52 protein-coding genes and 1 tRNA gene (2 of these 53 only partly in view) are annotated in these 56,853 nt (G+C 72.1%); 40 read left to right on the top strand and 13 right to left on the bottom strand.

Annotated elements, in window-relative coordinates; translation table 11 throughout:
- Together CCO04_RS20360 and CCO04_RS20355 are read left to right on the top strand one after the other, a co-directional pair.
- On the top strand, nt 1-1,349 hold the 3' portion of the coding sequence (locus tag CCO04_RS20360; protein ID WP_215815976.1) for an acyl-CoA dehydrogenase family protein. 16 nt of this gene lie to the left of the window's left edge; only the last 1,349 of its 1,365 coding nucleotides appear in the window; its start codon lies off the left edge, out of view; the stop codon is at nt 1,347-1,349.
- Complete coding sequence (locus CCO04_RS20355; RefSeq protein ID WP_215815975.1) at nt 1,349-2,569, top strand: acyl-CoA dehydrogenase family protein; 1,221 nt, start codon at nt 1,349-1,351, stop codon at nt 2,567-2,569. Before CCO04_RS20360 ends, CCO04_RS20355 begins: the two co-directional genes overlap by 1 nt.
- 147 nt (nt 2,570-2,716) lie before the next feature.
- On the opposite strand, the gene CCO04_RS29895 is transcribed toward CCO04_RS20355, so the two are convergent.
- Nucleotides 2,717-3,718, bottom strand: a complete 1,002-nt coding sequence (locus CCO04_RS29895) for a galactokinase family protein (RefSeq protein ID WP_308281399.1) — start codon at nt 3,716-3,718, stop codon at nt 2,717-2,719.
- A 37-nt stretch (nt 3,719-3,755) separates the two neighbouring features.
- Between CCO04_RS29895 and CCO04_RS20345 the strand changes: the two genes are divergently transcribed.
- Nucleotides 3,756-4,322, top strand: a complete 567-nt coding sequence (locus CCO04_RS20345; protein ID WP_215815973.1) for a nucleosidase — start codon at nt 3,756-3,758, stop codon at nt 4,320-4,322.
- Between the two features lie 6 nt (nt 4,323-4,328).
- On the opposite strand, the gene CCO04_RS20340 is transcribed toward CCO04_RS20345, so the two are convergent.
- Both CCO04_RS20340 and CCO04_RS20335 read right to left on the bottom strand, forming a co-directional pair.
- Nucleotides 4,329-4,925, bottom strand: coding sequence for a LysR family transcriptional regulator substrate-binding protein (locus CCO04_RS20340; protein ID WP_215815972.1), 597 nt, complete (start codon nt 4,923-4,925; stop codon nt 4,329-4,331).
- Between the two features lie 46 nt (nt 4,926-4,971).
- Nucleotides 4,972-5,247 (bottom strand): Fe-S cluster assembly protein HesB, encoded by a 276-nt coding sequence (locus tag CCO04_RS20335; RefSeq protein WP_215815971.1) that lies wholly within the window; start codon nt 5,245-5,247, stop codon nt 4,972-4,974.
- A 138-nt stretch (nt 5,248-5,385) separates the two neighbouring features.
- Between CCO04_RS20335 and CCO04_RS20330 the strand changes: the two genes are divergently transcribed.
- Nucleotides 5,386-5,471, top strand: a tRNA-Leu gene (locus CCO04_RS20330).
- Nucleotides 5,472-5,596: 125 nt separating this feature from the next.
- Here the strand turns inward: CCO04_RS20330 and CCO04_RS20325 are convergent.
- Nucleotides 5,597-6,070, bottom strand: coding sequence for a nuclear transport factor 2 family protein (locus tag CCO04_RS20325; RefSeq protein WP_215815970.1), 474 nt, complete (start codon nt 6,068-6,070; stop codon nt 5,597-5,599).
- 253 nt (nt 6,071-6,323) lie between these two features.
- On the opposite strand from CCO04_RS20325, the gene CCO04_RS20320 reads away from it, so the two are divergent.
- From CCO04_RS20320 to CCO04_RS20295, 6 genes are all read left to right on the top strand, one after another.
- Nucleotides 6,324-8,006, top strand: coding sequence for an ABC transporter substrate-binding protein (locus CCO04_RS20320; RefSeq protein ID WP_308281398.1), 1,683 nt, complete (start codon nt 6,324-6,326; stop codon nt 8,004-8,006).
- Complete coding sequence (locus CCO04_RS28735; protein WP_215815968.1) at nt 7,993-8,922, top strand: ABC transporter permease; 930 nt, start codon at nt 7,993-7,995, stop codon at nt 8,920-8,922. The genes CCO04_RS20320 and CCO04_RS28735 overlap by 14 nt, the downstream gene beginning before the upstream one ends.
- Complete coding sequence (locus tag CCO04_RS20310; RefSeq protein WP_308281396.1) at nt 8,919-9,905, top strand: ABC transporter permease; 987 nt, start codon at nt 8,919-8,921, stop codon at nt 9,903-9,905. Before CCO04_RS28735 ends, CCO04_RS20310 begins: the two co-directional genes overlap by 4 nt.
- On the top strand, nt 9,898-10,920 hold the full coding sequence (locus tag CCO04_RS20305; protein ID WP_215815967.1) for an ABC transporter ATP-binding protein: 1,023 nt from the start codon (nt 9,898-9,900) through the stop codon (nt 10,918-10,920). Before CCO04_RS20310 ends, CCO04_RS20305 begins: the two co-directional genes overlap by 8 nt.
- Nucleotides 10,917-11,711 (top strand): ATP-binding cassette domain-containing protein, encoded by a 795-nt coding sequence (locus CCO04_RS20300; RefSeq protein WP_215815966.1) that lies wholly within the window; start codon nt 10,917-10,919, stop codon nt 11,709-11,711. Before CCO04_RS20305 ends, CCO04_RS20300 begins: the two co-directional genes overlap by 4 nt.
- Before the next feature lie 89 nt (nt 11,712-11,800).
- Nucleotides 11,801-12,655, top strand: a complete 855-nt coding sequence (locus tag CCO04_RS20295; protein WP_215815965.1) for an alpha/beta fold hydrolase — start codon at nt 11,801-11,803, stop codon at nt 12,653-12,655.
- On the opposite strand, the gene CCO04_RS20290 is transcribed toward CCO04_RS20295, so the two are convergent.
- Nucleotides 12,642-13,604 carry a LysR family transcriptional regulator gene (locus tag CCO04_RS20290; protein WP_215815964.1) on the bottom strand — a complete coding sequence of 321 codons (963 nt, stop codon included), beginning with the start codon at nt 13,602-13,604 and terminating at the stop codon, nt 12,642-12,644. The two genes, CCO04_RS20295 and CCO04_RS20290, sit on opposite strands and share 14 nt — an antisense overlap.
- 295 nt (nt 13,605-13,899) lie before the next feature.
- On the opposite strand from CCO04_RS20290, the gene CCO04_RS20285 reads away from it, so the two are divergent.
- Both CCO04_RS20285 and CCO04_RS20280 read left to right on the top strand, forming a co-directional pair.
- Nucleotides 13,900-17,286, top strand: coding sequence for a pyruvate carboxylase (locus CCO04_RS20285; RefSeq protein WP_215815963.1), 3,387 nt, complete (start codon nt 13,900-13,902; stop codon nt 17,284-17,286).
- A gap of 12 nt (nt 17,287-17,298) precedes the next feature.
- Entirely contained in the window at nt 17,299-17,919 is a 621-nt protein-coding gene (locus CCO04_RS20280; protein ID WP_215815962.1) for a LysE family translocator, read from the top strand.
- On the opposite strand, the gene CCO04_RS20275 is transcribed toward CCO04_RS20280, so the two are convergent.
- On the bottom strand, nt 17,879-18,949 hold the full coding sequence (locus CCO04_RS20275) for an AraC family transcriptional regulator (RefSeq protein WP_215815961.1): 1,071 nt from the start codon (nt 18,947-18,949) through the stop codon (nt 17,879-17,881). The genes CCO04_RS20280 and CCO04_RS20275 overlap by 41 nt on opposite strands.
- Nucleotides 18,950-19,019: 70 nt before the next feature.
- Between CCO04_RS20275 and CCO04_RS20270 the strand changes: the two genes are divergently transcribed.
- The 3 genes from CCO04_RS20270 to CCO04_RS20260 are packed head-to-tail and all read left to right on the top strand — an operon-like array spanning nt 19,020 to nt 22,667.
- On the top strand, nt 19,020-20,498 hold the full coding sequence (locus tag CCO04_RS20270) for an NAD(P)/FAD-dependent oxidoreductase (protein ID WP_215815960.1): 1,479 nt from the start codon (nt 19,020-19,022) through the stop codon (nt 20,496-20,498).
- Entirely contained in the window at nt 20,495-22,186 is a 1,692-nt protein-coding gene (locus CCO04_RS20265; RefSeq protein WP_215815959.1) for a GMC family oxidoreductase N-terminal domain-containing protein, read from the top strand. Before CCO04_RS20270 ends, CCO04_RS20265 begins: the two co-directional genes overlap by 4 nt.
- A complete protein-coding gene (locus tag CCO04_RS20260; RefSeq protein ID WP_215815958.1) occupies nt 22,179-22,667 on the top strand; it encodes an aminoacyl-tRNA deacylase in 489 nt (162 codons plus the stop codon). Before CCO04_RS20265 ends, CCO04_RS20260 begins: the two co-directional genes overlap by 8 nt.
- Here CCO04_RS20260 and CCO04_RS20255 read toward each other — a convergent pair whose 3' ends face one another.
- Complete coding sequence (locus tag CCO04_RS20255) at nt 22,668-23,405, bottom strand: hypothetical protein (protein WP_215815957.1); 738 nt, start codon at nt 23,403-23,405, stop codon at nt 22,668-22,670.
- A 57-nt stretch (nt 23,406-23,462) separates the two neighbouring features.
- On the opposite strand from CCO04_RS20255, the gene CCO04_RS20250 reads away from it, so the two are divergent.
- Nucleotides 23,463-24,788, top strand: a complete 1,326-nt coding sequence (locus CCO04_RS20250; RefSeq protein ID WP_215815956.1) for a M20/M25/M40 family metallo-hydrolase — start codon at nt 23,463-23,465, stop codon at nt 24,786-24,788.
- 70 nt (nt 24,789-24,858) lie between these two features.
- Here CCO04_RS20250 and CCO04_RS20245 read toward each other — a convergent pair whose 3' ends face one another.
- Together CCO04_RS20245 and CCO04_RS20240 are read right to left on the bottom strand one after the other, a co-directional pair.
- A complete protein-coding gene (locus tag CCO04_RS20245) occupies nt 24,859-25,098 on the bottom strand; it encodes a DUF5703 family protein (protein WP_308220375.1) in 240 nt (79 codons plus the stop codon).
- A complete protein-coding gene (locus CCO04_RS20240) occupies nt 25,095-26,048 on the bottom strand; it encodes an aldo/keto reductase (protein ID WP_215815955.1) in 954 nt (317 codons plus the stop codon). The genes CCO04_RS20245 and CCO04_RS20240 overlap by 4 nt, the downstream gene beginning before the upstream one ends.
- 79 nt (nt 26,049-26,127) lie before the next feature.
- On the opposite strand from CCO04_RS20240, the gene CCO04_RS20235 reads away from it, so the two are divergent.
- Nucleotides 26,128-26,970 carry an undecaprenyl-diphosphate phosphatase gene (locus CCO04_RS20235; protein ID WP_215815954.1) on the top strand — a complete coding sequence of 281 codons (843 nt, stop codon included), beginning with the start codon at nt 26,128-26,130 and terminating at the stop codon, nt 26,968-26,970.
- On the opposite strand, the gene CCO04_RS20230 is transcribed toward CCO04_RS20235, so the two are convergent.
- Complete coding sequence (locus CCO04_RS20230; protein ID WP_215815953.1) at nt 26,907-27,464, bottom strand: hypothetical protein; 558 nt, start codon at nt 27,462-27,464, stop codon at nt 26,907-26,909. The two genes, CCO04_RS20235 and CCO04_RS20230, sit on opposite strands and share 64 nt — an antisense overlap.
- Before the next feature lie 80 nt (nt 27,465-27,544).
- On the opposite strand from CCO04_RS20230, the gene CCO04_RS20225 reads away from it, so the two are divergent.
- Complete coding sequence (locus CCO04_RS20225) at nt 27,545-27,898, top strand: hypothetical protein (protein WP_215815952.1); 354 nt, start codon at nt 27,545-27,547, stop codon at nt 27,896-27,898.
- A 4-nt stretch (nt 27,899-27,902) separates the two neighbouring features.
- Here the strand turns inward: CCO04_RS20225 and corA are convergent, their stop codons facing one another.
- Nucleotides 27,903-28,883, bottom strand: coding sequence for a magnesium/cobalt transporter CorA (gene corA, locus CCO04_RS20220; RefSeq protein WP_215815951.1), 981 nt, complete (start codon nt 28,881-28,883; stop codon nt 27,903-27,905).
- A gap of 48 nt (nt 28,884-28,931) precedes the next feature.
- Here corA and CCO04_RS20215 point away from each other — a divergent pair, with 48 nt between their 5' ends.
- From CCO04_RS20215 to mshC, 4 genes are read left to right on the top strand one after another with little or no spacing between them, the layout of a single operon-like run.
- Nucleotides 28,932-29,669 (top strand): histidine phosphatase family protein, encoded by a 738-nt coding sequence (locus tag CCO04_RS20215; protein WP_215815950.1) that lies wholly within the window; start codon nt 28,932-28,934, stop codon nt 29,667-29,669.
- Between the two features lie 24 nt (nt 29,670-29,693).
- Nucleotides 29,694-30,251, top strand: a complete 558-nt coding sequence (locus CCO04_RS20210; protein ID WP_215815949.1) for a DUF3090 domain-containing protein — start codon at nt 29,694-29,696, stop codon at nt 30,249-30,251.
- Nucleotides 30,248-30,988, top strand: a complete 741-nt coding sequence (locus tag CCO04_RS20205) for an SCO1664 family protein (RefSeq protein WP_308281391.1) — start codon at nt 30,248-30,250, stop codon at nt 30,986-30,988. The genes CCO04_RS20210 and CCO04_RS20205 overlap by 4 nt, the downstream gene beginning before the upstream one ends.
- Nucleotides 30,989-31,010: 22 nt before the next feature.
- Nucleotides 31,011-32,246: a cysteine--1-D-myo-inosityl 2-amino-2-deoxy-alpha-D-glucopyranoside ligase gene (gene mshC / locus CCO04_RS20200; RefSeq protein ID WP_215815948.1), complete on the top strand. Its 1,236-nt coding sequence runs from the start codon at nt 31,011-31,013 to the stop codon at nt 32,244-32,246.
- A gap of 457 nt (nt 32,247-32,703) precedes the next feature.
- Here mshC and CCO04_RS20195 read toward each other — a convergent pair whose 3' ends face one another.
- Nucleotides 32,704-33,549 carry a PAC2 family protein gene (locus CCO04_RS20195; RefSeq protein WP_252373576.1) on the bottom strand — a complete coding sequence of 282 codons (846 nt, stop codon included), beginning with the start codon at nt 33,547-33,549 and terminating at the stop codon, nt 32,704-32,706.
- A gap of 140 nt (nt 33,550-33,689) precedes the next feature.
- Between CCO04_RS20195 and metH the strand changes: the two genes are divergently transcribed.
- Nucleotides 33,690-37,472: a methionine synthase gene (metH, locus tag CCO04_RS20190; protein ID WP_215815946.1), complete on the top strand. Its 3,783-nt coding sequence runs from the start codon at nt 33,690-33,692 to the stop codon at nt 37,470-37,472.
- A gap of 28 nt (nt 37,473-37,500) precedes the next feature.
- Nucleotides 37,501-38,166: an HAD family phosphatase gene (locus CCO04_RS20185; protein WP_257750840.1), complete on the top strand. Its 666-nt coding sequence runs from the start codon at nt 37,501-37,503 to the stop codon at nt 38,164-38,166.
- Here CCO04_RS20185 and CCO04_RS20180 read toward each other — a convergent pair.
- Nucleotides 38,132-39,037 (bottom strand): PD-(D/E)XK nuclease family protein, encoded by a 906-nt coding sequence (locus tag CCO04_RS20180; RefSeq protein ID WP_215815945.1) that lies wholly within the window; start codon nt 39,035-39,037, stop codon nt 38,132-38,134. The two genes, CCO04_RS20185 and CCO04_RS20180, sit on opposite strands and share 35 nt — an antisense overlap.
- 90 nt (nt 39,038-39,127) lie before the next feature.
- On the opposite strand from CCO04_RS20180, the gene CCO04_RS20175 reads away from it, so the two are divergent.
- The 16 genes from CCO04_RS20175 to CCO04_RS20100 all read left to right on the top strand — a co-directional run.
- Nucleotides 39,128-40,225, top strand: a complete 1,098-nt coding sequence (locus CCO04_RS20175) for a site-2 protease family protein (RefSeq protein ID WP_308281389.1) — start codon at nt 39,128-39,130, stop codon at nt 40,223-40,225.
- 33 nt (nt 40,226-40,258) lie between these two features.
- The gene (locus tag CCO04_RS20170; protein WP_308281388.1) at nt 40,259-41,200 is read left to right on the top strand and encodes a tRNA (adenine-N1)-methyltransferase; all 942 of its coding nucleotides are present in this window, start codon (nt 40,259-40,261) and stop codon (nt 41,198-41,200) included.
- A 141-nt stretch (nt 41,201-41,341) separates the two neighbouring features.
- Complete coding sequence (arc, locus tag CCO04_RS20165) at nt 41,342-43,096, top strand: proteasome ATPase (RefSeq protein WP_215816099.1); 1,755 nt, start codon at nt 41,342-41,344, stop codon at nt 43,094-43,096.
- Nucleotides 43,097-43,307: 211 nt separating this feature from the next.
- Complete coding sequence (dop, locus tag CCO04_RS20160) at nt 43,308-44,816, top strand: depupylase/deamidase Dop (RefSeq protein WP_252373575.1); 1,509 nt, start codon at nt 43,308-43,310, stop codon at nt 44,814-44,816.
- Nucleotides 44,817-44,833: 17 nt separating this feature from the next.
- Entirely contained in the window at nt 44,834-45,031 is a 198-nt protein-coding gene (locus CCO04_RS20155; RefSeq protein WP_215815944.1) for a ubiquitin-like protein Pup, read from the top strand.
- A 6-nt stretch (nt 45,032-45,037) separates the two neighbouring features.
- Nucleotides 45,038-45,901, top strand: coding sequence for a proteasome subunit beta (gene prcB, locus CCO04_RS20150; protein ID WP_215815943.1), 864 nt, complete (start codon nt 45,038-45,040; stop codon nt 45,899-45,901).
- Nucleotides 45,898-46,788 (top strand): proteasome subunit alpha, encoded by an 891-nt coding sequence (prcA, locus tag CCO04_RS20145; RefSeq protein ID WP_215815942.1) that lies wholly within the window; start codon nt 45,898-45,900, stop codon nt 46,786-46,788. The genes prcB and prcA overlap by 4 nt, the downstream gene beginning before the upstream one ends.
- Nucleotides 46,789-46,960: 172 nt before the next feature.
- A complete protein-coding gene (locus tag CCO04_RS20140) occupies nt 46,961-47,926 on the top strand; it encodes a hypothetical protein (protein WP_215815941.1) in 966 nt (321 codons plus the stop codon).
- Nucleotides 47,927-48,014: 88 nt separating this feature from the next.
- Entirely contained in the window at nt 48,015-49,376 is a 1,362-nt protein-coding gene (gene pafA / locus CCO04_RS20135; RefSeq protein ID WP_215815940.1) for a Pup--protein ligase, read from the top strand.
- A 51-nt stretch (nt 49,377-49,427) separates the two neighbouring features.
- A complete protein-coding gene (locus tag CCO04_RS20130) occupies nt 49,428-50,528 on the top strand; it encodes an FKBP-type peptidyl-prolyl cis-trans isomerase (protein WP_252373642.1) in 1,101 nt (366 codons plus the stop codon).
- A gap of 25 nt (nt 50,529-50,553) precedes the next feature.
- Entirely contained in the window at nt 50,554-51,516 is a 963-nt protein-coding gene (locus tag CCO04_RS20125; protein ID WP_215815938.1) for a YafY family protein, read from the top strand.
- Nucleotides 51,513-52,535 (top strand): YafY family protein, encoded by a 1,023-nt coding sequence (locus tag CCO04_RS29890; protein WP_215815937.1) that lies wholly within the window; start codon nt 51,513-51,515, stop codon nt 52,533-52,535. Before CCO04_RS20125 ends, CCO04_RS29890 begins: the two co-directional genes overlap by 4 nt.
- Nucleotides 52,536-52,595: 60 nt before the next feature.
- Nucleotides 52,596-52,862: a twin-arginine translocase TatA/TatE family subunit gene (gene tatA / locus CCO04_RS20115; protein ID WP_252373574.1), complete on the top strand. Its 267-nt coding sequence runs from the start codon at nt 52,596-52,598 to the stop codon at nt 52,860-52,862.
- Between the two features lie 72 nt (nt 52,863-52,934).
- The gene (gene tatC, locus CCO04_RS20110) at nt 52,935-53,708 is read left to right on the top strand and encodes a twin-arginine translocase subunit TatC (RefSeq protein WP_252373573.1); all 774 of its coding nucleotides are present in this window, start codon (nt 52,935-52,937) and stop codon (nt 53,706-53,708) included.
- Between the two features lie 19 nt (nt 53,709-53,727).
- A complete protein-coding gene (locus tag CCO04_RS20105; protein ID WP_215815935.1) occupies nt 53,728-54,597 on the top strand; it encodes a diacylglycerol kinase in 870 nt (289 codons plus the stop codon).
- On the top strand, nt 54,594-56,853 hold the 5' portion of the coding sequence (locus tag CCO04_RS20100) for an RNA helicase (protein ID WP_215815934.1). Its footprint extends 536 nt past the window's final position; 2,260 of the gene's 2,796 nt are visible here — the first part of the coding sequence; its start codon is at nt 54,594-54,596; the stop codon falls past the right edge of the window. Before CCO04_RS20105 ends, CCO04_RS20100 begins: the two co-directional genes overlap by 4 nt.

Here is a 56,853-nt window from a genome sequence, read left to right as displayed (position 1 = left end):
ACCTCAAGCCGGGCGGGAAGCACGGGGTTCCCAGCAACGAGAGCCGTGATCCCATCGGCTACCTCGTCGCCGGCCTCAACCGGCTCGCCCAGACCGACCTCCTCGACAAGGTCCGCCTCCGCAAGCCGGCCGAGCAGGCGGTCTTCTCCGTCACCCGGACCGGGTTCAAGACGATGACCAACGCCAGCCGGACCTTCGCCAAGGCCGGACAGAAGGGTCAGCCGGGCACCCGCCCGACCCCCGCGGCCGCCAGCGGCGTCTTCGACCTCACCCCGGGTGAGGACGAGCAGATGCTCGTCGACGTGGTCACCGAGTTCGCCGACGAGGTCGTCCGGCCCGCGGCCTTCGAGGCCGACAAGGAGTGCGCGGCGCCCGACGCCCTGCTCAAGTCCAGCCTCGAGATCGGGCTGCCGATCCTGGGTGTCCCGGAGTCCCTGGGCGGGGTCTCCGAGGAGCGCTCCGCGATGGCCGGCACGCTCGTCGCCGAGGCGCTCGCCAAGGGCGACATGGGCCTGGCCGTCGCCACCCTGGCGCCCGGTTCGGTCGCGACTGCCATCGGTCTGTGGGGCACCGATGCGCAGCAGCAGACCTACCTCCCGGCGTTCACCGGCGACGAGGTCCCCGCGGCCGCGCTCGCGCTGAGCGAGCCGACCGTCCTCTTCGACGTGCTCAGCCCGTCGACCACCGCCAAGAAGTCCGGCGACGGCTACGTGCTCAGCGGCACCAAGAGCCTGGTCGCCCGCGGCGACCACGCCGAGCTCTTCGTCGTCGGCGCCCAGCTCGACGGCAAGCCCGTGCTGTTCCTGGTCGAGTCCTCGACCGAGGGCCTCAGCATCGAGGGCGACCCGGCGATGGGCGTGCGCGCCGCGTCGCTGACCAAGCTCGTGCTCGAGAACGTCAAGGTCCCCGCGGACGCCGTCCTCGGCGCTACCGACGGCTCGACCTACACCGAGTGCGTCCGGCTCTCGCGCCTGGCCTGGTGCGCGCTCGCGGTCGGCACGGCCCAGGCCGTGCTCGACTACGTGACGCCCTACGTCAAGGAGCGCGAGGCGTTCGGCGAGCCGATCGCCAACCGCCAGTCGGTCGCCTTCATGGTCGCCAACATCGCGATCGAGCTCCAGGGCATGCGCCTGCTGACCTACCGCGCGGCTTCACGTGCCGCGGCCGGCAAGGACTTCTCCCGCGAGGTCGCACTGGCCCGCAAGGCGTGCACCGACAAGGGCATGCAGATCGGCCTCGACGGCGTCCAGCTGCTCGGTGGCCACGGATTCGTCAAGGAGCACCCGGTCGAGCGGTGGTATCGCGACCTGCGTGCCATCGGCATCATGGAAGGAACGGTGCTGGTCTGATGGCCATCAACCTCGAAGTCCCGAAGAAGCACCGGGCGCTGGTCGACCAGGCCCACCAGGTCGCGATGAACATGCTGCGACCCATCTCGCGCAAGTACGACATCGCCGAGCACGAGTATCCCAAGGAGCTCGACATGCTCGCGGCGATGATCGACGGGCTCTCCGAGTCCGGCGCGAGCGAGGGCGCCGGCGCGACCGGCGTACGCCGCGACGCCGACGACAGCGACAAGAAGGGCTCGGTCAAGAACGGCGCCAACCTCGCCTCGGTGACCTCGGTCGCCGAGATGTGCTGGGGCGACACCGGCCTGCTGCTCTCGATGCCCCGCCAGGGCCTCGGCAACTCCGCGATCGCCTCGGTCGCCAACGACGAGCAGCTCGAGCGCTTCAAGGGCCGCTGGGCCTCGATGGCGATCACCGAGCCGTCGTTCGGCTCCGACTCGGCTGCGATCTCGACGACCGCCGTGCTCGACGGCGACGAGTACGTCATCAACGGCGAGAAGATCTTCGTCACCTCCGGCGAGCGCTCCGACTGCATCGTGGTGTGGGCGACGCTCGACAAGTCCCTGGGCCGCGCGGCGATCAAGTCGTTCGTGGTCGAGAAGGGCACGCCCGGCGTCAAGGTCGAGCGGCTCGAGGAGAAGCTCGGCATCCGCGCCTCCGACACCGCGGTGATCACCTTCACCGACGCGCGAGTGGCCAAGGAGAACCTCCTCGGCTCGCCCGAGATCAACGTCGAGCAGGGCTTCGCCGGCGCGATGGCGACGTTCGACAACACCCGTCCGCTGGTCGCCGCGATGGCGGTCGGCTGCGCCCGGGCCTCGCTCGACCTGACCCGCGACCTGCTCAAGGAGGCGGGGATCGAGGTCGACTACGACCGTCCCGCGCTGCTCCAGCACGCCGCTGCCGCGAAGTTCCTCCAGCTCGAGGCCGACTGGGAGGCCGGGCGCCTGCTCACCCTCCAGGCCGCGTGGATGGCGGACAACCGCAAGCCCAACTCGCTGGAGGCCTCGATGGCCAAGGCGAAGGCCGGCCGGGTCGGCTCCGACGTGACGCTGTCGTGCGTCGAGCTGTGCGCGTCGATCGGCTACAGCGAGGAGGAGCTGCTCGAGAAGTGGGCCCGCGACTCCAAGATCCTCGACATCTTCGAGGGCACCCAGCAGATCCAGCAGCTCATCGTGGCCCGCCGGATCCTCGGGCTCTCGAGCGCCGAGCTCAAGTGAGCTAGCAGGGTCTTGGGTCGAGGGCCCGTCTCCGCGGTCGTGGGGGCGGGCCCTCGACGTCCGTGGGCGGGGTGGAACGTGTTGCGATTGGTCAGAGACTGCAGCGACACGCCGGTGGGACTTGCGGTTTGGGACCAAACCGCAAGTTCAGGCCGGCGCCGCGATGAGGCGCGCGCCCACCGCGGGCAGGACGACGCGGTGGGCGGGCGCTTCCCACCCGGCGGCGCCGTAGGCGTCGTCGATCGCCGCGCGCACCGCGGCGACCCCGGTCTCCGGGACCAGCGCGATGGTGCACCCGCCGAACCCACCGCCGGTGAGCCGGGCGCCGAGTGCGCCCGAGCCGATCGCGGCGTCGACGGCGGCGTCGAGCTGGGGGAGCGAGACCTCGAAGTCCTCGCGCAGCGACACGTGCGAGGCGGTCATCAGCAGGCCGAGGCCGGGCCAGTCCCCGGCCGCGATCGCCGCCACGGCCGAGCCGACCCGGGCGTCCTCGGTCGCCACGTGCCGCAGCCGGCGTACGTCGCCCGCCGCGCACTCGCGCCGGCGCTGCGCATAGCCGCCGTCCCCGTCGGCGAGCACGTGCCGGACCCCGCTGTCGGTGACCAGGATCCTCAGCCCGGCCGCGGCCAGCGGCAGCGGTACGTCGCTCACCCGGGGGGCCGCGGGATCCGCGAAGTCGAGCAGCAGCGCGCCGCCCGCGCTGCCGAGCATGCTGGCGAGCTGGTCCATGCCGCCGGTCGGCGCTCCGACGTGCTCGGTCTCGGCGCGGCGGCACGCCTCGGCGATCCGGCGCCGGCCCGGCCGGTCCAGCGGCTGGCCGAGCAGCCCGGCGATCGCCACGGCGACCGAGCACTCGAGTGCGGCCGAGCTGGACAGCCCGCCGCCGATCGGCAGGTCGGTCGTGACGGCGACGTCGAGGCCGGGGACGTCCCACCCGGCCTCCCGCAGCGCCCAGACGACGCCCGCGACGTACCCGGTGGCGTCGGCGTCCCCGCTGCCCTCCACCACCAGTGCGGCGTCGTCACGGACCGTGACGGTCGCGGTGGTGGCGAGCGGGATCGCGAACGGCAGGCAGCGCCCGCCGTTGTAGTCGGTGTGCTCGCCGATCAGGTTCACCCGGCCCGGGGCCGTGGCGGTCGCTGAGGTCACCCGTCCATCCTCGCCCACCGGCCGCTAGCGTGACGCCGTGCCTCGTCCCCTCATCGTCGCCGCGGCCCGTTCCGAGGTCGCCCACGTCCCGGCCGGGCTCGACGTCGTCGTCACCGGCATCGGCAAGACCGCCGCCGCGACCGCGCTGACCCGGCACCTCGCCGGCCGTTCCGACCTCGACGACCTGGTCGTCGTCAACCTCGGCACCGCGGGCGCCCTGCACGACGGGCTCGACGGGCTCGACGGCGAGCACGGCCTCCACGAGATCGGGACCGTGCTCAACCACGACATCAACGGCGACGCGATCCGGGCGCTCGGCTACGACCCGCGCGACCGGCTCGTGATCGGGGAGAGCCCGACCGTCCTGGCCACCGGCGACGTCTTCGTCACCGACCCGGTCGTCCGGGCCCGGCTCGCCGAGCGGGCGCAGCTCGTCGACATGGAGGGCTACGCCGTGGCGTACGTCGCCCAGGAGTTCGGCGTCCCGCTGCGGATGGTCAAGCACGTCTCCGACAACGCCGACGAGGGCGCGATGGAGTGGGCCGTGCTGGTCGACCGCAGCGCCCGGGTCCTGGGGGAGTGGGCGGCGACCCACCTGGGCTGACCGCCGTCAGCGGCTGCTGGAGGCCCGCCGGCCGCGCACCACGCCCACGAAGTCCTGGTGGACGGGACTGTCGGCCTCTCGCGGCCACAGCAGCGCCACCGTCGTCGGGGGCAGGTCGACCGGACGGGTGACCACGTCCTTGCGGTGGTGCAGGCGCGCCAGCGACATCGGCACGATCACCACCCCGGTGCCCGAAGAGGCGACCTCGATCGCGTCCTTGACCGTCATCGGCGGGAACGGCAGCTGCTCGGCAGCCGGCGTCCACCCGGACGGGTGGGGGAGCACGAGCTGCTCGTCGGCGAGCTCGGCGAGGTCGAGCGGCGCGTCGGACTCGGCGGCGGCGGCCACGAAGTGCTCGCGCCCGGCGACGACGACGGGCTGCTCCTCGTACAGGCGGACGCAGTGGAGGGGCGTCGGCGCCTCGAGGTCGACCGGCAGCCGGGCCAGGACGAGGTCGGCGGTGCCGTCGTCGAGCACGGCGCGGGCGGCGTCCTCCTCGATCGGCAGCAGCCGCAGCGGCAGGCGCGGGTGACGCTCGCGCCAGACCCGGGCCCACTTGTCGGGCGTCACTCCGGGGACGAAGGCGACACGCAGCTCTTGCATGCCCCCACGATCCCAGAAGCGACGCCCGAGCGTGGCTTCGGCGTCGCTAGGCCTGCGCGAGCAGGCCGAACTGCAACGCCCCCTGGTCGTCGACCCCGGCGTCGAGGGTCATCTCGCCGAGCTGGTCGGCGGCTCCCGCATCGAGGTAGACGGTCGCGCCGTTCTGCACCACCACCTCGTCGCCCGCCTCGGGCTGGGCCGTCGCGGTGACGGCGAAGCCGGTGTCGACCTGCGTGATCCGCAGGCCCGCGGTGTCCGGAGCGTCGGGGATGTCGGTCATCTGCTTGACGATCGTGCATGCGTTCTCAGTCAGGGTGAGCATGGCTTGCCTTCTCGGTTGAGGTCAGAGACCTCACCCACCGTGGCACGCGGACCAGGCTCGATCAAGGCGTGCGGATGCCCAGGAGGGGTGCCGATGCGGCATCTCGGGCCAGCCTTTGCTACGGTTTCACCCGCACTCGTCCGGGTGGCGGAATTGGCAGACGCGCTAGCTTGAGGTGCTAGTGCCCGTATTAGGGCGTGGGGGTTCAAGTCCCCCCTCGGACACAGAAAAGCCAGAACGGCGGCCCTCGGGCCGCCGTTCTGCGTTGGTGGCCGCGTACTCCTCCGGCGCGGCGACCAGCCGGCGGCGGAGGGGATCGGCGTCGTGGCGCGGTGCGCAGGGGGTGCCGTCATCTCTGCGGTACGCCGGTCCCGACGATCCGTACGTCGCCCGCGGTCCGCAGCCGCACCTCCAGCACCCGGCTCGCGAACCGCCACCCCGCGTCCGTACGCCGGTAGCGGTCCCGGTAGACGACGTGCCAGGTGTCGTCCCGGGCCCCGCCGTCGCGCTCGAACGCGTGGTGCGCGACGCACGCGACCCGGCCGGTCGCCTCGTCGGCGGAGACGGCGTCGAAGACGGTCCCGACCACGGCGTGCACGGTGACGGGCAGGCGGTGGACCGCGCCGAGGGCGGTGGTGATGGCGTCGAGGCCGTCGTGGGTGGCGGTGCCGGGCGCGCGGCCGGGGTCGACCGGGGCGGTCATGGTGGCGTCGGGGGCGAAGAGAGCGACCACGGCGTCGAGGTCGCGGTCGTCGACGCCGGCGGCGTAGCGGTGGACGAGGTCGGCGAGCGCGAGGTGGTCGGCGGGGGAGAGCGACGTCATGGTGCGAACGCTAGACATGTAGCACAGGTGCACGCCGCCGTCTTCCGGCCAGCGGGATCGGCGGCTATCGTGGACGCCGCACACGCAGAGGCCTCCGATCTTTCAGTTTTTCTGAAAGGTGCCCTGCAGAACTCCTCGATGGACGCACCTGTGGCCGCGACCACAGACTCCCTTCCTGAGATCCAAGCCGCGGTCCCGATCGATCGGGACCGCCTCACAGGAAGCGCGATCTATGGCGAAACGATCCCGGAGAGTGGTGCCCGTCGGGCTCGCCCTCGTCCTGGCCCTCGCGGTGGCCGGCTGCAATGCCAACTCCTCGTCGAGCGACTCGACCAAGGACAAGAACACGTCGGCGATGGAGTCCGTGCCCCAGGGCGGGACGCTCCACTACCTCTCCCGCAAGGCGACGGAGTCCTTCGAGACCGCCAACGCGCAGATGGTGCCGACCAGCCGGCTGCGGTGGGTGCACCGCGGGCTGACGTCGTGGCAGACGTTCCCGGACAAGGACACGATCCTGGTCCCGGACCTCGCCAAGGACACCGGTACGACCGACGACGGCGGCAAGACCTGGACCTTCGAGCTGCAGGAGGGCCTGAAGTTCTCCGACGGCAGCCCGATCACGGCCCAGGACGTCAAGTACGGCATCGAGCGGTCGTTCGCGCCGATGTTCCAGGGCGGCCTCGGCTACCACAAGACCCTGCTCGAGGGCGGTGCCGACTACGACGGCCCGTACGACGGCAAGGAGCTCGACTCCATCGAGGTCGTCGACGAGCACAAGATCGTTTTCCACCTGACCCGCCCGTTCGGCAACTGGCCGTGGATCGTGAGCATGCCGGCGTTCGCGCCCGTGCCGAAGGCGGCCGACACCCAGCCCGAGACGTACGGCGAGAAGCCGGTCGCGAGCGGCCCGTACATGGTGACGAGCTTCAGCAAGGGCACCCAGGCCGTGCTGGAGCGCAACCCGAACTGGAAGGCGGACACCGACCAGGCCCGCCTGGCCGGCCCGGACAAGATCATCCTCGACATGGGCCTGAACAACGACACGATCGTGCAGCGCCTCATCGACGACAAGGGCGACGACAAGAACGCGATCAGCAACGCGCTCATCTCGCCCTCGCAGTTCCAGCGCATCGAGTCCGACGCGTCGATCTCGGACCGGCTGGCCAACGGCCCCTCGGGCTACTTCCGCTACCTCGCGATGAACGTGAAGCGGCCGGGTCTCTCCGACCTCCGGGTGCGCCAGGCGATCAACTACGCGATCAACAAGTCCGAGATCCAGAGCGTGTACGGCGGCCCGAAGTTCGGTGGTCAGATCACCTCGTCGATCATGACCGAGGGCATCCCCGGCGCCACCGACTACGACCTGTACCCGGGCGGCGACACCGGTGACGTCGAGAAGGCCAAGGAGCTGCTCGACGAGGCCGGCGTGAAGAACCTCAAGCTCACGCTGACCTACCCGACCGACGTCAGCGCGATCGAGGAGAAGGAGGCCCAGAGCGTCAAGAACTCGCTCAAGCGGGTCGGCATCGACGTCGAGCTCAAGGGTCTCGACGGCAGCACCTGGTACGAGCTGGTCTCGTCCGCCGACGGTGACTACGACCTCACCACGAACGGCTGGGGCGCCGACTTCCCGAGCGGCATGAGCACCATCCAGCCGCTCTTCGCCTCGAGCGAGATCGGCAACGGCGGCGGCAACGCCTCGCAGTACTCCAACCCCGAGGTGGACGCGGCGATCGACGCCGCGATCTCCGAGCCCGACCTCGACAAGGCCGCCGAGATGTGGGCCGCGATCGACAAGCAGATCATGGAGGACGCCCCGATCGTCCCGTTCCTCGTGCAGCGCACGCAGGCACTGGCCGGATCGAACATCCTGAACTACTTCATGCCCGCCTACCCGCCGTTCGCGAACGAGCTGGTCGTCGGTGTCGATCACTGAGATCGAGCAGGCGGAGGGCCGGCGCACGTCGGTCCTCCGCCGCTTCCTCCGCAAGAAGTCCGGCGTCGCCGGGCTGGTGATGCTCGTCGTGCCGCTGGTCGCGGGGCTCTGCGCCCCGCTGCTGGTCCGGCTCGAGGGCCAGGACCCGCACACGTTCCACACCGACCTGCTCGACCCGGACGGCGGGCGCCCGCTCGGCGCCCTCGGCGGCGTCAGCGCCGACCACTGGCTGGGTGTCGTCCCGGTCACCGGCGTCGACCTGTTCGCGCAGATCGTCTACGGCATCCGCTCCTCGCTGTTCATCGCGTTCGGCGCGAGCATCCTGGCGATCGTCTTCGCGGCGGTCCTGGGCACGGCGATGGGGTACTTCGGCGGCTGGCTCAACGCCGTCGCCGGCCGGCTGATCGACTTCATGTTCGGCTTCCCGGGCCTGATGTTCGTCATCGCGATCATGGCGATCGTGCCGGCGGAGATGCCCCGTGGGCTGGTGCTCGTGCTGGTCCTGGCGTTCTTCGGCTGGACCGTGCCCGCCCGGATCATCGGCGCCCAGGCCGGTGCGATCAACGCCCGCGCCTTCGTCGAGGCCGCCCGCGCCACCGGGGCCCCGCCCTGGCAGATCATCCGGCGCGAGATGCTCCCGCACCTCTTCGGCCTGGTCGTCGTCCTGTTCGCGATGTCGCTGCCCGGCAACGTCAGCGTCGTCGCGGGCCTGTCCTTCCTCGGCGTCGGCATGCGTGGCGACGTGCCCGACCTCGGCAAGCTGCTCTCCGACTCCCTGCCGTGGATCTACTCCGGCGCGGACGTCTGGTACATGCTCTTCCCCGGCGCCGTGGTGTTCCTGATCGTCTTCGGCGCCACGCTCGCCGGTGACGCGCTCCGCGACGTGCTCGACGTCCGTACGGAGGATGCCTCGTGATCGCCTACATCGTCCGACGCATGGTCACCGCGGTGTTCATGCTCCTCGCGATCGCCTTCGTGACGATCGCCCTGTTCTTCGGTGCCTCCAAGGACCCGGCCCGCGCCATGTGCGGCAAGCCGTGCCCGGAGGAGACCAAGGCCAAGGTCAGCGCCTACATGCAGACCGACGAGAGCGTCGTGTGGCAGTACGGCCAGTTCGTCAAGGGACTGGTCGCCGGCCGCACCTACGGCGAGGGGTCGCAGCAGGTGGAGTGCGCGGCGCCGTGCTTCGGCTACTCGTTCCCCAACCGCAGCGACGTCACGACGCTCATCGGCGAGCGGCTGCCCGTCACGCTGTCGCTGGCCGCGGGCGCCGCGGTGCTCTGCCTGGTCGTCGGGATCGGGCTCGGCGCGCTCTCGGCGATCCGAAGAGGCGGGCTGGTCGACAGGTTCTCGACCGGCTTCGCGATGTTCGGGCTGTCGGTGCCGACCTTCCTGGTGGGCCTGCTCGTCGTGCAGGTGTTCGGCTTCATGCTCAACGCCCTGCCGTACTCCGGCTTCGTCTCGTTCTCGGAGTCACCGGCCGACTGGGCCTGGCACCTGATCGGCCCGTGGATGGTGCTGTCGTTCATCCTCGCCGCGGGCTACATCCGGGTGACTCGGACCCAGCTCCTCAACGAGCTCTCGGCCGAGCACCTCGTCGCGATGACCGCGCGCGGGGCCTCGCCCCGGCAGGTCAACCGGCACGCCGTGCGCGGCGTGATGGTGCCGGTGGTGGCGATGTTCGCGCTCGACGTGACCGCGCTGCTGGGCGGCTCGGTGATCGCGGAGAAGGTCTTCAGCCTGCACGGGCTCGGCGACCTGCTGCTCTCCGGCGTCAACGAGTCCGACCTCAGCATCGTCGTCGGGGTGACCCTGTTCTCCGCCTTCCTCATCATCGTCGGCAACCTGATCGCCGACCTGCTGATGCCGCTTCTCGACCCGAGGATCCGCCGTGCCTGACCCCGTGCTGCAGGTCGAGGACCTGTCCGTCTCGTTCACCAGCGGCGGGGTCACCGCCGACGTCGTGCGCGACCTCTCGGTGACGCTGGACGGCGGCCGCACGCTGGCCCTGGTCGGCGAGTCCGGGTCGGGCAAGACGATCACCGGGCGCGCCATCATGCAGCTGCTGCCGCGGGCGGCCTCCGCCCGTGGGCGGATCGTCGTCGCCGGCCGGGAGATGCTCTCCGCCGACGAGCGCGAGCTGCGCCGCGCGCGCGGTGCCGACGTGGCGATGGTGTTCCAGGACTCGATGTCGGCCCTGAGCCCCTATCTCGACATCGGCGCGCACATCGCCCAGGCGGTGCGGCTGCACGACCGGTCGGTCTCTCGTCGCGCCGCGCGGATGCGGGCGGTGGAGATGCTGGAGCGGGTCGGCATCCCGGAGCCCGCGGCCGCCGTACGGCGGTTCCCGCACGAGTTCTCCGGCGGCATGCGCCAGCGTGCGGTGATCGCGATGGCGCTGGTCAACCGGCCGGCCCTGCTCATCGCCGACGAGCCCACGACCGCGCTCGACGTGACCGTGCAGGCCCAGATCCTGGCGCTGCTGCGCGAGCTCCAGGACGAGTACGGCATGGCGATGCTGCTCATCAGTCACGACTTCGGGGTCGTGGCGAGCGCGGCCGACGACGTCCTGGTGCTGTACGCCGGCCGCGAGGCCGAGTACGGCAGCCTGCGCGACATCTTCGAGGCACCGGCCCACCCCTACACGGCGGGCCTGCGGGCGGCGACGCCGCGGCTCGACGCCCGGCTCGACAGCGGGGGAGAGCGCACCCGGCTGCGCTCCATCCCGGGCGCGCCGACGTCCCTTCGTGACGCCGGCCCCGGCTGCGCCTTCGCGCCGCGCTGCGGGCTGGCCGATCGGGTCGGCGAGCGGTGCGTCGTCGAGGTGCCGCTGCCGACCCTGCGGCCGGGCGACGCGCATCGCGCGGCCTGCCACCTCGACCAGCTCCCGTCCCTCGAGGAGGTCGCCCGATGAGCGCCGATGCCCCGATCCTGGAGATGACCGACGTCAGCAAGAGGTTCCGCACCCCGGGCGGCTTCGGCCGTCGCGGTGGTGGCTTCCTCGCCGTCGACGGTGTCTCGCTGCAGGTCGGCCGCGGCGAGGCCCTGGGCCTCGTCGGTGAGTCCGGCTCGGGCAAGTCCACGCTGGCCCGGATGGCCAACGGCCTGGTCACGCCGACGTCCGGCACGGTCCGCACCGACGGCCACGACGTCGCCGCGCTCAGCCGGGGCGGACTGCGCCGGCTGCGGCGCAACGTGGCGATGGTCTTCCAGGACCCGCTGGCCTCGCTCAACCCGCGCCAGACCGTGCGCCAGACGCTGGAGAACGTCTACCGCGCGCACGGCGAGACCACCTCGACGGCCGAGCTGGTGGCCCTGCTGGAGTCGGTCGGCCTCGGCCCCGACTACCTCGGGCGCTACCCGCACGAGGCGTCCGGCGGTCAGCTCCAGCGGGTCGCGGTCGCCCGGGCGCTCGCGCTCAAGCCGGACCTGATCATCGCCGACGAGCCGACATCCGCGCTCGACGTGTCGGTGCGCGCCCAGATCCTCAACCTGCTCGCGGACCTCCAGCGCGACCAGGGGATCTCGTTCCTCCACGTCAGCCACGACCTGGCGGTGATCCGGCTCTACAGCGACCGGGTCGCGGTCATGCAGCGCGGGCGCGTGGTCGAGACGGGGCCGTCCGACGAGATCTTCCGCTCGCCCCAGCACCCCTGCACCCAGGCGCTCGTGGCGGCCACGCCCGAGGCCGAGCTGCCGACCTGACCCTGCCCGACCTTCGCGCGACCGCTGCATGACGCCGACCGGCCGTGCCACGATCAGCACCATGACGCACTGAAAGAGAAAGAAGAGACGTGGGAACCGACCTGTTCGTCCGGACGTACGGGCGGGACGCAGCCGATGCGCCCGCCATCCTCATCCTGCACGGCGCCATCGAGTCCGGTGAGTGCTACGGCGACGCCGTCGACCGCTGGGGCGGTGACTTCCACATCGCGGCGCCCGACGCCCGCGGGCACGGGAAGTCGCCGGGCCGCCGGCCCGAGCACGAGGGCGTGCCGTCGACCGACGTGATGGTGCAGGACGCGATCGACATCCTGGGCGACATGCTCGAGGCGACCGGCCGCAAGACGCTGGTCGTGGGGCACTCGATGGGCGCCCGGATCGCGGCGTTCGTCGCCGCCGACGCGCCGCACCTCGTCGCGGGCGTGGTGCTGGAGGACCCGCCGTGGTGGGTGCCCGAGGCCGGGCCGAACCCGTGGCTGAGCGTGCCGGTCGACCAGCGCGAGCGCGACCCGTTCGACGAGGTCGACGTCCTCTCCGTCGACGAGATGGTCGACCTGCAGCGCGAGCTCAAGCCGCACTGGCCCGAGCAGGAGCTGCGCCCGCTGGCCGAGGCGATGCGGGCCGTCGACACCGGGTACATGGACCAGCGGCTCCACGAGAAGCGCCGGATCTGGACGCCGACCGCCCGCCAGATCACGGTCGGCCCGGCCGGCGTACCGGCCCTGCTGGTCACCGGCACCGGCGACGTCATCGTCGACAAGCACTCCCGCGAGCGGCTCACCGCCGTCGCGCCCGGCTTCGACGTTGTGGTGATCGAGGGCGCGGGTCACTGCGTGCGCCGCGACCGCCCCGACGAGTACCACGCGCACGTCGACGCGTTCCTGCGCGAGAGCGCGCCGTCGGTGGGCGCGGTCACTCCACGCTGAACGTGTCGGAGCGCGCGAGCGGGCCGTAGATCTCCGAGTCCGGCTCGGCGAGCGCGGCCCGCATCGCCTCCAGCCCGGCGCGGACGACGGGATGTCCCTGGTTGTCGCGCCGGGTGGTCATGATGACCTTGCGCAGCGGCGCGATGCCGCGCGTGGGCAGGACCGTCACCCAGTCCGCGTCGCGCGCCGACAGCGCGGACTCGGGCACCAGGCAGATGCCCGCCTCGGCGGCGACCAGGGCCAGCGCGGCGCGGTAGTCGTCCGAGACGTGGGCGATCGGCGGGTGGAAGCCGACCTCGGCGCACGCCTGGAGCACCATCGTCCGGCACGGGTTTCCCGGTGAGGGCATGATCCAGCCCTCGTCGGTGAGCTGGGTGAGCTCGATGCCCTCCTCGCCCGCCAGCGGGTGACCGAGGGGCAGCACGGCCTTGAACCGCTCGATGTAGAGCGGGAACTTGGCGATGTCGGGGGAGTCGCGCTCGGGGTCGGACTCGTACTCCAGGCTCACGGTCACGTCGATGTCGCCGCGCATGAGCATCCGGTGGCTCATGTGCGCCTCGGCGTCGACGACCGTCACGTCGACCCCGGGTGCCTGGCGGCGCAGCTCGACGATCGCGGGCGCGACGACCCAGTTGATCGCCGTCGGGAAGGCGCCGATCCGGAGCTGGCCCAGGACGCCGCCCGCGTGCGCAGCAAGGTCGGCCTCGGCCATCTTGAGCCGGGAGCTGATCTCCTCGGCGTGGTCGGCCAGGATGCGACCGGCCGGGGTCAGCGCCAGCTTGCGCCCCGTCCGTACGACGAGCGCGTGGCCCACCTCGCGCTCGAGCGCGCTGAGCTGTTGGGAGACCGCCGACGGCGTCAGGTGCAGGGCTGCGGCCGTCGCGGTGACCGAGTCGGAGTGCACGAAGGCGCGCAGGACCATCAGGCGTCGGGGGTCGATCGTGGGCACGCTGCTCCGTCGCGTCGGCCGGGCGTCCGTCACGGTAGGGGGATCCGCGAGGCGGGACCGGGGTACTGCCGATGCTAGCGCTTCCGGACCGGTCCCGGCGGGCTGCGCGGGACCTCTGATTCATGTCTCTCAGGCATAGGTTACCTCGCAAGTGGTCATTGGACGCATAGTCCGCGGGTCTTGAGGATGGTGCTGCTTCACCACCTTCGACCCAGGGAGCCGCCATGCACCACACCGACACCGCCAGGACGCAGGAGCGGCGCGTCGTGCCCGGCACCGGGTCGGGGTGCTGACGATGTTCTCGAAGGTCCTGGTCGCCAACCGCGGCGAGATCGCCATCCGCGCGTTCCGGGCGGCGTACGAGCTCGAGGCCACGACCGTGGCCGTCTTCCCCTACGAGGACCGCGGCTCCGAGCACCGGCTCAAGGCCGACGAGGCCTACGAGATCGGCGAGCGCGGGCACCCGGTGCGCAGCTACCTCGACCCGGAGGCGATCGTGGCCGCCGCGGTGGCGTGCGGCGCGGACGCGATCTACCCGGGCTACGGCTTCCTGTCGGAGAACCCGGCGCTGGCCGAGGCCTGCACGGCGGCCGGCATCACGTTCATCGGCCCCTCGGCCGAGGTGCTGACGCTGACGGGCAACAAGGCCCGCGCGATCGCCGCGGCCAAGGCCGCGGGCGTCCCGACCCTGCGCAGCGTGGACCCGTCGACCGACGTCGACGCGCTGGTCGCCGCGGCCGAGGCGATCCCGACGCCCCTGTTCGTCAAGGCCGTCGCCGGTGGCGGTGGCCGCGGCATGCGCCGCGTGGACGAGCGCGCCGGGCTGCGCGAGGCGGTCGAGACCTGCATGCGCGAGGCCGAGGGCGCGTTCGGCGACCCGACGGTGTTCATCGAGCAGGCGGTGGTGGACCCGCGGCACATCGAGGTCCAGATCCTCGCCGACGGCTCGGGCGAGGTCATCCACCTGTTCGAGCGGGACTGCTCGGTGCAGCGCCGCCACCAGAAGGTCGTCGAGATCGCCCCGGCGCCCGACCTCGACCCCGCCCTGCGCGACCGGATGTGCGCCGACGCGGTGCGCTTCGCCCGCGAGATCGGCTACTCGTGCGCAGGCACGGTCGAGTTCCTGCTCGACCCCGAGGGCAACTACGTCTTCATCGAGATGAACCCGCGGATCCAGGTCGAGCACACGGTGACCGAGGAGGTCACCGACGTCGACCTGGTCCAGTCGCAGATGCGGATCGCGGCGGGGGAGACCCTGGCCGACCTGGGGCTGACCCAGGACAGCATCCGGCTGCGGGGCGCCGCGCTGCAGTGCCGGATCACGACCGAGGACCCGGCCAACGGCTTCCGTCCCGACACCGGCACCATCACCGCCTACCGGTCCCCGGGCGGGGCGGGCGTGCGCATCGACGGCGGTACGACGTTCACCGGCGCCGAGGTCAGCCCCCACTTCGACTCCATGCTGGCCAAGCTGACCTGCCGCGGCCGCACCTTCGACGACGCCGTGGCCCGCGCCCGGCGGGCGGTCGCGGAGTTCCGGATCCGTGGCGTCGCCACGAACATCCCGTTCCTGCAGGCGCTGCTCGACGACCCTGACTTCGAGGCCGGCCGGGTCACCACGTCGTTCATCGAGACCCACCCCGGGCTGCTGACGGCACGGGCGTCCGGCGACCGCGGCACCCGGCTGCTGACCTACCTCGCCGACGTCACGCTCAACCAGCCCCACGGGCGCTCGCCGGTCTCGGTGGCCCCGGTCGCCAAGCTCGCGACGCTGGACCCCGCGCACGCCGTACCGGACGGCACGCGGCAGCGGCTGCTGGCCGTCGGACCCGAGGCGTTCGCGGCCGAGCTGCGGGCGCAGTCGGCGGTCGCGGTCACCGACACCACCTTCCGTGACGCCCACCAGTCGCTGCTGGCGACGCGGGTCCGCACCCACGACCTGCTCGGGGTGGCCGGTCACGTCGCCCGCACCACGCCGGAGCTGTGGTCGCTGGAGTGCTGGGGCGGCGCGACCTACGACGTCGCGCTGCGCTTCCTGGCCGAGGACCCGTGGGACCGGCTGGCCAAGCTGCGCGCCGCGGTGCCCAACATCTGCCTGCAGATGCTGCTGCGCGGGCGCAACACGGTCGGCTACACGCCGTACCCGACCGCGGTGACCGACGCGTTCGTCGAGGAGGCCGCCGCCACCGGCATCGACGTGTTCCGGATCTTCGACGCGCTCAACGACGTCGAGCAGATGCGTCCCGCGATCGCCGCGGTCCGGGCGACCGGCACCAGCGTCGCCGAGGTGGCGCTCTGCTACACCGGCGACCTCTCCTCGCCCGACGAGGACCTCTACACGCTCGACTACTACCTGCGCCTGGCCGAGCGCATCGTCGACGCCGGCGCCCACGTGCTCGCGATCAAGGACATGGCCGGCCTGCTGCGCGCCCCGGCGGCGCACACGCTGGTGACGGCGCTGCGCGAGCGCTTCGACGTGCCCGTCCACCTGCACACCCACGACACCGCGGGCGGCCAGCTCGCCACCCTCGCGGCGGCGATCGACGCCGGTGTCGACGCGGTCGACGCCGCGTGCGCCGCGATGGCCGGCACGACCTCCCAGCCGCCGCTGTCGTCGCTGGTCGCCGCCACCGACCACGGCCCCCGCGAGACCGGGCTCGACCTGGGCGCGGTCAACGCGCTCGAGCCCTACTGGGAGGCCGTCCGCCGGCTCTACGCCCCGTTCGAGTCCGGGCTGCCGGCGCCGACCGGGCGGGTCTACCGCCACGAGATCCCCGGCGGCCAGCTCTCGAACCTGCGCCAGCAGGCGATCGCGCTGGGTCTGGGGGAGCGGTTCGAGGCGGTCGAGGACATGTACGCCGCGGCCAACGACATCCTCGGCCGGGTCCCCAAGGTGACGCCGTCGTCCAAGGTCATCGGCGACCTCGCCCTGGCGCTCGTCGCCGCGGGCGCCGACCCCGAGGCGTTCGCGGCCGACCCGTCGTCGTACGACATCCCGGCGTCGGTGATCGGCTTCCTGCACGGCGAGCTCGGCGACCCGCCGGGCGGCTGGCCCGAGCCGTTCCGGTCCAAGGCGATCGCCGGCCGGCCGTGGACGCCGCCCGACGAGACGCTCACCGCCGAGCAGGCGGAGGGGCTCGCGGGCGAATCGGCCCAGCGCCGCGCGACGCTCAACCGGCTGCTGTTCCCCGGGCCCACCCGGGAGTACGACGAGGCGCGCTCGAAGTGGGGCGACCTGTCCGTCGTACCGACGCGGGAGTACCTCTACGGCCTGCAGTCCGGTGAGGAGCACGTCGTCGAGCTGGCCGAGGGCAAGCGCCTCATCCTCGGCGTCCAGGCGATCAGCGAGCCCGACGAGCGCGGCTTCCGGACCGTGATGTGCCTGCTCAACGGGCAGATCCGCCCGATCTCGGTGCGGGACCGCTCGGTCGCCGCCGAGGTCGCCGCCGCCGAGAAGGCCGGCCCCGCCCAGCGCGGCCACGTCGCGGCGCCCTTCCAGGGCGTCGTCACCGTGACCGTCGCCGAGGGCGACCAGGTCGCGGCCGGCGACACCGTCGCCACCATCGAGGCGATGAAGATGGAGGCCGCGATCACCGCGCCCGTCGACGGGACCGTCCAGCGCGTCGCGCTCACCGGTCCGCACCCCGTCGAGGGCGGTGACCTGGTCGTGGTGGTCGGCTGACACCATCGGAGGGTGAGCGGGTACCTCTCCTTCGTCCTCTTCGCCGCGCTGCTCGCGACGGCACCGGGGCCGGACACCTTCCTGACCCTGCGCGCGAGCGTGGTCGGCGGCCGTCGCCGCGGCCTGCTGACCGCCGCCGGGATCACCGTGGCGGGCACCCTCCAGGGGGTGCTCGCCGCGACCGGCCTCGGCGCCGTCCTGGCCCACGCGGAGCCGGTCTTCCTGGCCGTGCGCTGGGCCGGCGTCGCCTACCTGACCTGGCTCGGGGTGAGCGCCCTGCGCGACGCGCTGCGCAACGACGGCCGCGGCTGGGCGGTCGGCACCGGCGGTGGGACGACGCGCCCGTGGGTCGCCTTCCGCCAGGGCTTCCTGTGCAACATCACCAACCCCAAGGTGCTCGCGTTCAACCTCGCGGTGCTGCCCCAGTTCGTCGGTGACGGCCAGGGACTGCCCGCGCTGCTCGTCTACGCGCTGACGCTCGTCGTGATCGGCGCCGTCGTCCTGGTCACCGTCGTCTGGATCGCCGGCAAGGCCACCACCGCGCTGGCCCGGCCCCGGCTGCGGCGCGGCGTCGACGGAGCGACCGGGGTGGTCATGCTGGGCTTCGCGACGGCCCTGGCCGTGGAGGCCTGAGCCCGCGCGGGGTCCGCCCCGTCCAGCGCCGGTAGGCCACGACCAGGCTGGTGGCCTCCGCGTAGCCGAGGCGCTCGGCGATGTCATCGAGGGTCAGCCCCGGGTCGGCGAGCAGCCGCTCGGCGGCGAGGGCGCGCACCTCGTCGAGGAGCGTCCGGTACGACATCCCGGCGTCCTGCAGCCGGCGCCGCAGCGAGCGCTCGCTGAGCCCGAGCGCCGCCGCGACCGCGGCCATTGGCGCGCCGTCCTCGAGCCGCTGCGCGACGAGGATCCGCACCTCCTCGGCGATGCCGTGCCGGCGCCGGTCGCGCCGCGGCGAGACCAGGTCGTGGCACAGCGACTCGGCCAGCGCGAACGCGTGGGCGTTGGCCTGGGGGAGGCGCAGGTCGAGCCACGACGCGTCGAACCGCAGCGTCGCCGAACGGCTCGCCCACCGGGGAGCGACGCCGAACGCCGCCCGTCGCCCGGCGGCCGCGTCGTCGTCGGGCGCCGGGAACGGCAGCCCGACCGCGCTCAGCCGCGGCGCGCCGCCGCAGATCTCGCGCAGCACCGTCCAGATCGCGGCCAGGTCGCGCTCGACCACGAACGCGCGCACGTCCTGGGGCACGGCGTGCTCGTCGCCGGTGACCACGACCGCGCCGTCCTCGACGACGGCGGAGAGGGGAGTGAACGAGAAGCTCAGGTCGATGAAGCGCAGCGCCAGGTTGGCGGCGTCGCCGAGCGTGGGGCTGCTCAGCAGGGCGAAGCCGAGCGGGCCGAACGTCGAGGCGTGGTAGGCGGCGCCCGCCTCCGCGCCGGTGACCCGGGGATCCGCGGCGAGCAGGTTGCGCACCACGCGCAGCTCCTGCGCGGCCGTGACCTCGCGACGGTGGTCGGCGACGTCGCGGGCACCGAGCCCGGTGCCGCGCAGCAGCAGGGCCGGGTCGAGGCCGCGCGCGCTGCCGAGAGCGACGAGCAGCGCCGTGCCGGCGACGTACCGGGGGAAGTCCCAGTCGCGGGTGGCGGCCGGCTCGAAGGTCGCGGACATCATGGCCGGAATTATGGATCGGCTGGCCGGAGGTCGCTGGCACCGACCCGCCGTGGTTCCTAGCGTGGGGACCATGAGCTCCCGTCCCTCCGTGATCGTCGTCGGCGCCGGGTTCGGCGGTCTCGCCGTCGCCCACCACCTGCGGGCGGCGGGCTTCGACGACATCACCCTCCTCGAACGCGCCGACGACGTCGGCGGGGTCTGGCGCGACAACACCTACCCGGGCGCGGCGTGCGACGTCCCGTCGGTGCTCTACTCCTGGTCGTTCGCGCCCAAGACCGACTGGTCGCACCGCTACGCGCGCCAGCCGGAGATCCTCGACTACATCCGCGACCAGGCCCGGCGCAGCGGGCTGCGCGACCGGGTCCGCACCGGGGCCGAGGTGGCCGCCGCCCGGTACGACGAGGCGACCCGCCGCTGGACCGTCACCCTCACCGGCGGCGAGACCCTCGACGCCGACGTGCTCGTCTCGGCCGTCGGCCAGCTCTCGCGGCCGGCCGTGCCGCGGATCCCGGGGCTCGACACGTTCGCCGGCCCGGTCTTCCACTCGGCGGACTGGGACCACGACGTGCCGCTCTCCGGACGCCGGGTCGGCGTGATCGGCACCGGCGCGAGCGCCATCCAGCTCGTCCCCGCCATCGTCGACCGGCTCGGTGCGCTCACCGTCTTCCAGCGCTCGGCGCCCTATGTCGTCCCGAAGCCCGACGGCGCCTACTCCCGCCGCCAGCAGCACCGGTTCGCCCGGCACCCCCGCCTGCACCGCGCCACCCGGCAGGGGGTCTTCCACCTCTCCGAGCAGCTCAACCGCACGCTCGACTCCGACGGACGGCTGGCCGGTGTGCTGCACCGCGCCTGGCGACTCCACCTGCGCCGGCAGGTCGCCGATCCGCAGCTGCGGGCGAAGCTCGTGCCCGACTACCCGCTGGGCTGCAAGCGGCTGCTGTTCTCCAACGACTGGTACCCCGCGCTCACCCGCCCCCACGTCGAGGTGGTGGGCGACGCCATCGCGGCGGTCGAGCGGACCGGGGTGCGGACCGGCGACGGTCGTCTGCACGAGCTCGACGTGCTCGTCCTCGGCACCGGGTTCGCCGCCACCGACCTCCTGGCGCCGATGGAGATCACCGGCCGGGGCGGACGCCGCCTCGCCGACGCCTGGGCCGGTGGCGCCCGCGCCCACCTGGGCATCACGGTGCCGGAGTTCCCGAGCCTGTTCGTGCTCTACGGACCGAACACCAACCTCGGGGGCAGCTCGATCATCGGGATGCTCGAGGCCCAGGCCCGCTACGTCGTGCAGGCCGTCCGCGAGATCGCCGCGCACGGACCGCTGGAGGTGCGCGCCGACCGCGCCGCGGCCTACGACACGGAGATGCAGGACCGGCTGGCCGGCAGCGTGTGGAGCGCGTGCGCGAGCTGGTACCGCGAGCCCGGCGGCCGGATCACCACCAACTGGCCCGGCACGGTGACCGAGTACCGCCGCCGCACGGCCCGGTTCGACCCCGGTGACTTCCGGCGGCTCGACGAGGGGCACGACGAGGAGGCGGAGGTCCGGTGACCCACTACGACGTCCTGGTGATCGGCTCCGGCTTCGGCGGCAGCGTCACCGCGCTCCGGCTGGCCGAGAAGGGCTACCGCGTCGGCGTCCTGGAGGCGGGCCGGCGGTTCGCCGACGACGAGCTGCCGACGAGCTCGTGGAAGGTCCGCGACTACGTCTTCAACCCGGCGCTCGGGTGTTACGGCCTGCTCCGGATGACCCTGCTCAAGGACGTGCTGGTGCTCACCGGTGCGGGCGTGGGCGGCGGCTCGCTCGTCTACGCCAACACGCTCTACGAGCCGCCCGCAGCCTTCTACGACGACCCGCACTGGGCCGCGATCACCGACTGGGCCGACGAGCTCGCCCCCTACTACGACCAGGCGCGGCGGATGCTCGGCGTGACGGCGTACCCGCACACGTCGCCCTCGGACCGGGTGATGCGCGCGGTCGCCGACGGGCTCGGCGTGGGGAAGACCTTCCGGCCGACCGACGTCGGGGTGCTCTTCGGCGAGCGGCCGGGGCAGCGCGTGCCCGACCCGTTCTTCGGCGGTGCCGGCCCCGACCGCACCACCTGCACCGACTGCGGAGCCTGCATGACCGGCTGCCGGGTGGGCGCGAAGAACACGACGGTCAAGAACTACCTGCACCTCGCCGAGGCCGCCGGTGCCGTCGTGCACCCGCTGACCACCGTCACCGACGTGCGCCCCCGTCCCGGCGGCGGGTACGCCGTCACCACGCGCCGCACCGAGGGCAAGCTGCGCCGCGGCCGGAGCACCTTCACCGCCGACCAGGTCGTCTTCGCCGCCGCCTCGCTCGGCACCCAGCGGCTGCTCCACCGGCTGCGCGAGCGCGGCAGCCTGCCCCGGATCTCGCCGCGCCTCGGCGAGCTGACCCGGACCAACTCCGAGGCCATCCTCGGCGTGCGGGCGCGCGGCGACGACGTCGACTACTCGCGCGGCGTCGCGATCACCTCCTCGCTCCACGTCGACGAGCACACCCACGTCGAGCCGGTCCGCTACGGCCGCGGCAGCAACCTGCTCGGCCTGCTCATGGCCGCACTCACCGACGCGCCCGGCGACGGCCGCTCCCGGGCGCTGGCCGGCCTGCGCGAGATGTGGCGGCAGCGCCGCGACCTGCCGCGGCTGCACGACCCGCGCGGCTGGTCGGAGCAGACCATCGTGCTGCTGGTGATGCAGAGCCTCGACAACTCGCTGACGACGTACCTGCGCCGGCGGCCGTGGGGTCGCACGATGAGCACCCGGCAGGGCACCGGCGCCGCCAACCCGGTGTGGATCCCCCAGGGCCACGACGTCGCCCGCCGCGTGGCCGCCGAGATCGACGGCATCCCGGGCGGCACCTGGGCCGACCTCGTCAACGTCCCGGCCACCGGGCACCTGATCGGGGGCTGCCCGATCGGCGAGAGCGCCGCGGATGGGGTCGTCGACCCCTACCACCGCCTCCACGGGTACGACGGCCTGCACGTGATCGACGGCTCCACGGTGGCCGCCAACCTGGGCGTGAACCCGTCGCTGACCATCACCGCGATGGCCGAGCGGGCGGTCGCGATGTGGCCGAACCGGGGTGAGGCCGACGCCCGGCCCGCGCCCGGCTCGCCGTACGTGCGGGTGGCGCCGGTCGTGCCGCGCGCGCCCGCCGTCCCGGCCGGCGCTCCGGCTGGGTACCGCGTCCTAGATTGGTGGCGTGCCTGAGCAGCCCGACCCCACCGACCGGTCCGCGCGCGCCCTCGCCGCCGCCGACGAGCTCGGCCTCTCCTACGAGGTGACCCGGCACGGCCCGGTCGGCTCGCTCGAGGAGGCCGCCGCCGCCCGCGGCGTCGAGCCGTGCCAGATCGTCAAGACCATGGTGGTCCGGGTGACCGACGGCGACCACCGCTTCGTGCTCGTGCCCGGCGACCGCGAGATCTCCTGGCCCCTGCTCCGGACGCTGCTCGGCGTCAACCGGATCTCGATGCCCTCGGCCGACGCGGCCCGCGAGGTCACCGGCTACGTCCGCGGCACCATCACGCCGCTCGGCGCCACCACCGCGCTGCCGGTGATCGCCGACGAGCGGGTCACCGGTCCGGTCTCCATCGGCGGCGGCGGGTACGGCGTCGCGCTCACCGTCGACGGCGACGCCCTGGTCGCGGCGCTCGGGGCCACCGTCGCCGACGTCACCGCGCCGGCCGGCTGATCAGCTCGGCCCGGCCGACGGCCGCAGCTCGTCGAGCACCGCACCCGCGAGGTCGTAGCGGACCACCGCGGACTGGCCGTACTCGTCGCTCGCGTAGGCGGTGAGCCAGTCCTGGGTGCTGTCGTCGGGCTTCGGCCGGGTGACGAGCAGGTAGCACTGCTCCGGTCGGGCGAGCAGCCCCTCCGCGTAGTCGCACATCTCCGCCAGCCGGGTGCCGTCCAGGCTCGCCAGGTCGTACGGCGTCTCGCGGCTGGTGGTCTTGTTCCACTCGGCGAACCCGGTGCCGTCCCACTGGTAGACGTCCGCGGCCTCGCCGCCGACCGGGGCGGGGACCGTGAGCACCGCGTAGTCGTCGTACAGGGCGACCTCGTAGGCGGTCGTGCCGATGCCCTCCTCGCGCATGGCGGTGAGCATGGTGTCGAAGCCGACCGCGCTCTGCGGCCCGGGCACGGGGGCCGCGGCCTCGTCCCGGGCGACCTGCTCGTCGCCGGACCGGCTGATCACCACGCCGACCACGATCATCGCGACCATCGCCACCAGCACGAGCACCCCGGTCGCCGGGGTGGTCGGTCCGCGCCGCACCGTGCGCTCCTCGACGGTGCGCACGTAGGGGAGGTCCGCCGGCGGCTCGTAGGGGGTCACCGACGGCCGGACGGCGGCCGCGTCGGCGTCCTCCGGCCCCGTCTCGCCACGCCGGCGCGAGCCGGGGAGGTACTGCTGCCACTTCGGGGGTGCCACGGCGCCACGGTAGTGGCCCGGGTGCACCCGTCGGGGACCAGGTGCGACGATGGCGCCATGGCCGACCCCACCCCCCACGACGTCACCGGCGAGGTCGTCGACATCTGCCGTGACCTGATCCGCATCGACACCTCCAACTACGGCTCCGACGAGGGCCCCGGCGAGCGCAAGGCGGCCGAGTACGTCGCCGGCCTGCTCGACGAGGTCGGCATCACCGCCGACGTGATCGAGTCCAAGCCGGGTCGGGCCAACGTGGTGGCGCGCTGGGGCGGCTCCGGGTCCGCAGCGACCGCCGAGCGGGGTGCGCTGCTGCTGCACGGCCACCTGGACGTCGTACCGGCGGCGGCGGAGGACTGGCAGGTCGACCCGTTCAGCGGCGAGGTCAAGGACGGCTACGTGTGGGGCCGCGGCGCGGTCGACATGAAGGACTTCGACGCGATGCTGCTCTCGGTGGTCCGGGCCCGCCAGCGCGCCGGCCGGGCGCCCGAGCGCGAGGTCGTGCTCTGCTTCACCGCCGACGAGGAGGCCGGTGGCCACGACGGCGCCCAGGTGCTCGTCGAGGAGCACGCCGAGTGGTTCGAGGGCTGCACCGAGGCCGTCGGCGAGGTCGGCGGCTTCAGCACCACCGTCCGCGGCCAGCGCCTCTACCTGATCGAGGCCGCCGAGAAGGGCATGGCCTGGATGCGCCTGAGCGCCCGCGGCCGCGCCGGCCACGGCTCGATGCTCAACGACGACAACGCCGTCACCCGCCTCGCCGCCGCCGTCGCCCGCATCGGTGCCCACGACTGGCCCGTCCGCCTCACCCCGACCATGCGCACCCTGCTCGCCACCGTCGGCGAGCTCGCCGGCGTCGAGGCCACCCCCGAGAACGCCCCCGCCCTGGTCGAGGAGTTCGGCGGCGCCGCCCGGATGCTCGGCGCGGTCCTGCGCAACTCGACCAACCCGACCATGCTCGAGGCCGGCTACAAGGTCAACGTCATCCCGACCGACGCCACCGCCCACGTCGACGGCCGCTTCCTGCCCGGCTTCGAGGACGAGTTCTTCAGCACGCTCGCCGAGCTGACCGGCGAGGGCATCGACATCGACTTCGTCTCCCGGCAGCCCCCCTGGGAGACGCCGTACGACGGCGCGCTGGTCGACGCCATGACCCGCAGCCTCCTCGCGGAGGACCCGGGCGCGCTGGTCGCGCCGTACCTGATGAGCGGGGGGACCGACGCCAAGCACTTCACCCAGCTCGGCATGCGCGCCTACGGCTTCGCGCCGCTGCGGCTGCCCGAGGACCTCGACTTCACCGCGCTCTTCCACGGGGTGGATGAGCGGGTGCCGGTCGACGCGCTGGAGTTCGGTGCGCGGGTGATGGACCGGTTCCTCGACGAGATCTGAGGTTGAGGTTTGGTCCCAAACCGCATGTCTGCACGGCGTGTCGTTGCGGTTTGGGACCAAACCGCACGCATCAGGCGGTACGCACGGCCCGGATGATCTTGCGGCGCAGCACGACCCGCCGCTTGCCGTCCGGGCCGATCTGCACCCGGTCCAGCTCCCAGCCGCCGTGCTCGGCGCGCTCGACGAGCAGCTTGGTGACCACGTTGCGCGAGAAGTCCCGGTCGAAGGTGACCCGCTCGAACTCCCACTCGACCCCGCGGCCCAGCCCGCGCATCAGCCCGGGGCGCAGCAGGGTGCGGCTGGTGGTCATGCCGCGCCGCCCGAGACGTCGTCCAGTGCTGCTCTGATCTCGGGGGGCAGCACCTTGTCCTCGGAGCCGAGGGCCGCACTGAGCTGGGCGGCGGTGCGGGCGCCGACGACGGGTGCGGTGACGCCGGGGGAGTCACGCACCCAGACCAGGGCCACCTCGAGCGGGGTCCAGCCGAGGCCGTCGGCCGCGCGGGCGACCGCCTCGACGATGCCGCGGCTGTGGTCGTCGAGGTAGGCCTCGACGAAACCGGAGAAGACGGGCGAGGCGGCGCGGGAGTCCGAGGGCGTGCCGGTGCGGTACTTGCCGGTCAGCACGCCGCGTCCCAGCGGCGACCACGGCAGGACGCCGATGCCGAGCGCCTCGGCGGCCGGCAGCACCTCGCGCTCGATGCGCCGGTTGACCAGGGAGTACTCCACCTGGGTGGACACGATCCGGGCCCGGCCGGGGACGGAGTCCTGGAGGGTCACCGCGCGGGCGGTCTGCCAGCCGTTGTAGTTCGAGATCCCGACGTACGTCGCCCGCCCGGACGCCACCGCGTGGTCGAGCGCGGCCAGCGTCTCCTCGAGCGGGACCTCGTCGGTCCAGATGTGCACCTGCCACAGGTCGACGTGGTCGGTGCCGAGCCGCTTCAGGGACGTGTCGAGCCCGCGGAGCAGTGCGCCCCGGGAGGTGTCGGTGACCCGCTCGGAGCCGCGCCGCCAGATGCCGGCCTTGGTCGCGAGGACCACCTCGTCACGGCGTACGACGTCGCCCAGGAGGGTGCCGATCAGCTCCTCGGAGCGTCCGTCGGTGTAGCCGGCGGCGGTGTCGATCGTCGTACCGCCGGCCTCGACGAAGGCCGTGAGCTGGTCGCGCGCCTCGTGCTCGTCGGTGTCCTTGCCCCACGTCATCGTGCCCAGGGCGAGCCGCGACACCTGGAGGCCGCTGGCGCCGACGTACCGCTGCTGCATGGGGCACAAGGTATCCGGCCCGCCCCGCGAGCGGTGCGCCGCCACACCGCCGACCACCCACTCCCTACGATGAGCCCTCGTGGCCGACTTCTTCCAGGCAGTGTTCCTCGGCGTGCTCCAGGGGCTGACCGAGTTCCTCCCGATCTCCAGCAGCGCGCACCTGCGGATCTTCCCCGAGCTGTTCGGCTGGGGCGACCCCGGCGCCGCGTTCACCGCGGTGATCCAGATCGGCACCGAGCTCGCCGTCCTCGTCTACTTCCGCAAGGACATCTGGCGCATCGCCCGAGCCTGGGTGCTCTCGCTGGTCAAGCCGGAGTACCGCGGCTCCCTGGACGCCCGGATGGGCTGGTACATCATCGTCGGCTCGATGCCGATCGTGATCCTCGGCGTCCTGCTCAAGGACGTCATCGAGAAGGACTTCCGCAACCTCTGGATCATCGGCTGCACCCTCATCGTGATGGGCCTGGTCCTCGGTCTCGCCGACCGGATCGGCCGCAACGAGCGCGCCATCAAGCAGATGACCCTGCGCGACGCCGCCCTCATGGGCGGTGCCCAGGCGCTCGCGCTCGTCCCTGGCGTGTCCCGCTCCGGTGCCACCCTGTCGATGGGCCGCTTCCTCGGGTACGAGCGCGAGGCGGCGACCCGCTTCGCCTTCCTGCTCGCCATCCCGGCCGTCGTGGGCGCCGGGCTGTTCGAGCTCAAGGAGATCGCCAACGTCGGCACCGCCCACGCGGGCGAGGCCAACTACGGCTGGGTCCCGACCATCACCGCGACCGTCGTCTCGTTCGTCGTCGGGTACGCCGCCATCGCCTGGCTGCTGCGCTGGGTCAGCACCAAGTCCTACACGCCGTTCGTGCTCTACCGGGTGGTGCTCGGTGCGGCCGTGCTGGTGCTGCTGGGGACGGGTGTGCTGGCGGCCTGAGGGCTCAAGCACCGGCCGTGGCGCCGTAGCGTGAGGCCCAGGTCGCTGCCCGGTTCGGCGCGGAGCTCGCTCTCGTAGGTCAGCGTCGCGCTGACCGCGCGGCCGGCGACCTGCTTCTCGAAGCACCAGCGCCCGTCGTCGGTGCGGTCGCGGCGCGCCCACCCGGCCTGCTCGACGATGCCCGCCGCCGTGCGCAGGGCGTCGGCACGCTCCAGGCCGGTCGAGAGCTCGAGGTCGACCGCGACGGACGAGTCGTCGTCATCGCACGAGCGGCCGGGCTCGGCCGTGCGGTCGAGGTGCGCTGCCAGCCGTGCCACGGCGGGGTCCTGGGCGAGGCGGCGGCCGAAGTCGACGTCGGCGCGGGCGCAGCCGTAGATCCCCGCCCCACCGTCGTACGCGAGGACGGCGCCGACCGCCGTCATCGAGACGAGAGCGACGGCGGCGGCACCGAGGACGGCGGCCGTGCGCGGCGCGCTCCCGTGGCGACTGAGCATGGGCCAACGATAGGGGCGGACACGGAAAGGCGCCGCTGCTCGTAGAGTTCGCCTGCCACCACGACCGAGGGACGCCGCCAGTGCCGACGACGGGTACCGACCACATCAACTTCACGCCCGAGCCGCACGACGTCCGGATCGTGCGCAACGGCTGGATCTATTACGTGCGGGGCGTTCGGCGTGGCGAGCGGTTCGTCGGCGGCGGTCTCACACCCGAGGGCGGAATGGCGGTCGCGCTGATCGCCCTGGTAGCCGGGCGACGGCTGCTGGCGTGGCATGAGCGGCAGCCGTGGAAGGTCGGCGTGGTCCGCCTGCGTGCCGACGGCGGAGGGATCGTGCGCACGGTCCACAGGGAGCGCGCCGGTGCGTCGCCGGACGCCAGGATCGCGGCGTTGGCCGACGAGGTGCGGGCCGGGCGGTTCGAGCCGACCTGACGCGTCAGAACCATCCCGACTTCTTGAAGAAGATCCACAACCCCGTCACCGACGCCAGCATCAGCAGGATCGCGAAGGGGTACCCGAAGGTCCAGCTGAGCTCGGGCATGTGCGTGAAGTTCATGCCGTAGACCCCCGCGATCAACGTCGGTACGACGACCAGCGCCGCGCCCGCCGAGATCTTGCGCATGTCGTCGTTCTGCTGCACCGCCACTCTGGACAGGTGTGCGTCGAAGGCGCTCGAGAGCAGGTCGTCGAGGGTCTCCAGGCCGTCGGTGGCGAGCTGGAGGTGGTCGTTGACGTCGCGGAAGAAGGGCGCGGACTCGGCGGCGACGAGGTCGACGGCGCCGGTGGCGAAGCGGCGCATGGGCTCGCGGAGGGGGAGGACGGCGCGGCGGACCTCGGAGAGCTCGCGCTTGAGGATGTAGATGCGGCCGGCGTCGTTGGTGCGGCGGTCGGAGAAGACGGAGACCTCGACCTCGTCGACGTCGGTCTGGAGCTCGGCGACGACGGAGGTGTAGCCGTCGACGACGGCGTCGCACACGGCGTACACGACGGCGGACGGGCCGTGGCCGAGGACGGCCTGCTGCTGCTCGAGCTCGTGGCGGGCGTCGCGCAGCGAGGAGCCGCGGCCGTGGCGGACGGTGATGACGAAGTCGGGGCCGACGAACATGTTGATCTCGCCGGTCTCGACGGCGTCGTCCTCGTCGACGTACCAGAGGGTCTTGAGGACGAGGAAGAGGCTGTTCTCGTAGCGCTCCAGCTTGGGGCGCTGGTGGGCGACGACCGCGTCCTCGACGGCGAGGGGGTGCAGGCCGAAGGCCTCCGCGATCTCGGAGAGCTCGATGTGGCTCGGCTCGTAGAGGCCGACCCAGACGAAGTCGCCCTCGCCGTCGGCGGCGGCGCGCAGCGCCGGGTAGTCGTGCAGGTGGCAGTCCACCGGGACCCGGACGCCGTGGCGGTAGACGGCGCTGTCGACGATCACGGGCCCACGCTAGTACCGGCGCTCGGGGCGGCCACTAGGCTCGCCGTCATGGCCACCCTGCTGCTGGTCCGCCACGGGCGGACCACCGCGAACGCCTCGGGCATCCTCGCCGGACGTACGCCGGGGGTGCGCCTCGACGACACCGGCACCGAGCAGGTCGCGCGGGCCGGGGCGCGGATCGCCGCCGTCCCCCTCGCGGCGCTCCTCACCAGCCCCCAGGAGCGCTGCCGGCAGACCGCGAAGGCGGTCGCCGAGGGGCAGCGCGGGGCCGGGCACCCGGTCACCAAGGCGGTCACCGAGCGCGGCCTGGCCGAGTGCGACTACGGCGACTGGCAGGGCCGGCCGATCAAGGAGCTGCTCAAGGAGCCGCTGTGGCAGACCGTCCAGCGCCAGCCGTCCGCGGCGGTGTTCCCGGGCGGTGAGTCGATGGTCGTCATGCAGCACCGCGCCGTGTCCGCCGTACGACGGATCGATGCGGCGATCACCGCCGAGCACGGCCCCGACGCGGTCTGGGTGGCGGTCAGCCACGGCGACATCATCAAGTCGGTGCTGGCCGATGCACTGGGCATGCACCTCGACCTGTTCCAGCGGATCAACGTCGACCCGGCCTCGGTGTCGGTGGTCCGCTACGCGGCCGACCGGCCCTACGTGCTGGCCAGCAACACCCACGACGGCGACCTGTCCTGGCTTGCGCCGAAGCCGGCTCCGAAGGGCGCGAGCAAGCGCCGGCGACGTGGCGCGACCGACGACGGTGCCGTCGTCGGCGGTGGCGCCGGTCCGGCCTGAACCGGGCTGGATAGGCTCGGGACCATGCCCATCGTCCACGGATTCGACCCGCCGGAGCGCTTCGTCGCCGGCACCGTCGGCGAGCCCGGCAGCCGTACCTTCTTCCTCCAGGCCCGGATCGGACCGCGCATGGTCTCGGTCTCGCTGGAGAAGCAGCAGGTCGCGGCGCTCGCCGAGCGGATCGACGAGCTGCTGGACGAGGTGATCGCCGACGGCCGGGCCCGCGGGGTGGTGCCTGCGATGGCGCCGTTCGGGCTCGCCGACGACGAGCCGCTGGAGCTGCCGATCGTCGAGGAGTTCCGGGCGGGCACCATGACCCTCTCCTGGGACCCCGACGACGAGCGGGTGGTGGTCGAGGTCTTCCCGGTCGGCGAGGAGCCGGTCGAGCTCACCGACGGCGAGGACCCGGCCGAGGTGCTGCTGGTCCGGCTCGAGCCCGGCCAGGCCCGCGCGTTCGTACGCCGCTCGGAGCACGTCGTGGGCGCCGGACGGCCCTCCTGCCCGTTCTGCGGCCAGCCGATCGATCCCGAGGGCCACCTGTGCGTGCGAGCCAACGGGTTCAAGCGCCGCGACCCGTCGTGACGCTCACCATCAAGGGCCGGATCATGCCGGCCTCCAACGCCACCTTCCTCGGCGAGCTCGACGGCCGCGAGGTCGTCTACAAGCCGGTCGCGGGGGAGCGCCCGCTGTGGGACTTCCCCGACGGGACGCTCGCGGGCCGCGAGGTGGCGGCGTACCTCGTCGCCCAGGCCACCGGCTGGGACCTGGTGCCGCGCACCTGGTGGGGCGAGGGCCCGCACGGTCCCGGCATGGTCCAGGAGTGGCAGGAGGTCGACCCCGACCAGGACGCCGTCACGCTGGTCCGCTCCGGGGCGACGCCCGACGGCTGGCTCGAGGTGGTCGAGGGGCTCGACGACCGCGACCGGCCGGTCACCCTGGTCCACGAGGACACCGCCGTCCTGCGCCGCCTCGCCGTGTACGACGTGCTCGTCAACAACGCCGACCGCAAGGGTGGGCACGTGCTCGCCATGACCGGCGGCCACCGCTACGGCGTCGACCACGGCGTCGCCTTCCACCACGAGCCCAAGCTGCGCACCGTCCTGTGGGGCTGGGCCGGTATGCCGCTCGCCGACGACGAGCTCGCGGTGGTCACCTCCGTGCTCGCCGCGGTGCGCGGTGACCTGGGGGAGCGGCTCGGCACCCACCTGGCCGAGCACGAGCTGCGGGCGCTGGAGCGGCGTACCGAGCGGCTGCTGGCGGCCGGTGTCCTCCCGGGGCCCTCGGGGGACTGGCCCGCCATCCCCTGGCCGCCGTTCTAGGCCGAACCCCTAACATCAAGGCATGCGCGCATGGAACGCGCCGGGTCTCCCGGCGCTCCCGGTCTCCGGCCCCCCGGTCGTCCTCCACGACACCGCTACCGGCACCAAGGTCGCCGCACGCCCCGACGGCGCCGCGCGCCTCTACGTCTGCGGCATCACGCCCTACGACGCCACGCACATCGGCCACGCCAACACCTACGTCGCCTTCGACCTGCTCAACCGCGCCTGGCGCACCGCCGGGCACGACGTGCAGTACGTCCAGAACGTCACCGACGTCGACGACCCGCTGCTCGAGCGGGCCGACAAGGTCGGCGTCGACTGGGTCGAGCTCGCCGAGCGCGAGACCGAGCTGTTCCGCAAGGACATGGAGGCGCTGCGGGTGCTCCCGCCGGTCGCCTACATCGGCGCGGTCGAGTCGATCCCGCTCGTCATCGACCTGATCCAGCGCCTCGACGCGGCCGGGTCGGTCTACCGCGTCGAGCAGGACCTCTACTTCTCCGTGACCGCCGACCCCGCCTTCGGCGGCGAGTCCGGCTACGACCGCGAGACGATGCTCCGCTTCTTCGGTGAGCGCGGGGGCGACCCCGACCGCGCCGGCAAGAAGGACCCGCTCGACTGCGTCGTGTGGCGCGGCGAGCGCGACGGCGAGCCCGCCTGGGACAGCCCGTTCGGCCGCGGCCGTCCCGGCTGGCACATCGAGTGCGCGGCGATCGCGCTGGAGCACCTCGGCGGGGCGTTCGACGTCCAGGCCGGCGGCAGCGACCTCGTCTTCCCGCACCACGAGATGTGCGCCGGCCACGTGCAGGTGGCGACCGGCGAGCGCTTCGCCGAGATCTACAGCCACGCCGGCATGGTGGCCTACGACGGTCAGAAGATGTCGAAGTCGCTCGGCAACCTCGTCTTCGTCTCCGCCCTGCGCAACAGCGACATCGACCCGATGGCGATCCGCCTCGCGCTCCTGCGCCACCACTACCGCACCGACTGGGAGTGGACCGACGCCCAGCTCTGGCAGGCCGTCGACGACATCGCCTCCTGGCGCCGCGCACTCGCCCTCGGTGCGGGCGCGGCCGCGGCCCCCGTGGTCACCGAGGTCCTGGCGGCGCTCGCCGACGACCTCGACGCCCCGCGCGCGACCGCCGCGATCGACGCCTGGGTCAAGGCGACCCTCGGCACCGACGGCCTGGCCGACACCAGCGATGCCGAGGCGGCCGTGACGCTGCTGCCGGTGCTGGACGCCGCGCTCGGCCTGGCGCTCTAGCGCGCCGCGGCCGCGAGGCCGTTGACGAGCCGGGCCAGCTCGCCCGGCTCGGTCACGGAGTGCGCGCCCAGCCGGGCCCGGACCCGCTCCAACGCCGTCCCGTACGGCGCCCGGCCGGTGCTCTCGACTCCGATGACCAGGTCGACCCGCCCCGCCCGGGACGCCAGCCGCTGCGGCAGCCGAGCGGTGGTGAGGGCGCGCAGCTCGGAGCCCGCGGTTACCTCGGCGACGACCGGGTCGGCGGCCGAGGCCTCGATCGAGCCGGAGCGGCCGCCGTTCCAGAGCTCGAGGCCGACGCTCTGGCTCGGCCCCGGCGGTTGACCACGGTGACGGACGGCCGCAGGTGTGAGCCCCTTAGCGCCGGAACGCGTTGCAATTGGGCACGAACCGCACCCTACGGGCCCGAATCCCTGCGGTTTGGGACCAAACCGCAGAGCCGGGCAGGTGAGAAACCCGCTCAGTCCTCTTCGCCGCGGCGCTTGAGGTAGCGCTCGAACTCCCGGGCGATCGCCTCACCCGTCGCCTCGGGGAGGTCGGCGGTGTCGCGCGACTCCTCGAGCGAGCGGACGTACTCGGCGATGTCCTCGTCCTCCTCGGCGAGCTCGTCGACGCCGCGCTCCCAGGCGCGGGCCTCGTCGGGCAGGTCGCCGAGGGGGATCGGGACCTCGAGCAGGTCCTCGAGGCGGCCGATCAGGGCGAGGGTGGCCTTGGGGCAGGGCGGCTGGGCGACGTAGTGGGGGACCGCGGCCCAGTAGGACACGGCCGGCATGTCGACGCGGACGCAGGCCTCCTGGAGGACGCCGACGATCCCCGTCGGCCCCTCGTACGTCGACTGCTCCAGCGAGAGCCGGTCGAGCAGGTCGGCCTCGGTGGCCGAGCCCGAGACCGGGATCGGGCGGGTGTGGGGGCTGTCGGAGAGCAGGGCGCCGAGGGTGACCAGGAGCTCGCCGCCGAGCTCGTCGACGGTGCCGAGGAGCTCCTCGGTGAACTGGCGCCACCGCATGTTGGGCTCGATGCCGCGGATCAGGATGACGTCGCGGTGGAGGTCGGGCGGTGAGGCGACCGCCACGTGGGTGCTGGGCCAGGTGAGCTTGCGGAAACCGTGCTCGTCGATGCCGACGGTGGGCCGGTTGACCTGGAAGTCGTAGTAGTCCTCGGGGTCTATCGCGGCCACGACCTTGGCGTTCCAGACCCGCATCAGGTGGTCCACCACGCCGGTGGCCGACTCCGCGGCGTCGTTCCAGCCTTCGAACGCGGCGATGACCACCGGCCGCACCAGCCCGGTGACCGTCTCGATCTCCATCACTCTGCGAGCCTAGTCGGCTCGGACGAAGTAGGATCGGCAGCAGTCGAGAGGCGTTGCAACGGACGGCCCACCGAGGGGTCGGTCCGCCACGCTCGGCCGATGAACCAAGGGCGCCTTCCACACGGAAGGATTGGTGCATGTCTGACATCGCGCGCGACGACGCGTCCGCCGGCTGGCAGCCGGATGCGACCGACGAGCTCACCGCGTTGCTGCGGGAGCGGATCGTCATCCTCGACGGCGCCATGGGCACCGCCATCCAGCGGGACCGGCCCGACGAGGCCGGCTACCGCGGCGAGCGGTTCGCGAACCGTGAGGAGTGGCCGAGCGACCTGATCGGCAACAACGACCTGCTCTCGGTCACCCAGCCCGAGATCATCGCCGGCATCCACCGCGAGTACCTCGACGCGGGTGCCGACATCGTCGAGACCAACACGTTCAACTGCAACGCGGTCTCGCTCAGCGACTACGGCATGGCCGAGCTGTCCTACGAGCTCAACCTCGAGGCCACCCGGCTGGCCCGGGGCGTGGCCGACGAGGTCGCCGCCGCCACCGGCCGCAAGCGGTACGTCGCGGGGGCGCTCGGGCCCACCACCCGGACCGCCTCGATCAGCCCCGACGTCAACGACCCGGGCGCGCGCAACGTCTCCTACGAGCAGCTCGTCGAGGCCTACCTGGTCGCCGCCCGCGGCCTGGTCGACGGCGGCTCCGACCTGCTGTTCATCGAGACGATCTTCGACACCCTCAACGCCAAGGCGGCGATCTTCGCCGTCGAGACGCTCTTCGAGGAGACCGGCCGCCGCTGGCCGGTGGTCATCTCCGGCACGATCACCGACGCGTCCGGGCGCACGCTGTCCGGCCAGGTCACCGAGGCCTTCTGGGACTCGGTGCGCCACGCCCAGCCGCTCGCGGTCGGGCTCAACTGCGCGCTCGGCGCCGCCGAGATGCGCCCGTACGTCGCCGAGCTGTCCCGGCTCGCCGACTCGTTCGTCTCGGTCTACCCCAACGCGGGCCTGCCCAACGCCTTCGGTGAGTACGACGAGGCGCCGGGCGACACCGCCGGCGTCCTGGTCGAGTTCGCCGAGGCCGGCTTCCTCAACATCGTCGGCGGCTGCTGCGGCACCACGCCCGACCACATCGCCGAGATCGCCCGGGTGATGGAGGGCCGCGCGGTCCGCCAGCCGGCCGCCATCGAGCCCGCCATGCGGCTCTCGGGCCTCGAGCCGTTCACCGTCACCGACGCCAGCCTCTTCGTCAACGTCGGCGAGCGGACCAACATCACCGGCTCGGCCCGGTTCCGCAACCTGATCAAGGACGGCGACTACGACACCGCCCTCACGGTCGCGGCCCAGCAGGTCGAGGCCGGCGCGCAGGTCATCGACATCAACATGGACGAGGGCATGATCGACGGCGTCGCCGCGATGGACCGCTTCGTCAAGCTGATCGCGAGCGAGCCCGACATCAGCCGGGTGCCGCTGATGATCGACTCCTCGAAGTGGGAGGTCATCGAGGCCGGCCTGCGCTGCGTCCAGGGCAAGCCGATCGTGAACTCGATCTCGCTCAAGGAGGGCGAGGAGAAGTTCATCGCCCAGGCCAACCTCTGCAAGAAGTACGGCGCCGCCGCGGTCGTGATGGCGTTCGACGAGGACGGCCAGGCCGACAACCTGGAGCGCCGCAAGGCGATCTGCGAGCGCGCCTACCGGGTGCTCGTCGACCAGGTGGGCTTCCCGGCCGAGGACATCATCTTCGACCCCAACGTCTTCGCGGTCGCGACCGGTATCGAGGAGCACGCCACCTACGGCGTGGACTTCATCGAGGCGACCCGCTGGATCAAGCAGAACCTGCCCGGCGCCAAGGTCTCCGGCGGCATCTCCAACGTGTCGTTCAGCTTCCGCGGCAACAACCCGGTGCGCGAGGCGATCCACGCGGTGTTCCTGTTCCACGCCATCGAGGCGGGGCTCGACATGGGCATCGTCAACGCCGGCGCCCTGGTGCCCTACGACACCATCGACCCGGCGCTGCGCGACGCGATCGAGGACGTCGTCCTCAACCGCACCGACGACACCCTGGCCGCCACCGAGCGGCTGCTCGAGCTCGCCGAGGCCCACCGCGGCACCGGCGAGAAGGTCGAGGCCGCCGAGGAGGAGTGGCGCGCGCTGCCCGTCGGCGAGCGGATCACCTACGCGCTGGTCAAGGGTCTCGACGGTTTCGTCGAGGGCGACACCGAGGAGCTGCGCCAGGAGATCGCGGCCCGCGGCGGCCGCCCCATCGAGGTCATCGAGGGCCCGCTCATGGACGGCATGAACGTCGTCGGCGACCTCTTCGGCGCCGGCAAGATGTTCCTGCCCCAGGTGGTGAAGTCGGCGCGCGTGATGAAGAAGGCCGTCGCCTACCTCATCCCGTTCATCGAGCAGGAGAAGGCCGCCAACCCCGAGCTGGCCAACACCAAGGACACCAACGGCACGATCGTCCTGGCCACGGTCAAGGGCGACGTCCACGACATCGGCAAGAACATCGTCGGCGTCGTGCTCTCGTGCAACAACTACGAGGTCATCGACCTCGGCGTCATGGTGCCGGCCCAGAAGATCCTCGACACGGCCAAGGAGGTCGGCGCCGACATCATCGGCCTGTCCGGCCTGATCACGCCGAGCCTGGACGAGATGGTCGGCTTCGCCACCGAGATGCAGCGCCTCGGCCTGCAGATCCCGCTGCTCATCGGCGGGGCGACGACCTCGCGCGCCCACACGGCGGTCAAGGTCGACCCGAAGTACTCGGGCCCCGTCGTCTGGGTCAAGGACGCCTCCCGCTCGGTGCCGACCGCGGCCGCCCTGCTCGACGACCGGCAGCGGCCGGCGCTGCTCGAGGCGACCAAGGCCGACTACGACTCGCTGCGCGCCCGGCACTCCCAGAAGTCCGACCGACCCCAGCTGTCCTTCGCCGACGCCCAGGACAACAAGTCGCCGCTGGTCTGGGACGGCTACGCCCCGCCGCAGCCGCGCACGCCCGGCGTCCACGTCCTCGCGGACTACGACCTGACCGAGCTGCGCGACTTCATCGACTGGCAGCCGTTCTTCAACGCCTGGGAGATGAAGGGCAAGTTCCCCGACATCCTCAACAGCCCGACGCTGGGCGAGGCCGCCCGCAAGCTGTACGACGACGCGCAGGTCATGCTCGACCGCCTGGTCGAGGAGAAGTGGCTCACCGCCAACGGCGTCTACGGCCTGTTCCCGGCCGCGAGCACCGGTGAGGACGTCGTGGTCTACGACGACGACGCGCGCGGCGCCGTCCGCACGACGCTGCACCAGCTGCGCCAGCAGGGGCAGCACCGCTCCGGCATCCCGAACCGCTCGATGGCCGACTACGTCGCGCCCATCGGTGCGGACCTCGCGCCGGGCGGCGGCGACTGGATCGGCGCCTTCGCGGTGACCGCCGGCATCGGCACCACCGAGCGGATCATGGCGTTCAAGGAGGACCTCGACGACTACTCCGCGATCCTGCTCGAGGCGCTCGCCGACCGGCTCGCCGAGGCGTTCGCCGAGCGGCTCCACCAGCGGGTGCGCACCGAGTTCTGGGCGCACGTGCCCGAGGAGCAGCTGACCAACGAGGACCTGATCGCCGAGAAGTACACCGGCATCCGGCCCGCGCCCGGCTACCCCGCCTGCCCGGACCACACCGAGAAGCGCACCATCTGGGAGCTGCTCGACGTCCAGGCCAACACCGGCATGGAGCTCACCGAGTCGATGGCGATGTGGCCCGGGGCGTCGGTCTCCGGTCTCTACTACAGCCACCCCGAGGCGCAGTACTTCGTGGTCGGCCGGCTCGGCCGCGACCAGATCGAGGACTACGCCGCGCGCAAGGGCTGGAGCGTCAAGGAGACCGAGAAGTGGCTCTCCCCGAACCTCGGCTACGACCCGGACGACTGAGCCGGCGGGGGGCTCCTAGGCTGGGTGGGTGACGAGCGCACCCCCCGGCCTGCCGGCCGCGGTCCTGTGGGACATGGACGGCACCATCGTGGACACCGAGCCCTACTGGATGGCGGCCGAGCAGGCCATCGCCGAGGAGCACGGCGGGACCTGGACCCACGAGGACGCAATGGCGCTGGTCGGCAGCGACCTGCTCGTCTCGGGCGCCTACATCAAGGACCGTCTCGGGCTGGCGCAGACGCCGGAGGAGATCGTCGAGATGCTCCTCGACAGCGTCGTCGCCCAGGTGCACCACGCGGTGCCGTGGCAGGCCGGCGCGCGGGAGCTGCTGCTGGCACTGCGCGACGCCGGGGTGCCGTGCGCGCTGGTGACGATGTCCTACCAGCGGCTGGTCGCGCCGATCCTGGAGCACCTGCCGCCGGAGACCTTCCGGGTGATCGTCACCGGCGACATGGTCGACCGGGGCAAGCCGCACCCGGAGCCCTACCTGACGGCGGCGGCCGCCCTCGGCGTCGAGCCCGGTGACTGCGTCGCGGTCGAGGACTCGCCGACCGGGGCCACGTCCGCGGCGGCCGCAGGGTGCCGGGTGCTCGTCGTACCGAACCACGTGCCGGTGCCGGCCGCGCCCGGGCTGGTCTTCCGCGAGACGCTCGAGGAGCTCACTCCGCAGGAGCTGGGCTCGCTGCGCCCCTGACCTTGTCGAAGGGGAACGGCGGGGGACTCCCGCCGTAGGACGGGCAGAGGGCCTGGTGCGCGCACCACTGGCACAGCGCGCCCGGCCGGGACTGGAACTCGCCGCGCTCGGTCGCCTGGCCGATGGCCTGCCAGACCGCCTGGACCTTGCGCTCGACGGAGAGCAGCTCGTGCTCGTCGGGCTCGTAGCGCAGCACCTGGCCGTCGCCGAGGTAGATCAGCTGGAGCAGCTTGGGCACGACGCCGCGGGTGCGCCAGATGACCAGGGCGTAGAACTTGAGCTGGAAGAGGACCTTGCCCTCGAACATCTCGCTGGGGGAGGCACCGGTCTTGTAGTCGACCACCCGGATCGCGCCGTCGGGGGCGACGTCGACGCGGTCGACGACCCCGCGCAGCAGCAGCTTGGTGTCGGTGAGCGTCTCGACGTAGAGCTCGCGCTCGGCGGGCTCGAGCCGGCGCGGGTCCTCGAGGTCGAAGTAGCGGCGCAGCGTCTCGCGGCACGAGACCAGCCAGGCGGCGATCTCGGGACCGTCGACGGGGAACATCGTGGCGACCGCGGGCTCGATCTCCTGGAGCTCGGCCCAGGCCGGGGCGATCATCGTGTCGGCCGTCTCGGGCGTGCGGTCGGCGGCCGGGAGGTCGAAGAGCTGCTCGAGGACCCGGTGGACGACGGTGCCGCGCACCGCGGCGGGGGAGGGCGGCTCGGGGAGCCGGTCGATGGTGCGGAACCGGAACAGCAGCGGGCACGACAGGAAGTCGCCGACCCGCGAGGGGGACAGCGCGCCGACCACCTCAACCCCGTCGACGGGCGTACCGCCGCGCTCGGACGGATCGGCCGGCTCGACGCCGGCCGTGGTGGTCTCGGTGGTCATGCGTTCGACACTAGGGCAGGGCTCCGACAGCGGGCCGGATAGCCTCGGAGTGTGTCCGGTTCCTCCCCTTCCCGCCCCGAGCGTGCGCCCGTGCCCCGGGGGATGTTCCGGATCGGCCAGATCGCCGGCAGCGACGTCCTCGTGTCGGGCTCGTGGTTCCTCATCGCGGGCCTGATCGCGCTGATCATGGCGCCGCGGGTGGACCAGGTCCAGAGCGGCCTCGGCGTCTGGAAGTACGTCGTCGGGCTCGCCTTCGCGATCGCGCTCTACCTCGCCGTCCTGCTCCACGAGGCCTCGCACGCCGTGGTGGCCCGCCGGTTCGGCTTCCGGGTCCACTCGATCACCCTGCACTTCCTCGGCGGCGCGACGGCGATCGAGGGCGAGGCGCAGCGCCCGCGCCAGGAGTTCTGGATCGCGGTTGTCGGACCGCTGACCTCGATCCTGGTCGGTGCCGGCGCGCTCGGCCTGTGGTTCGTCATCCCCGAGGGCCTGCTGCGGCTGGTCGTCGAGGGCCTGGCCGGCGCGAACCTGCTCATCGGCGTGCTCAACCTGGTGCCCGGGCTGCCGCTCGACGGCGGCCGGGTGCTCAAGGCCGGCGTCTGGGCGGTCACCGGCCGGGTCGAGACCGGGACCACCGTCGCGGCGTGGGGCGGGCGCGTCCTGGCCCTGCTCGTCGGTGCCTGGGCGCTGTGGAGCACCCAGTTCGGGAGCATCACGAGCCCGCTGATCCTGGGCATCGTCGCGATCTTCCTGTGGACCGGCGCCTCCCAGGCGCTCGCCGTGTCCCAGATCAGCCGGCAGTTCGGCCGGCTCGACCCGGTCCGGCTGGCCCGCCGCGGCCTGGCCGTGGCCCCCGACCTCCCGCTCGCCGAGGCGGTCCGCCGGGCTCGGGAGGCCGAGGCCGGCGGCATCGTCACGGTCACCTCCGACGGCCGCCCGAGCGGGCTGGTCAACGAGGACGCCGCGCGCGCCGTACCGGAGGAACGGCGGCCGTGGGTGCCGGTCTCCAGCGTCGCCCACGCCATCGGGCCGGAGCGGACCCTGCCCGCCGACGTCTCCGGCGCCGCGCTCCTCGAGACGCTGCGCCACAACCCGGCGACGGAGTACCTGCTGCTCAACCCCGACGGTTCGGTCTACGGCGTACTTGTCACCTCCGACGTGCTCCGGCTCGTCCGCCGGTCCGGCTGAGCGCCCGCGCGGGCCTCCCGGTAGATTGCGCCGGTGACCGAAGCGACTCCCGACGTCCCGAACGACGCCTGGTCCGGTGTGCACCGCGGCCCCCTGCGTGCCGGCGAGTGGGTGCGCCTGGTCGACGGCAAGGGCCGCAAGCACAACTTCGAGCTGGTCGAGGGCAAGCGGTTCTTCTCCAACAAGGGCCACCTCGACCACGACGAGCTGATCGGCCGTGAGGAGGGCTTCGCGGTCACCTCGTCGGTGGGCGGGGAGTACCTCGTCTTCCGCCCGCTGCTCTCGGAGTTCGTGGTCTCGATGCCGCGCGGCGCGGCCGTCGTCTACCCCAAGGACTCCGCCCAGATCGTGGCGATGGCCGACATCTTCCCCGGCGCCCACGTGGTCGAGGCCGGCGTCGGCTCCGGTGCGCTGACCTGCTCGCTGCTGCGCGCGGTCGGGCCGCACGGGCGCGTGTCGTCGTACGAGCGGCGCGAGGAGTTCGCCGACATCGCCCGGCGCAATGTCACCCAGTTCTTCGGCGGCGACCACCCGGCCTGGCACCTCACCCTCGGCGACCTCGCCGAGGAGCTGCCCGCCTCGGGCGAGCGCTGCGACCGGATCATTCTCGACATGCTCGCCCCTTGGGACTGCCTCGACGCCGCCGCCGACGCGCTGCGCCCCGGCGGCATCGTCTGCGCGTACGTCGCCACGACCACCCAGCTCTCCAAGTTCGTCGAGGCGGTGCGGGGCCACGGCGGTTTCACCGAGCCCGCGCCCTGGGAGTCGCTGGTGCGCGACTGGCACGTCGAGGGGCTCGCCGTACGGCCCGGGCACAAGATGATCGGCCACACGGCGTTCTTGGTGACCGCTCGCCGGATGGCCCCGGGCGAGCGCGCCCCGCTCAAGAAGCGCCGCCCCGCGCCGGGCGCCTACGGCCCCGACTACACCGGCCCGCGCCCGCCCGGCGTCCCCGCGACGCCTGCCGACGACTAGCGCGGATGCTTTGCGGTTTGGTCCCAAACCGCAGCGTTTCGGGCTCTGGACATGCGGTTTGGGACCAAACCGCATCAATCACCGCCGCGTTGCGCCCTGCCGCCGAGTAGGGTCGTTTCCAGGAGGTGTGCCATGACGAGCATGGGAGAAGGCACTTCGGGGAGCCACCGCTCTCGGAGCCGCGAGGAGCTCGAGGAGCAGGTCCGCTACCTCGAGGACGAGGTCCACGACCTGCGCCGCCGCCTGGTCGACACGCCCGGAGCTCCGTCGAGATCGCTGGACATGCGGCTCGCGGACGCCCAGCGGTCGCTCGCGGCGGTCACCGCGCAGAACGAGCGCCTGGCCACGACCCTGCGCGACGCGCGGGACCAGATCATGAAGCTGAAGGAGGAGGTCGACCGGCTGGCGCAGCCGCCGGCGGGCTTCGGCACCTTCCTCCAGCGCAACGAGGACGACTCGGTCGACGTGTTCACCGGCGGTCGCAAGCTGCGGGTCACCGTGAGCCCGGCGGTCGACCTCGACACGCTGCAGCGCGGCCAGGAGGTCATGCTCAACGAGGCGCTCAACGTGGTCGCCGCGTTCGAGTTCGAGAACGTCGGTGACGTGGTCATGTTCAAGGAGCTCCTCGCCGACGGCGAGCGGGTCCTGGTGATCGCCAACGCCGACGAGGAGCGCGTCGTACGGCTGGCCGAGCCGCTGCTCACCGAGACGCTGCGCGCCGGCGACTCGCTGCTGCTCGACGCCCGCGCCGGGTACGCGTACGAGAAGGTCCCGAAGTCCGAGGTCGAGGAGCTCGTCCTCGAAGAGGTCCCCGACATCACCTACGAGACCATCGGCGGCCTGGGCAACCAGATCGAGATGATCCAGGACGCCGTCGAGCTGCCGTACCTCTACCCCGAGCTGTTCGCCGAGCACGAGCTCAAGCCGCCCAAGGGCATCCTGCTCTACGGCCCTCCGGGCTGCGGCAAGACGCTCATCGCCAAGGCGGTCGCCAACTCGCTGGCCAAGAAGGTCGCGGCCAAGACGGGCCAGGAGGGCAAGTCCTACTTCCTCAACATCAAGGGCCCCGAGCTCCTCAACAAGTACGTCGGCGAGACCGAGCGCCACATCCGCCTCGTCTTCCAGCGGGCTCGCGAGAAGGCCAGCACCGGCACGCCGGTCATCGTGTTCTTCGACGAGATGGACTCCCTGTTCCGCACCCGCGGCTCGGGCGTCTCCTCCGACGTCGAGAACACGATCGTCCCGCAGCTGCTCAGCGAGATCGACGGCGTCGAGCTGCTCGAGAACGTCCTGGTCATCGGCGCCTCCAACCGCGAGGACATGATCGACCCGGCGATCCTGCGCCCCGGTCGCCTCGACGTGAAGATCAAGATCGAGCGCCCCGACGCCGAGTCGGCACGCGACATCTTCAGCAAGTACCTCACCGCCAACCTGCCGCTGCACACCGAGGACCTCGCCGAGTTCGGCGGCGACCGCCAGGCGACCGTCAGCGGCATGATCCGCGCGGCGGTCGAGCGGATGTACTCCGAGACCGAGGAGAACCGCTTCCTCGAGGTCACCTACGCCAACGGTGACAAGGAGGTCCTCTACTTCAAGGACTTCAACTCCGGCGCGATGATCCAGAACATCGTCGACCGGGCCAAGAAGACCGCGATCAAGGACTTCCTCGACCACAACCAGAAGGGGCTGCGGATCTCGCACCTCCTCCAGGCCTGCGTCGACGAGTTCAAGGAGAACGAGGACCTGCCCAACACGACCAACCCCGACGACTGGGCGCGGATCTCGGGCAAGAAGGGCGAGCGGATCGTCTTCATCCGCACGCTCATCACCGGCAAGCAGGGCACCGAGCCCGGCCGCTCCATCGACACGGTCAGCGACACGGGCCAGTACCTCTGACGCTGGCTTGCATGGCTCGCCTAGGGTGGGCACCGTCCACCCCCGACAACACCCCGAGGAGTTCCCCGTGGTCAAGAAGCTCGTCATCGTCGCCCTGGTCGCGCTCGGCATCACCGCCGCCGTCAAGGTCGCCAAGGGTCGCTGAACCCGATTCATCGCGAAAGGCCCTGACACGGATTCCCGTGTCGGGGCCTTTGCGTAGGCTGGTGCCATGAGCGTGCGCCGCGTGATGGGCACCGAGGTCGAGTACGGCATCTCGGTCCAGGGCCAGCCGACCGCCAACCCGATGGTGGCGTCGTCCCAGGTCGTCAACGCCTACGCCACGGCGACCGTGCGGGCGCGGCGGGCGCGGTGGGACTTCGAGGAGGAGTCGCCGCTGCGCGACGCGCGCGGCTTCGACATGTCGCGCCAGATCGCCGACCCGACCCAGCTCACCGACGAGGACCTGGGGCTGGCCAACGTCATCCTCACCAACGGCGCCCGGCTGTACGTCGACCACGCCCACCCGGAGTACTCCACCCCCGAGGTGGTGACCCCCCTCGACATCGTCCGGTGGGACAAGGCGGGGGAGCAGGTCATGCTCGACGCCGCCCGCCGCGCGCAGCAGCTGCCGGGCAACCCGCAGATCGTGCTCTACAAGAACAACACCGACAACAAGGGCGCCTCCTACGGCGCCCACGAGAACTACCTGATGCGGCGCTCGACGCCGTTCGGCGACATCGTGCGGCACCTGACGCCGTTCTTCGTCAGCCGCCAGGTGTTCTGCGGCGCCGGCCGGGTCGGCAAGGGCCAGGACGGGCGGGGCGAGGGCTTCCAGATCAGCCAGCGCGCCGACTTCTTCGAGGTCGAGGTCGGTCTCGAGACCACGCTCAAGCGGCCCATCATCAACACCCGCGACGAGCCGCACGCCGATCCCGAGAAGTACCGCCGGCTCCACGTCATCATCGGCGACGCCAACCTCTCCGAGATCGCCACCTACCTCAAGGTCGGCACCACCTCGCTGGTGCTGGCGATGATCGAGGACCGCTTCATCAGCCGCGACCTGAGCGTCGACGGCCCGGTGGCGGCGCTGCGGGCGGTCTCCCACGACCCCGGGCTGCGTGAGCTGGTCACGCTGGCCGACGGCCGCAAGCTGACCGGCATCCAGCTCCAGCTGGAGTACCTCGACCTGGCCAAGAAGTACGTCGAGGACCGCTACGGCGCCGACGCGGACGCCCAGACGGTCGACGTACTGGCCCGCTGGGAGGACGTCCTGGCCCGGCTCGAGTCCGACCCGATGTCGCTGGCCGACCAGCTCGACTGGGTCGCCAAGCTCAAGCTGATCGAGCAGTACCGCTCGCGCGACGGGCTGGGCTGGAAGGACGCCAAGCTCCAGCTCATCGACTACCAGTACTCCGACATCCGCCCCGAGAAGGGCCTCTACCACCGCCTCGTCGGGGCCGGCCGGATCCAGCGGCTGCTCACCGACGACGAGGTCGACGCCGCGATGACCAACCCGCCGGCCGAGACCCGTGCGTACTTCCGCGGCCGCTGCCTGGAGAAGTACGCGCCCGACATCGCCGCGGCGTCGTGGGACTCGGTCATCTTCGACCTGCCCGGACGCGAGTCCCTGCAGCGCGTGCCCACCATCGACCCGCTGCGCGGCAGCAAGGCCCACGTGGGCGCGCTGATCGACAAGTGCGCGACGGCTGACGAGTTGGTCCGCGCGCTCACCCGTTGAGTGGATAGGGTTGGGACATGGCTCAGGAGCAGAAGCAGCCGCGCAAGTCCGACGAGACCGAGGAGACCACCGAGGTCGCCCCCGAGAGCGACGTCGCCGAGCGCAAGGAGTCGCTCGACGACGACGTCGACGCGATCCTCGACGAGATCGACGACGTCCTCGAGACCAACGCCGAGGACTTCGTGAAGTCGTTCATCCAGAAGGGCGGCGAGTAGCCCCCGATGAGCGACGCGCGCATCCCGGGCGCCTTCCTGCGCCCGGGCACCTCCTCGTTCAGCGACTTCCTCGCCGAGAACGCCCCGGACCTGCTCCCCGCCCGCCGCTCGCTGCCCGCCGGCAGTCCTGGTGCGGCCGCCGACCTCGCCCCCCACGGGACGACGATCGTCGCGCTGACCTTCCCCGGTGGCGTGGTGATGGCCGGTGACCGGCGCGCGACGATGGGCAACGTCATCGCCCAGCGCGACATCGAGAAGGTCTTCCCGGCCGACGAGTACTCCGTGGTCGGCATCGCCGGCACCGCCGGTCTCGCGGTCGAGATGGTCCGGCTGTTCCAGGTCGAGCTCGAGCACTACGAGAAGATCGAGGGCTCGATCCTCTCCCTCGACGGCAAGGCCAACCGGCTCTCCGCGCTGATCCGGGCCAACCTCGCCATGGCGATGCAGGGCCTGGCCGTCGTCCCGATGTTCGCCGGCTACGACCTCGACAGCGGCACCGGCCGGATCTTCGGCTACGACGTGACCGGCGGCCGGCACGAGGAGGCGGCGTTCTTCACCGTCGGCTCGGGCTCGATGTTCGCCCGCGGCGCCCTCAAGAAGCTCTACCGCGACGACCTCACCGCCGACGACGCCGTCCGGGTCTGCCTCCAGGCCCTCTACGACGCCGCCGACGACGACTCCGCCACCGGCGGCCCCGACCTGACCCGCCGGATCTTCCCGGTCGTGTGGGTGGTCACCGCCGACGGCGGCGTCCGCATCCCCGAGGACCGCGTCGGCGCCCTCGCCGACCAGGTCGTCGGCGCCCGCCTGCAGCGCCCCGACGGACCCGTCGCCCCGCTGCCCGGCGGGGGAGAGGAGGCTCAGGCATGAGCACCCCGTTCTACGTCTCGCCCGAGCAGCTGATGAAGGACCGGGCCGACTTCGCCCGCAAGGGCATCGCCCGCGGCCGCTCCCTCGTCGCCGTCCAGTACGCCGACGGCGTCCTCCTGGTCACCGAGAACCCCTCGCAGGCCCTGCACAAGGTCTCCGAGCTCTACGACCGCCTAGCGTTCGCCGCGGTCGGCCGCTACAACGAGTTCGAGAACCTGCGCATCGCCGGGGTCCGCCTCGCCGACATGCGCGGCTACGCCTACGACCGGCGCGACGTCACCGGCCGCGGCCTGGCCAACGCCTACGCCCAGACCCTCGGCACGATCTTCTCCTCGGGCGGCGAGAAGCCCTACGAGGTCGAGATCTTCGTCGCCGAGGTCGGCGCCACCGCCGCCGACGACCAGATCTACCGGCTGACCTACGAGGGCCGGGTCGCCGACGAGCACGGCTACGCGGTGATGGGCGGCGACGCCGAGACCGTGACGTCGTACCTGGAGGCGCACTACACCGACGGCGCCACCCTCGACGCCGCCCTGCGGGTCGCGGTCGCCGCGCTCGGCCACACCGCCGTCGGCGGCAACGTCGAGGACCGGGTGATCCCGGTCGGCGACCTCGAGGTCGCCGTCCTCGACCGCACCCGCACCCAGCCGCGCAAGTTCCGCCGGGTCCTCCCGGCCCGCCTCGAGGAGCTTCTCGGCGACCGCGGCCCGGCCGAGCACGCCGCCCCGCTGCCCGACGACGGCGTCGGCGGCTCCGTGCCCGCCGGTGGCGGCCCCGACGACCCGGCCGACCCGACCGACCAGGTCTCCGGCCACGTCGCCCCGCTCGAGGACCCGGGCACCGGCGAGCCGTCGTCCGGTGAGCCTCCGGTGGCGCCGCCGCTCTAGTCGCGGACGGGGTGCGGGGTTGTTGCGGTTTGGGACCAAACCGCAGCATTTCGGCCTCTGGGGCCTGCAGTCTCTGCCCAATCAGCGCGCAGATCGTCGTGTTGTACGACTGCTGTCCACAGCCTCACCGATCGAACTTGATCTCCGAACGTCGTACGCCAACCCTGTCCGGATGGAGGTCGGGCCCGATGGTGCTATCCGCGGCGAGGTGCGCACCGCGGGGCATCAGCGCGTATCTCACGGTCTCTACCGTCCGGAGACGCCAGAGCTCGGTACGCGGGCCAACTTCCTGCGCGATCTGAGCGCACTGCTTCTGGTTCTGCCTGAGGGCGCCGTCTTCACCCACGTCACCGCTGCGCGTCTCCTCGGATGGCAGTTGCCGGCCCTGCCGCGGGAGGTGCCTCACTTCGCGGCCGTCCGCGGTGACCGTCGTCCTCGGCGGCCCGCCGTCATCTGCTCCCGGCTGACACGGGAGTCGGCCGCGGGCGTTGTGGACGGCCTGCCCGTCGACCACCCATCGGAGATCCTGCTTCGGGCGGCGCGCGACCTCGGCGATCTCGACTTGGCGCTCATGGTCGACTCGGCGGTACGGCTCGGTCACGTCGACGAGGCGGCGATGCAGGACGTTCTTGTATCGCGACGCCCAGGCACGAAGCGCCTGCGCTGGGTGTGGGAGGGTCGCGATCCGCTGGCGGAGTCTGCTGGCGAGACTCTCCTTCGGAAGTTCCACGACGTCATGGATGTCGCGACCGAGTCACAGGTCGACGTTCATGACGAACATGGACGATTCCTCGGCCGTGCGGATCTGCTCGTGGTCGGCACCTTGAACGTCCACGAGTACGACGGAGCAGTTCACCGCGAGGCGGCGACGCACAAGCGCGATCTGCGTCGGGAGCGTGCGCTGGCGAGCTCGTCGTACGTTCGCCGCGGCTACACGCTTGACGACCTGTTGAACCACGCCGCGATCTTGATGCACGAGATCGACCGGGCGCTGGGGCGGCCGCATCAAGCTGAGCGGCTCCGGAAGTGGCGCGCGCTGGTGGACGATTCGTTCTACTCGGACGTAGGGAGCGCACGGGTGATGAACCGCTGGTACCGCTCAACCAGCCCGGTCGATTGGGCACGAACTGCAGGTTGATCCCCTGAATTGATGCGGTTTGGGACCAAACCGCATCCCTCGGCCCGCATCTCCCGCACGGCTCCCACGACGGCAGTAGTGTGCGTACATGGACCGGCGGATCTTCGGGATCGAGAACGAATACGGGGTCACCTGCACGTTCCGCGGCCAGCGCCGGCTCAGTCCCGACGAGGTCGCGCGCTACCTGTTCCGCAAGGTCGTGAGCTGGGGTCGTTCCAGCAACGTCTTCCTGCGCAACGGCGCCCGGCTCTACCTCGACGTCGGCAGCCACCCGGAGTACGCCACCCCCGAGTGCGACGACGTCACCGAGCTCGTCACGCACGACAAGGCGGGGGAGCGGGTGCTCGAGGGGCTGCTGCTCGACGCCGAGCAGCGGTTGCACGACGAGGGCATCGCGGGCGAGATCTACCTGTTCAAGAACAACACCGACTCCGCGGGCAACTCCTACGGCTGCCACGAGAACTACCTGGTCAGCCGGGCCGGTGAGTTCAGCCGGCTCGCCGACGTGCTCATCCCGTTCCTGGTGACCCGCCAGATCATCGTGGGCGCCGGCAAGGTGACCCAGACGCCGCGGGGGACCAGCTACTCGGTCAGCCAGCGCGCCGAGCACATCTGGGAGGGCGTCTCCAGCGCGACCACCCGGAGCCGGCCGATCATCAACACCCGCGACGAGCCCCACGCGGACGCCGAGAAGTACCGCCGGCTCCACGTCATCGTCGGCGACTCCAACATGAGCGAGACGACCACCATGCTCAAGGTCGCCTCCTGCGACCTGGTGCTGCGGATGATCGAGGAGGGCGTGGTGATGCGCGACCTCACGATGGAGAACCCCATCCGGGCCATCCGCGAGATCGCGCACGACGTCACCGGGCGGCGCAAGGTGCGCCTGGCCAACGGGCGCGAGGCGAGCGCGCTGGAGATCCAGGGCGAGTACCTCGCCAAGGCCCGGGACTTCGTCGACCGCCGTGGGATCAGCACGCCGGTCATCGAGCGCTCGCTCGACCTGTGGGAGCGGGGCCTCAAGGCGGTCGAGTCCGACGACCTCAGCCTGGTCGACCGCGAGATCGACTGGGTGATCAAGTGGAAGCTCATCGATCGCTACCGCGCCAAGCACGGGCTGCCGATGAGCCACCCGCGCGTGGCCCAGCTCGACCTGGCCTACCACGACATCCACCGCAACCGCGGGCTCTACTACCTGCTCGAGAAGCGCGGGGCGGTCGCCCGGGTCTCCACCGACCTCAAGATCTTCGAGGCCAAGTCGGTCCCGCCCCAGAACACCCGGGCCCGGCTGCGCGGCGAGTTCATCCGTCGCGCCCAGGAGCGGCGCCGCGACTTCACCGTCGACTGGGTGCACCTCAAGCTCAACGACCAGGCGCAGCGCACGGTGCTCTGCAAGGACCCGTTCCGGGCGTACGACGAGCGCGTGCAGCGACTCATCGACGGCATGTGAGCGACTCCTGCCGGATTCCTCAGGGTGACTCGGTAGGGTTTGCGCGTGCTGATGCGTCTGCGACGTCCGACGACCCTTGTCCTCACCGCCCTGCTCCCGGCCAGCCTCGCGCTGGCCGCGTGCGGCAGCGACTCCTCCGACGGCGTCAAGGGGTTCGACGCCGTCAGCATCAGCGGTGCGGTGGGGGAGGCGCCCCAGCTGGACTGGAAGGACACCATGACGGCCGAGAAGGCCGAGTCCAAGGTGGTCTCCAAGGGCGACGGCGACGCGCTCAAGAACGGCGACCTGGTCCGGGTCGAGTTCACGCTGGCCGACGGCTGGACCCACAAGGTCGCCTACGACAGCTATGACGACACCAAGCTCAGCACCCTGGTCCGCATCGGCACCAAGAAGGAGCCGCAGTCGCTGACCGACCTGCTCGCGATCGGCCTCGACGGCCAGATCAAGGCCGGTCAGACCGTCGGCACCCGGCTCGCGGTCGCCGTCGGCAGCGACGTCGCCTTCGGTGACTACTTCGGCAGCCAGGCCGCGACCCTGCTCGCCAACCTCAACATCGGCAACGAGGACGGCATGCTCTACGTCGCCGACATCGTCGGCCTCGCCGGGCCCGAGGGTGCCGCGCAGACCGCGCCGGCCTGGGCCCCCAAGGTCGTCGAGAAGGACGGCGTCCCGACCGGTCTCGACTTCAAGGGCGTGCCCGCCGCCAACGGCGAGCTGCGCGTCGCCGTGCTCACCAAGGGCACCGGCCCGGCGATCAAGGACGGCCAGCAGGCGCTGGTCAACTACCTCGGCCAGCTCGCCAAGGGCACCAAGCCCTTCGACGAGAGCTTCAGCAAGAGCGGCTTCACCGCCACCCTCGGTGGCAAGGAGGCCACCGTGGTCAAGGGCTGGTCCAAGGCCCTGGTCGGCCAGACGGTCGGCAGCCGGGTGATCCTCGAGATCCCGCCCAAGCTGGGCTACGGCGACAAGGCCCAGGGCGAGGACATCCCGGCCAACTCCACGCTCTACTTCGTCATCGACATCCTCGACGTCGCCGACCCCGAGCCGAAGCCGGAGCCGACCGACACCGCCTCCCCGAGCGGTCCGCCGAGCGGCTCGCCCAGCAGCACGGCGACGCCGTCGGGCAGCGCAAGCGAGGGTTCGTCGAACTGATGTTCGACGGGGCACAATAGTCCCCATGCCCGCGCCGAAGAGCGAGCGCCTGCTCAACCTGCTCATCATGCTCCTGGTCCAGCGGCGCCCGATCGCCAAGGAGCGGATCCGGGAGCTGCTCTACCCCGACTCGCGCCCGGACGCCTTCGAGAAGATGTTCGAGCGCGACAAGGACGAGCTGCGCAGCCTCGGCGTCCCCGTCGAGGTGGCGCCGATCGACCCCTTCTTCGACGACGAGGTCGGCTACCGGATCCCGCCCGAGGCGTTCGCCCTGCCCGAGGTCGAGCTCACCGCCGAGGAGGCCCAGGTGGTCGGCATCGCCTCCCGGGTCTGGCAGCACGCGACCATGGCCCAGGCGACCACCGACGCGGTGCGCAAGCTGACCGCGGCCGGCATCGACGTCGACCTCGACGCGCTCGAGATCGCCCGCCCGCTGCTGACCGCGGAGGAGCCGGCCTTCGAGACCTGCTGGATCGCGGTGTGCGAGCGCCAGGCGATCGAGTTCGACTACCAGCGCCCCGGTGACGAGGACCCGATGCGCCGCCACGTCGAGCCCTGGGGCGTCGTCCGGTACGGCGGCCGCTGGTACCTCGTCGGCCACGACGCCGATCGCGGGGCCGAGCGGGTCTTCCGGCTCTCCCGGGTTGTCGGCGAGGTGCGGCTGGTCGGCCAGCCCGGCGCGTACGACGTCCCGCCCGACACCGACGTGCGCTCGATCGCGCGGCGGATGGCGCCGCCGATCCCCACCGCGACCGCGGTGCTCCTCGTGCGCGAGGGCGCCGGTCACGGTCTGCGCCGCGCGGCGGCCCGGGTGACGACCGGCGTCGCCGGACCCGACGAGCGCACCGGCTGGGACCGGGTCGAGGTGGTCCGCCCGACCCAGGGCCTGGCCGACGAGGTGCTCTCGCACGGTCCCGACGTCGTGCTCGTCGAGCCCGCCGCGATCCGTGCCGACGTGGTCGCCCGGCTCCAGCAGGTGGCCCGGTGAGCCGCGCGTCCGCCCCCGCTCCCGGTGCCCGTGACCAGGTCGCCCGGCTGCTGACGCTGGTGCCCTTCCTGCACCACCGCGACGGTGTCCGCCTCGAGGAGGCCGCCAAGGTGCTGGGCACCACGCCGGCCCAGGTGGTGCGCGACCTGCGGGTGCTGTTCATGTGCGGCCTGCCCGGCGGGCTCCCCGACGACCTCATCGACGTCGACCTCGACGCGATCGTCACCGACGAGGGCAGCCCAGTCACCGAGGGCGTGATCCGGGTCGAGAACGCCGACTACCTGGCCCGCCCCCTGCGGCTGAGCGCCACCGAGGCCTCCGCGGTCATCGTCGCGCTGCGGATGCTGCGCGAGACCCGCGCCGCGGGCGCCACGCCCGAGCTGGTGGACCGGGTCCTGGCCAAGCTCGAGCGGGCCGCGGCCACCGCCGGTGCCGCCCACGTCGAGGTGGCGCCGTCCCCGCGCGACGCCCAGCAGGTCGTCGTCGCCGAGCTCACCGCGCTCGTCGAGCAGGCCCTGGCCGGCTCCCAGCAGCTGCGGCTGTCCTACTTCGTGCCCTCCCGCGACGAGGAGTCCGAGCGCGTCGTCGATCCCTACGGCGTGGTCACCCACGGCGTCTTCGCCTACCTCGACGCCTGGTGCCACCGCGCCGGCGGCGACCGGCTGTTCCGCCTCGACCGGATCAGCAAGGCCGAGCTCCTCCCCGGCCGTACGACGACCGCCCCGCGCGCCCCGCGCGACCTCAGCGACGGCCTGTTCACCGACGACGCCGCGCCCGACGCCGTCCCGGTGACCCTCCGGCTGGCCCCGCCGGCCCGGTGGGCCACCGACTACTACCCGGTCCGCGCGGTGCGCCCCCTCGCGGACGGATCGGCCGAGGTCGACCTCCTCGTGGTCGACCGCCGCTGGCTCACCCGGCTGCTCCTGCGCCTCGCGCCGCACGCCGAGGTGGTCAGCCCGGGCGCCTTCACCGACACGTTCACCGAACGTGCACAGGAGACACTCAGCCTCTACCTGTGACAATGGGCGTAGCATGGGCCACGTCCGCAGTACCCGAGACAACGAGAGTTGGTTGCACCGATGATCCCCCTGATCGGAATGCCCCAGGGAGCCGAGTGGCTCATCATCCTGGCGATCGTGGTTCTCGTCTTCGGAGCCGCGAAGCTCCCCGACCTGGCTCGGGGCACCGGACAGGCGCTGCGGATCTTCAAGGCCGAGACCAAGGGCCTGCGCGACGACGAGGACGACAAGAAGAAGCCCACCGCGCCGACCAGTGAGCTCAACGCCGCCGACGACGAGATCGCCGAGGGCGAGATCGTCGACGAGCGTCGCGAGAACAACGCCTGACCCTTGGCCCTGTCCGGCATCCTCAAGCTCTTCGTCGGCAGGCCGGTCCACCCCGTCGGTAGCGACGGGCGGATGGCCCTGTCCGATCACCTGCGAGAGCTGCGCGCCCGCATCCTCAAGGCGGCGCTCGTGCTCCTCGTGGGCTTCATCGTCGCGCTCTTCTTCTTCGACCCGATCTTCGCGATCATCAACGAGCCCTACCAGAAGGCGCGCGAGTCCCTCGGCGCCGAGCGCACGATGGCGACCACCAGCGGCGTGGCCGGCGGCTTCATCCTGTACCTCAAGCTGTGCGGGCTGGCCGCGGTCATCGGGACGAGCCCGATCTGGCTCTACCAGATCTGGGCGTTCATCCTGCCCGGCCTGCACCGGACCGAGAAGCGCTGGACGGCACTCTTCGCGGTGATCGCGGGTCCGCTCTTCATCGGCGGCATCGTGCTCGCCTACGTGACCCTGCCCAAGGGTCTGGAGATCCTGATCGGGTTCACCCAGGCCGACCTGACCAACCTGGTCGAGTTCAACGACTACCTGAGCTTCTTCACCCGGACCATGCTGGTCTTCGGGGTCGCCTTCGAGATCCCGGTCTTCGTGGTGCTGCTCAACATGGCGGGCATCCTGCGCGGCAAGGCGCTGGGCGCGGTCCGCCCGTGGATCGTGATCGGCTGCTTCGTGTTCGCCGCGGCCGCCACGCCCTCGACCGACCCGTTCACGATGACGTTCATGGCCGTCCCGATGGTCGTGCTGTTCTTCGTCTCCGAGGTGATCGCCCGGCTCAACGACCGGCGTCGCGACAAGAACCGGATCAACGCCGGGCTCTCGCCCGACGAGGCCAGCCCGCTCGACCTCTAGGCCCCGCTAGCCTTCACCCGTGCCCCGCGCGATCGTCCTGACCAACCCGACCTCGGGCAAGGGGCGTGGTGCGCGGATGCGCGACGAGGCGCTGCCGCGCTTCCACGGCGCCGGCTGGCGCACGACGGCCCTGACCGGTCGCGACGCCGGCGAGGCGCTCGACCTGGCCCGGCTGGCGGTCGCCGAGGAGCCGGACGTGCTCGTCCTGTGCGGCGGTGACGGCATGGTCAACATCGGCCTCCAGGCGGCCGCGGGCACCACGGTGCCGGTGGGGATCCTGCCGGCGGGCACGGGCAACGACTTCGCGCGCTACTTCGACCTGCCGCTCGGCCACGGTGCCGCGGCGGCCCAGCGGATCCTGCAGGCCTCGCCGCGCACGATCGACCTGGGCCGGATCGGCGATCGCTACTTCGGCGGCGTGCTCGCCGCCGGCTTCGACGCGGTCGTCAACGAGCGGGCCAACCGGATGCGCTGGCCGCGCGGGCAGATGCGCTACAACCTGGCCACGCTCGCCGAGCTGCGGGTCTTCGAGCCGCTGCAGTACGTCCTCGAGCTCGACGGCGTCGAGCGGCGCCTGGAGGCGATGCTGGTCGCGGTCGGCAACGGCCCGTCCTTCGGTGGCGGGTTGCGGATCACCCACGGTGCCCAGCTCGACGACGGCCTCCTCGACGTGGTCCTCATCAAGCCGGTGGGCAGGATGGAGCTGATCAGGACCTTCCCCAAGCTCTTCGACGGGAGACACGTGAGCCACCCCCAGTACGAGCGCCACCGCGTCAAGCGGGTCACGGTGGCCAGCGCCGGCATCGTCGGGTACGCCGACGGCGAGCGGTTCGGACCGCTCCCGATGACCGTCGAGTGCGTGCCCGGCGCGGTGCGGGTGATGGCATGAGCGCCGACGAGCGGGAGCCGGCCGGCCAGAGCCCGGCCGAGCGCTACGCGTCGTACCGCAAGGACAAGGGGCACCCGGTGTTCCGCGACTTCGCGGCGGGCTTCTCCTTCGAGCTCGACGACTTCCAGGTCGAGGGCTGCCGCGCGGTCGAGGAGGGCGACGGCGTGCTCGTCGCCGCGCCGACGGGTGCCGGCAAGACGGTGGTCGGCGAGTTCGCCGTGCACCTGGCGCTCGAGACCGGGCGCAAGTGCTTCTACACGACGCCGATCAAGGCGCTGTCGAACCAGAAGTACCACGACCTCGCCGAGCGCTACGGCGCCGACCAGGTCGGTCTGCTCACCGGCGACACCTCGATCAACGGTGAGGCGCCGGTCGTGGTGATGACCACCGAGGTGCTGCGCAACATGCTCTACGCGCGTTCCCGGACGCTGGTCGGGCTGGGCTTCGTGGTGATGGACGAGGTGCACTACCTCGCCGACCGGGCCCGCGGCGCGGTCTGGGAGGAGGTCATCATCCACCTCCCCGAGTCGGTCTCGGTGATCTCGCTGTCGGCGACGGTCTCCAACGCCGAGGAGTTCGGCGAGTGGCTCGAGACGGTGCGCGGCTCGACCCGCACGATCGTGGCCGAGCGACGTCCGGTGCCGCTGTTCCAGCACGTCATGGTGGGACGCCGGCTGCTCGACCTGTTCGCCTCCTCCGACGTCGACGCGGCGGCCGGCTTCGTCCGCGAGGGCGCCCCGGTCAACGACGAGCTGATGAAGCTCGCCCGCGACGACTGGGCCTCGACCCGCCTCAAGGACCGCCGCACGCCCAAGGGCGCGCGCGGGCGCCAGGGCGGCCCCGGCAGCCGCAACGTCGGCAGCGGACGCCGGATCTGGATCCCGGGGCGGCTCGACGTGATCGACCAGCTCGAGCGGCACAACCTGCTGCCCGCGATCGACTTCATCTTCAGCCGCGCCGGCTGCGACGCCGCCGTCAGGCAGTGCCTCGAGGCCAACCTGCGGCTCACCACGCCCGAGGAGCGCGACGAGGCGATCGAGTACGTCGAGCGGACCCTCGGCGGCCTGCCCTCCGACGACCTGCACGTGCTCGGCTACCACGACTTCCTCGACGCCGCCTCGCGCGGCGTCGCTGCCCACCACGCCGGCATGCTGCCGGCGTTCAAGGAGTGCGTCGAGGAGCTCTACCTGCGCGGGCTGGTCAAGATGGTCTTCGCCACCGAGACGCTCGCGCTCGGCATCAACATGCCCGCGCGCACCGTCGTCCTGGAGAAGCTCTCGAAGTGGAACGGCGAGACGCACGCCGACATCACGCCGGGGGAGTACACCCAGCTCACCGGCCGGGCCGGGCGCCGCGGTCTCGACATCGAGGGCCATGCGGTCGTGCTCTGGCAGCCGGGGATGAACCCGCGCGAGCTGGCGGGTCTCGCCTCGACCCGGACCTATCCGCTGCGCTCGTCGTTCCGGCCGTCGTACAACATGGCGGTCAACCTGGTGCACTCCTACGGGCGGCACCAGGCCCGCGAGCTGCTGGAGCAGTCGTTCGCGCAGTTCCAGGCCGACCGCGCGGTGGTCGGCCTGGCCCGCCAGCAGCGCAAGGCCGAGGACGCGCTCGAGGGCTATGCCGAGGCCGCGCAGTGCCACCTCGGCGACTTCCTGGAGTACGCCGCCCTGCGCCGCCGGGTCAGCGAGCTGGAGAAGGAGTCCAGCAAGGCCCGCCGCCACGACCGCCGCGACGAGGCCGCCGCCTCGCTGGAGCGGCTGACGACGGGCGACGTGATCATCGTCCCGGTCGGCAAGTTCGCGGGCCCGGCGGTGATCGTCGAGCCCGGTCTGTCCGAGCACGGCCACCGCCCGCTGGTGATCACCGCCGAGCGCCAGGGGCGCCGGCTGGCGATGATGGACTTCCCGACACCGGTCGAGCCGGTCGCCCACATCCGGCTCCCCAAGCGGGTCGACGCGCGCAACCCGCACCAGCGCAAGGACATCGCCCAGCAGGTCCGCGAGGCGGTCCGGGCGCTGCCGCTGTCGGTGACCCGGCCCAAGGCCGAGCGCGGGCCCGTCGACGAGGCCGCCGCGCGCCAGATCCAGGCGCTGCGCGCCCAGATCCGCGAGCACCCGTGCCACGGCTGCTCCGAGCGCGAGGACCACTCCCGGTGGGCCGAGCGCCACGCCAAGCTGCAGAAGGACACCGACCTGCTCGCGGCCCGCATCGAGCGGCGGACCAACACCGTGGCGCGCACCTTCGACCGGGTGC

Origin of the sequence: Pimelobacter sp. 30-1, assembly GCF_018831735.1 — a bacterium.
In the GTDB taxonomy this organism is placed as follows: domain Bacteria; phylum Actinomycetota; class Actinomycetes; order Propionibacteriales; family Nocardioidaceae; genus Nocardioides.
Note: the sequence above shows the minus strand (reverse complement) of the source record. Positions and strands in the feature narration are given on the sequence as shown.

Excerpts from the sequence above, each read along its gene's own strand:
- CCO04_RS20270 (WP_215815960.1), top strand. The coding sequence starts at position 19,020 with ATGAGCTCCCGTCCCTCCGTGATCGTCGTCGGCGCCGGGTTCGGCGGT.
- CCO04_RS20140 (WP_215815941.1), top strand. The coding sequence starts at position 46,961 with ATGGAGGTCGGGCCCGATGGTGCTATCCGCGGCGAGGTGCGCACCGCG.
- CCO04_RS20230 (WP_215815953.1), bottom strand. The coding sequence starts at position 27,464 with ATGCTCAGTCGCCACGGGAGCGCGCCGCGCACGGCCGCCGTCCTCGGT.
- CCO04_RS20210 (WP_215815949.1), top strand. The coding sequence starts at position 29,694 with ATGCCCATCGTCCACGGATTCGACCCGCCGGAGCGCTTCGTCGCCGGC.
- CCO04_RS20130 (WP_252373642.1), top strand. The coding sequence starts at position 49,428 with ATGCGTCTGCGACGTCCGACGACCCTTGTCCTCACCGCCCTGCTCCCG.
- metH (WP_215815946.1), top strand. The coding sequence starts at position 33,690 with ATGTCTGACATCGCGCGCGACGACGCGTCCGCCGGCTGGCAGCCGGAT.
- tatC (WP_252373573.1), top strand. The coding sequence starts at position 52,935 with ATGGCCCTGTCCGATCACCTGCGAGAGCTGCGCGCCCGCATCCTCAAG.
- pafA (WP_215815940.1), top strand. The coding sequence starts at position 48,015 with ATGGACCGGCGGATCTTCGGGATCGAGAACGAATACGGGGTCACCTGC.
- prcA (WP_215815942.1), top strand. The coding sequence starts at position 45,898 with ATGAGCACCCCGTTCTACGTCTCGCCCGAGCAGCTGATGAAGGACCGG.
- mshC (WP_215815948.1), top strand. The coding sequence starts at position 31,011 with ATGCGCGCATGGAACGCGCCGGGTCTCCCGGCGCTCCCGGTCTCCGGC.
- CCO04_RS20180 (WP_215815945.1), bottom strand. The coding sequence starts at position 39,037 with ATGACCACCGAGACCACCACGGCCGGCGTCGAGCCGGCCGATCCGTCC.
- CCO04_RS20355 (WP_215815975.1), top strand. The coding sequence starts at position 1,349 with ATGGCCATCAACCTCGAAGTCCCGAAGAAGCACCGGGCGCTGGTCGAC.
- CCO04_RS20125 (WP_215815938.1), top strand. The coding sequence starts at position 50,554 with ATGCCCGCGCCGAAGAGCGAGCGCCTGCTCAACCTGCTCATCATGCTC.
- arc (WP_215816099.1), top strand. The coding sequence starts at position 41,342 with ATGGGAGAAGGCACTTCGGGGAGCCACCGCTCTCGGAGCCGCGAGGAG.
- tatA (WP_252373574.1), top strand. The coding sequence starts at position 52,596 with ATGATCCCCCTGATCGGAATGCCCCAGGGAGCCGAGTGGCTCATCATC.
- prcB (WP_215815943.1), top strand. The coding sequence starts at position 45,038 with ATGAGCGACGCGCGCATCCCGGGCGCCTTCCTGCGCCCGGGCACCTCC.
- CCO04_RS20250 (WP_215815956.1), top strand. The coding sequence starts at position 23,463 with ATGGCCGACCCCACCCCCCACGACGTCACCGGCGAGGTCGTCGACATC.
- dop (WP_252373575.1), top strand. The coding sequence starts at position 43,308 with ATGAGCGTGCGCCGCGTGATGGGCACCGAGGTCGAGTACGGCATCTCG.
- CCO04_RS20325 (WP_215815970.1), bottom strand. The coding sequence starts at position 6,070 with ATGACGTCGCTCTCCCCCGCCGACCACCTCGCGCTCGCCGACCTCGTC.
- CCO04_RS20300 (WP_215815966.1), top strand. The coding sequence starts at position 10,917 with ATGAGCGCCGATGCCCCGATCCTGGAGATGACCGACGTCAGCAAGAGG.
- CCO04_RS20155 (WP_215815944.1), top strand. The coding sequence starts at position 44,834 with ATGGCTCAGGAGCAGAAGCAGCCGCGCAAGTCCGACGAGACCGAGGAG.
- CCO04_RS20285 (WP_215815963.1), top strand. The coding sequence starts at position 13,900 with ATGTTCTCGAAGGTCCTGGTCGCCAACCGCGGCGAGATCGCCATCCGC.
- CCO04_RS20195 (WP_252373576.1), bottom strand. The coding sequence starts at position 33,549 with ATGGAGATCGAGACGGTCACCGGGCTGGTGCGGCCGGTGGTCATCGCC.
- CCO04_RS20240 (WP_215815955.1), bottom strand. The coding sequence starts at position 26,048 with ATGCAGCAGCGGTACGTCGGCGCCAGCGGCCTCCAGGTGTCGCGGCTC.
- CCO04_RS20245 (WP_308220375.1), bottom strand. The coding sequence starts at position 25,098 with ATGACCACCAGCCGCACCCTGCTGCGCCCCGGGCTGATGCGCGGGCTG.
- CCO04_RS20275 (WP_215815961.1), bottom strand. The coding sequence starts at position 18,949 with ATGATGTCCGCGACCTTCGAGCCGGCCGCCACCCGCGACTGGGACTTC.
- CCO04_RS20215 (WP_215815950.1), top strand. The coding sequence starts at position 28,932 with ATGGCCACCCTGCTGCTGGTCCGCCACGGGCGGACCACCGCGAACGCC.
- CCO04_RS20340 (WP_215815972.1), bottom strand. The coding sequence starts at position 4,925 with ATGCAAGAGCTGCGTGTCGCCTTCGTCCCCGGAGTGACGCCCGACAAG.
- CCO04_RS20335 (WP_215815971.1), bottom strand. The coding sequence starts at position 5,247 with ATGCTCACCCTGACTGAGAACGCATGCACGATCGTCAAGCAGATGACC.